The 57,671-nt window shown below is 44.8% G+C and carries 56 protein-coding genes, 1 tRNA gene and 2 pseudogenes (1 of these 59 running past the window's edge); 41 read left to right on the forward strand and 18 right to left on the reverse strand.

Annotation, left to right across the window (positions count from 1 at the left end; translation table 11 throughout):
* From CHX35_RS15435 to CHX35_RS15445, 3 genes are all read right to left on the reverse strand, one after another.
* Positions 1–94 (reverse strand): helix-turn-helix domain-containing protein (locus CHX35_RS15435; RefSeq protein ID WP_140413582.1); only part of this gene is annotated, 94 nt, incomplete at its 3' end.
* 197 nt (positions 95–291) lie between these two features.
* Positions 292–1,833 (reverse strand): fumarate hydratase, encoded by a 1,542-nt coding sequence (locus CHX35_RS15440; RefSeq protein ID WP_091839122.1) that lies wholly within the window; start codon positions 1,831–1,833, stop codon positions 292–294.
* Positions 1,834–2,024: 191 nt separating this feature from the next.
* Positions 2,025–2,297, reverse strand: coding sequence for a DNA alkylation repair protein (locus CHX35_RS15445; RefSeq protein ID WP_091839270.1), 273 nt, complete (start codon positions 2,295–2,297; stop codon positions 2,025–2,027).
* A gap of 95 nt (positions 2,298–2,392) precedes the next feature.
* Here CHX35_RS15445 and CHX35_RS15450 point away from each other — a divergent pair, with 95 nt between their 5' ends.
* Complete coding sequence (locus CHX35_RS15450; RefSeq protein WP_176392130.1) at positions 2,393–4,105, forward strand: M2 family metallopeptidase; 1,713 nt, start codon at positions 2,393–2,395, stop codon at positions 4,103–4,105.
* Positions 4,106–4,193: 88 nt separating this feature from the next.
* Here CHX35_RS15450 and CHX35_RS15455 read toward each other — a convergent pair whose 3' ends face one another.
* Entirely contained in the window at positions 4,194–4,955 is a 762-nt protein-coding gene (locus CHX35_RS15455; protein ID WP_091839128.1) for a hypothetical protein, read from the reverse strand.
* A 154-nt stretch (positions 4,956–5,109) separates the two neighbouring features.
* Between CHX35_RS15455 and CHX35_RS15460 the strand changes: the two genes are divergently transcribed.
* From CHX35_RS15460 to CHX35_RS15495, 6 genes and pseudogenes are all read left to right on the forward strand, one after another.
* Positions 5,110–5,616 carry a hypothetical protein gene (locus CHX35_RS15460; protein ID WP_091839131.1) on the forward strand — a complete coding sequence of 169 codons (507 nt, stop codon included), beginning with the start codon at positions 5,110–5,112 and terminating at the stop codon, positions 5,614–5,616.
* 118 nt (positions 5,617–5,734) lie between these two features.
* A pseudogene (locus CHX35_RS15465) lies at positions 5,735–5,881 on the forward strand (helix-turn-helix domain-containing protein); the annotation flags it as partial.
* Positions 5,882–6,848: 967 nt separating this feature from the next.
* Positions 6,849–7,310 (forward strand): hypothetical protein, encoded by a 462-nt coding sequence (locus tag CHX35_RS15480; RefSeq protein WP_091839139.1) that lies wholly within the window; start codon positions 6,849–6,851, stop codon positions 7,308–7,310.
* 513 nt (positions 7,311–7,823) lie between these two features.
* Positions 7,824–8,501, forward strand: a complete 678-nt coding sequence (locus tag CHX35_RS15485; protein ID WP_091839142.1) for an AzlC family ABC transporter permease — start codon at positions 7,824–7,826, stop codon at positions 8,499–8,501.
* Positions 8,498–8,809: an AzlD domain-containing protein gene (locus tag CHX35_RS15490; RefSeq protein ID WP_091839145.1), complete on the forward strand. Its 312-nt coding sequence runs from the start codon at positions 8,498–8,500 to the stop codon at positions 8,807–8,809. Before CHX35_RS15485 ends, CHX35_RS15490 begins: the two co-directional genes overlap by 4 nt.
* A gap of 157 nt (positions 8,810–8,966) precedes the next feature.
* The gene (locus CHX35_RS15495) at positions 8,967–9,470 is read left to right on the forward strand and encodes a hypothetical protein (RefSeq protein WP_091839147.1); all 504 of its coding nucleotides are present in this window, start codon (positions 8,967–8,969) and stop codon (positions 9,468–9,470) included.
* 173 nt (positions 9,471–9,643) lie between these two features.
* Here CHX35_RS15495 and CHX35_RS15500 read toward each other — a convergent pair whose 3' ends face one another.
* Positions 9,644–10,057 (reverse strand): CHRD domain-containing protein, encoded by a 414-nt coding sequence (locus CHX35_RS15500; RefSeq protein ID WP_091839151.1) that lies wholly within the window; start codon positions 10,055–10,057, stop codon positions 9,644–9,646.
* 448 nt (positions 10,058–10,505) lie between these two features.
* A complete protein-coding gene (locus CHX35_RS15505; RefSeq protein ID WP_091839154.1) occupies positions 10,506–10,796 on the reverse strand; it encodes a hypothetical protein in 291 nt (96 codons plus the stop codon).
* Between the two features lie 278 nt (positions 10,797–11,074).
* On the opposite strand from CHX35_RS15505, the gene CHX35_RS15510 reads away from it, so the two are divergent.
* From CHX35_RS15510 to CHX35_RS15525, 5 genes and pseudogenes are all read left to right on the forward strand, one after another.
* Positions 11,075–11,509, forward strand: a complete 435-nt coding sequence (locus CHX35_RS15510) for a DUF6557 family protein (RefSeq protein ID WP_091839157.1) — start codon at positions 11,075–11,077, stop codon at positions 11,507–11,509.
* 759 nt (positions 11,510–12,268) lie between these two features.
* Positions 12,269–12,421, forward strand: coding sequence for a hypothetical protein (locus tag CHX35_RS17650; protein WP_176392131.1), 153 nt, complete (start codon positions 12,269–12,271; stop codon positions 12,419–12,421).
* Between the two features lie 36 nt (positions 12,422–12,457).
* Complete coding sequence (locus CHX35_RS15515) at positions 12,458–13,927, forward strand: recombinase family protein (protein ID WP_091839159.1); 1,470 nt, start codon at positions 12,458–12,460, stop codon at positions 13,925–13,927.
* Between the two features lie 13 nt (positions 13,928–13,940).
* Positions 13,941–14,036: pseudogene (locus tag CHX35_RS15520) on the forward strand (LuxR C-terminal-related transcriptional regulator); the annotation flags it as partial.
* 143 nt (positions 14,037–14,179) lie between these two features.
* Positions 14,180–15,130, forward strand: coding sequence for a polysaccharide deacetylase family protein (locus CHX35_RS15525; RefSeq protein WP_176392132.1), 951 nt, complete (start codon positions 14,180–14,182; stop codon positions 15,128–15,130).
* A 41-nt stretch (positions 15,131–15,171) separates the two neighbouring features.
* On the opposite strand, the gene CHX35_RS15530 is transcribed toward CHX35_RS15525, so the two are convergent.
* The 3 genes from CHX35_RS15530 to CHX35_RS15540 all read right to left on the reverse strand — a co-directional run bounded on the left by CHX35_RS15530 (position 15,172) and on the right by CHX35_RS15540 (position 18,261).
* Positions 15,172–16,125, reverse strand: a complete 954-nt coding sequence (locus CHX35_RS15530) for a PIG-L family deacetylase (protein ID WP_176392133.1) — start codon at positions 16,123–16,125, stop codon at positions 15,172–15,174.
* A gap of 144 nt (positions 16,126–16,269) precedes the next feature.
* Entirely contained in the window at positions 16,270–16,971 is a 702-nt protein-coding gene (locus CHX35_RS15535; RefSeq protein ID WP_091839169.1) for an aspartate/glutamate racemase family protein, read from the reverse strand.
* Between the two features lie 24 nt (positions 16,972–16,995).
* A complete protein-coding gene (locus CHX35_RS15540) occupies positions 16,996–18,261 on the reverse strand; it encodes a helix-turn-helix domain-containing protein (protein ID WP_091839172.1) in 1,266 nt (421 codons plus the stop codon).
* A gap of 190 nt (positions 18,262–18,451) precedes the next feature.
* On the opposite strand from CHX35_RS15540, the gene CHX35_RS15545 reads away from it, so the two are divergent.
* Positions 18,452–19,234 carry a cyclase family protein gene (locus CHX35_RS15545; protein WP_091839174.1) on the forward strand — a complete coding sequence of 261 codons (783 nt, stop codon included), beginning with the start codon at positions 18,452–18,454 and terminating at the stop codon, positions 19,232–19,234.
* Between the two features lie 53 nt (positions 19,235–19,287).
* Here the strand turns inward: CHX35_RS15545 and CHX35_RS15550 are convergent, their stop codons facing one another.
* The 4 genes from CHX35_RS15550 to CHX35_RS15565 form a co-directional block, all read right to left on the reverse strand.
* Positions 19,288–20,130, reverse strand: coding sequence for a hypothetical protein (locus CHX35_RS15550; RefSeq protein WP_091839177.1), 843 nt, complete (start codon positions 20,128–20,130; stop codon positions 19,288–19,290).
* 282 nt (positions 20,131–20,412) lie between these two features.
* Positions 20,413–21,255, reverse strand: a complete 843-nt coding sequence (locus CHX35_RS15555; protein WP_091839179.1) for a hypothetical protein — start codon at positions 21,253–21,255, stop codon at positions 20,413–20,415.
* Between the two features lie 312 nt (positions 21,256–21,567).
* Entirely contained in the window at positions 21,568–22,299 is a 732-nt protein-coding gene (locus tag CHX35_RS15560; protein ID WP_091839182.1) for a hypothetical protein, read from the reverse strand.
* A gap of 369 nt (positions 22,300–22,668) precedes the next feature.
* Positions 22,669–23,511, reverse strand: coding sequence for a hypothetical protein (locus CHX35_RS15565; protein ID WP_091839183.1), 843 nt, complete (start codon positions 23,509–23,511; stop codon positions 22,669–22,671).
* Positions 23,512–23,985: 474 nt separating this feature from the next.
* Here CHX35_RS15565 and CHX35_RS15570 point away from each other — a divergent pair, with 474 nt between their 5' ends.
* The 20 genes from CHX35_RS15570 to CHX35_RS15665 all read left to right on the forward strand — a co-directional run bounded on the left by CHX35_RS15570 (position 23,986) and on the right by CHX35_RS15665 (position 43,227).
* The gene (locus CHX35_RS15570) at positions 23,986–24,432 is read left to right on the forward strand and encodes a MarR family winged helix-turn-helix transcriptional regulator (RefSeq protein WP_091839186.1); all 447 of its coding nucleotides are present in this window, start codon (positions 23,986–23,988) and stop codon (positions 24,430–24,432) included.
* A gap of 150 nt (positions 24,433–24,582) precedes the next feature.
* Entirely contained in the window at positions 24,583–25,425 is an 843-nt protein-coding gene (racE, locus tag CHX35_RS15575) for a glutamate racemase (RefSeq protein WP_091839189.1), read from the forward strand.
* 161 nt (positions 25,426–25,586) lie between these two features.
* Entirely contained in the window at positions 25,587–26,663 is a 1,077-nt protein-coding gene (locus CHX35_RS15580) for a GerMN domain-containing protein (protein WP_091839192.1), read from the forward strand.
* Between the two features lie 140 nt (positions 26,664–26,803).
* Positions 26,804–27,616, forward strand: a complete 813-nt coding sequence (gene rph, locus CHX35_RS15585; RefSeq protein WP_091839194.1) for a ribonuclease PH — start codon at positions 26,804–26,806, stop codon at positions 27,614–27,616.
* Positions 27,546–28,181: an XTP/dITP diphosphatase gene (locus CHX35_RS15590; protein ID WP_091839197.1), complete on the forward strand. Its 636-nt coding sequence runs from the start codon at positions 27,546–27,548 to the stop codon at positions 28,179–28,181. The genes rph and CHX35_RS15590 overlap by 71 nt, the downstream gene beginning before the upstream one ends.
* A gap of 19 nt (positions 28,182–28,200) precedes the next feature.
* Entirely contained in the window at positions 28,201–28,725 is a 525-nt protein-coding gene (locus tag CHX35_RS15595; protein WP_091839200.1) for a metallophosphoesterase family protein, read from the forward strand.
* Between the two features lie 38 nt (positions 28,726–28,763).
* Positions 28,764–28,840 (forward strand) — tRNA-Arg (locus CHX35_RS15600).
* Positions 28,841–29,101: 261 nt separating this feature from the next.
* Positions 29,102–29,668 carry a nucleotidyltransferase family protein gene (locus tag CHX35_RS15605; RefSeq protein WP_176392135.1) on the forward strand — a complete coding sequence of 189 codons (567 nt, stop codon included), beginning with the start codon at positions 29,102–29,104 and terminating at the stop codon, positions 29,666–29,668.
* A gap of 89 nt (positions 29,669–29,757) precedes the next feature.
* Positions 29,758–30,270: a GNAT family N-acetyltransferase gene (locus CHX35_RS15610; RefSeq protein ID WP_091839203.1), complete on the forward strand. Its 513-nt coding sequence runs from the start codon at positions 29,758–29,760 to the stop codon at positions 30,268–30,270.
* An 83-nt stretch (positions 30,271–30,353) separates the two neighbouring features.
* Complete coding sequence (locus tag CHX35_RS15615; RefSeq protein WP_245838886.1) at positions 30,354–30,752, forward strand: hypothetical protein; 399 nt, start codon at positions 30,354–30,356, stop codon at positions 30,750–30,752.
* Positions 30,753–31,017: 265 nt separating this feature from the next.
* On the forward strand, positions 31,018–32,310 hold the full coding sequence (gene tig, locus CHX35_RS15620) for a trigger factor (RefSeq protein ID WP_091839206.1): 1,293 nt from the start codon (positions 31,018–31,020) through the stop codon (positions 32,308–32,310).
* Between the two features lie 77 nt (positions 32,311–32,387).
* The gene (gene clpP / locus CHX35_RS15625) at positions 32,388–32,966 is read left to right on the forward strand and encodes an ATP-dependent Clp endopeptidase proteolytic subunit ClpP (protein ID WP_281252098.1); all 579 of its coding nucleotides are present in this window, start codon (positions 32,388–32,390) and stop codon (positions 32,964–32,966) included.
* A gap of 15 nt (positions 32,967–32,981) precedes the next feature.
* Complete coding sequence (locus tag CHX35_RS15630; RefSeq protein WP_091839208.1) at positions 32,982–33,155, forward strand: ClpX C4-type zinc finger protein; 174 nt, start codon at positions 32,982–32,984, stop codon at positions 33,153–33,155.
* A gap of 121 nt (positions 33,156–33,276) precedes the next feature.
* Positions 33,277–34,539 carry an ATP-dependent protease ATP-binding subunit ClpX gene (gene clpX, locus CHX35_RS15635; RefSeq protein ID WP_091839210.1) on the forward strand — a complete coding sequence of 421 codons (1,263 nt, stop codon included), beginning with the start codon at positions 33,277–33,279 and terminating at the stop codon, positions 34,537–34,539.
* Positions 34,540–34,786: 247 nt separating this feature from the next.
* Entirely contained in the window at positions 34,787–35,914 is a 1,128-nt protein-coding gene (locus tag CHX35_RS15640; RefSeq protein ID WP_245838888.1) for a lipid II:glycine glycyltransferase FemX, read from the forward strand.
* A gap of 11 nt (positions 35,915–35,925) precedes the next feature.
* Positions 35,926–37,083, forward strand: a complete 1,158-nt coding sequence (locus tag CHX35_RS15645) for an alanine racemase (protein ID WP_091839213.1) — start codon at positions 35,926–35,928, stop codon at positions 37,081–37,083.
* Positions 37,084–37,244: 161 nt separating this feature from the next.
* Positions 37,245–38,930 carry an ATP-dependent protease LonB gene (gene lonB / locus CHX35_RS15650; protein WP_091839216.1) on the forward strand — a complete coding sequence of 562 codons (1,686 nt, stop codon included), beginning with the start codon at positions 37,245–37,247 and terminating at the stop codon, positions 38,928–38,930.
* A gap of 166 nt (positions 38,931–39,096) precedes the next feature.
* Positions 39,097–41,451 carry an endopeptidase La gene (gene lon, locus CHX35_RS15655; RefSeq protein WP_091839219.1) on the forward strand — a complete coding sequence of 785 codons (2,355 nt, stop codon included), beginning with the start codon at positions 39,097–39,099 and terminating at the stop codon, positions 41,449–41,451.
* The gene (gene yihA / locus CHX35_RS15660) at positions 41,432–42,067 is read left to right on the forward strand and encodes a ribosome biogenesis GTP-binding protein YihA/YsxC (protein ID WP_091839222.1); all 636 of its coding nucleotides are present in this window, start codon (positions 41,432–41,434) and stop codon (positions 42,065–42,067) included. The genes lon and yihA overlap by 20 nt, the downstream gene beginning before the upstream one ends.
* Positions 42,068–42,120: 53 nt before the next feature.
* A complete protein-coding gene (locus CHX35_RS15665; RefSeq protein ID WP_091839225.1) occupies positions 42,121–43,227 on the forward strand; it encodes a D-alanine--D-alanine ligase in 1,107 nt (368 codons plus the stop codon).
* A 46-nt stretch (positions 43,228–43,273) separates the two neighbouring features.
* On the opposite strand, the gene CHX35_RS15670 is transcribed toward CHX35_RS15665, so the two are convergent.
* Positions 43,274–43,750, reverse strand: coding sequence for an NfeD family protein (locus tag CHX35_RS15670; protein WP_091839228.1), 477 nt, complete (start codon positions 43,748–43,750; stop codon positions 43,274–43,276).
* Positions 43,735–44,667, reverse strand: coding sequence for a DMT family transporter (locus CHX35_RS15675; protein ID WP_245838890.1), 933 nt, complete (start codon positions 44,665–44,667; stop codon positions 43,735–43,737). Before CHX35_RS15675 ends, CHX35_RS15670 begins: the two co-directional genes overlap by 16 nt.
* A gap of 426 nt (positions 44,668–45,093) precedes the next feature.
* On the opposite strand from CHX35_RS15675, the gene CHX35_RS15680 reads away from it, so the two are divergent.
* From CHX35_RS15680 to CHX35_RS15690, 3 genes are all read left to right on the forward strand, one after another.
* Positions 45,094–46,938, forward strand: a complete 1,845-nt coding sequence (locus CHX35_RS15680) for a GAF domain-containing sensor histidine kinase (protein WP_091839230.1) — start codon at positions 45,094–45,096, stop codon at positions 46,936–46,938.
* A complete protein-coding gene (locus CHX35_RS15685) occupies positions 46,928–47,581 on the forward strand; it encodes a response regulator (protein ID WP_091839233.1) in 654 nt (217 codons plus the stop codon). The genes CHX35_RS15680 and CHX35_RS15685 overlap by 11 nt, the downstream gene beginning before the upstream one ends.
* A gap of 187 nt (positions 47,582–47,768) precedes the next feature.
* Complete coding sequence (locus CHX35_RS15690) at positions 47,769–49,613, forward strand: hypothetical protein (RefSeq protein WP_091839236.1); 1,845 nt, start codon at positions 47,769–47,771, stop codon at positions 49,611–49,613.
* A 107-nt stretch (positions 49,614–49,720) separates the two neighbouring features.
* On the opposite strand, the gene CHX35_RS15695 is transcribed toward CHX35_RS15690, so the two are convergent.
* The 3 genes from CHX35_RS15695 to CHX35_RS15705 are packed head-to-tail and all read right to left on the reverse strand — an operon-like array spanning position 49,721 to position 52,366.
* Positions 49,721–50,560, reverse strand: coding sequence for an ABC transporter permease (locus CHX35_RS15695; protein ID WP_091839238.1), 840 nt, complete (start codon positions 50,558–50,560; stop codon positions 49,721–49,723).
* Positions 50,557–51,324 (reverse strand): ABC transporter ATP-binding protein, encoded by a 768-nt coding sequence (locus CHX35_RS15700; RefSeq protein ID WP_091839241.1) that lies wholly within the window; start codon positions 51,322–51,324, stop codon positions 50,557–50,559. Before CHX35_RS15700 ends, CHX35_RS15695 begins: the two co-directional genes overlap by 4 nt.
* 31 nt (positions 51,325–51,355) lie before the next feature.
* Positions 51,356–52,366: an ABC transporter substrate-binding protein gene (locus tag CHX35_RS15705; RefSeq protein WP_176392134.1), complete on the reverse strand. Its 1,011-nt coding sequence runs from the start codon at positions 52,364–52,366 to the stop codon at positions 51,356–51,358.
* A 262-nt stretch (positions 52,367–52,628) separates the two neighbouring features.
* Here CHX35_RS15705 and hemA point away from each other — a divergent pair, with 262 nt between their 5' ends.
* The 5 genes from hemA to hemB form a co-directional block, all read left to right on the forward strand.
* Positions 52,629–53,996 carry a glutamyl-tRNA reductase gene (gene hemA / locus CHX35_RS15710; protein ID WP_091839244.1) on the forward strand — a complete coding sequence of 456 codons (1,368 nt, stop codon included), beginning with the start codon at positions 52,629–52,631 and terminating at the stop codon, positions 53,994–53,996.
* Between the two features lie 18 nt (positions 53,997–54,014).
* Positions 54,015–54,833: a cytochrome C assembly family protein gene (locus tag CHX35_RS15715; RefSeq protein WP_091839246.1), complete on the forward strand. Its 819-nt coding sequence runs from the start codon at positions 54,015–54,017 to the stop codon at positions 54,831–54,833.
* Positions 54,834–54,922: 89 nt separating this feature from the next.
* Positions 54,923–55,855, forward strand: a complete 933-nt coding sequence (hemC, locus tag CHX35_RS15720) for a hydroxymethylbilane synthase (RefSeq protein ID WP_091839248.1) — start codon at positions 54,923–54,925, stop codon at positions 55,853–55,855.
* The gene (locus CHX35_RS15725) at positions 55,852–57,288 is read left to right on the forward strand and encodes a uroporphyrinogen-III synthase (RefSeq protein ID WP_091839250.1); all 1,437 of its coding nucleotides are present in this window, start codon (positions 55,852–55,854) and stop codon (positions 57,286–57,288) included. The genes hemC and CHX35_RS15725 overlap by 4 nt, the downstream gene beginning before the upstream one ends.
* Before the next feature lie 5 nt (positions 57,289–57,293).
* A protein-coding gene (gene hemB, locus CHX35_RS15730) for a porphobilinogen synthase (protein WP_091839252.1) crosses the window boundary here: on the forward strand, positions 57,294–57,671 show its start. It continues 603 nt past the right edge of the window; only the first 378 of its 981 coding nucleotides appear in the window; it begins with the start codon at positions 57,294–57,296; its stop codon lies off the right edge, out of view.

Here is a 57,671-nt window from a genome sequence, read left to right on the forward strand (position 1 = left end):
GGTTAAATACAAACCGACTACATCCAATGGATTTGTTAATGAGAATGGCTTGTTCCTTCGTTGGATACAAACGAAATTGAAACGCTTTGTGCATGGGTTCACCTCCCTTGTACTTAATTATATACGGGGATGGTTAGACTTACGAGAGGGGAAAAACGCCCCTCCCTCGTCTAACGCGCCGATTCATCCCCCACTTGTAGAAGTTGGGAGTATTCTCGGCGCAATTAAGATAATGAAGAACGGCTGGTCAATTATTGACCAGCCGTTTCGTAGTTTATTGTGATGTTGTTTTTAAGAAAAGACCGGATCCTTAAATTTCGCAAGGCGTTCGAGAGAAGTGCTCTCAACATCGCGATGGAGGCTGTTCCCATGGGCATCCATGGTGACGATGGCGGTGAATTTCTCCACTTGAAGGTGCCACATGGCTTCAGGTACTCCGAAATCCATAAAGTCCACACCATCGACCCCTGTGATGCAGTCTGCATAATATTGGGCAGCCCCACCAATGGCATTCAGATATACCGCTCCATGGTCTTTCAGGCCAGCAAGGGTTTTGGCTCCCATACCACCCTTTCCAATAACGGCACGAATGCCAAACTTTTTAATGATATCCGATTGATAAGGCTCTTCCCGGATACTGGTTGTTGGACCAGCTGCCTTCACTTCCCATTTGTCATCCTGATCTTTCAACATGACAGGACCGCAATGATAAATGACGCCCCCGGTAAGATCCACTGGAGAATCATGATCCATCAGGTATTTATGGAGTGCATCCCGACCGGTATGGATGCCACCGGTGATGGTAACGACATCTCCCACTTTCAGGCTCCGAATGGCTTCTTCTGAGATGGGAGGGGTCAACACCACTTCTCGCACGGACTCTTTAGAAACCGATTCCGTTTCTTCTACCGAGGATTCTTGGAGGGTACCCTCTGGCTCATCCTTGTATAGCCAACTGGTAATCTCCCCGGTTTCAGGGCTCAGGGTCACCCCTTGACGACGGAAAGCCCAGCAATTGTAGGCGACAGAGACATAGAAGCTGGCTGGGATCCGATGCATGCTTCCCACTTTACAACCGAGGAGAGTCGTGTTTCCTCCAAAGCCCATTGTCCCAATGGATAACTCGTTTGCATGCTCCATAATATAGTCTTCTAATTTGGCCAAATCAGGGTTGGCGTTGGTGTCATAAACCTTACGGAAAAGTTGCTTTTTCGCCAACTCGTAACCGGTTGTGCGGTCGCCACCAATTCCGACACCGATAAAACCGGCGCTACATCCTTGTCCCTGTGCTTGATAGACACTGTGCAGGACACACTTGCGGATCCCATCTAAATCACGCCCCGCACGTCCGAGTCCCTCGAGTTCACAAGGAAGGCTATATTGGATATTTTTGTTTTCGCAACCGCCACCCTTTAAGATCAGGCGAACATCAATCTCATCATGCTCCCACTGCTCGTAATGAATGACGGGTACACCTTCTCCTAAATTGTCGCCGCTGTTGGCACCTGTCAAGGAATCAACGGAATTAGGGCGTAGCTTACCGGTTTTGGTGGCTTCGACGATGGCTGCTTTAATCTGACGCGTAATCTCCAGTTGATTGACACCGACAGGAACATGAACATAAAAAGTGGGCATCCCAGTGTCTTGGCAGATCGGAGACACATTTTCCTCCGCCATGGTAATGTTATTGGAAATCGTTGAAAGAGCCAATGCCGAGCGGGTACCCGCATCTTCTTTGGCTTTTCCTTCGCGAACCGCAGCCCGTACATCCGGGGGAAGGTTCGTGGAAGTTTCGGTTATAAGTTCGAGGAGACTTTCCTTTAATGCACGCATCTTTGATACTCCTTTTCCATTTGAGAGAGTCGACTTCATAATGGCAGTCAAATCACCTCCCATTATACATCAAGATCCTGGTTTCTTCAGGGGAGATGTGATGGAAGATTGAATATCGATATGAAAAAACCCTTCAGAATAGAAGGGTTTTTTCAACGTGAAGGAGAGGAAATTTAAGGGGTTTCTACTTATCAGGGGGTGGGTGCAGATTGATTTGCGAGGGGTTGCGAGTTGCGTTGGGCAGTTTTAATAAATCGCTCTTCCGCTTCAACGACTCCACATACACCACATTGAACACGTAGGGACTCTCCGCGATAGGGTACCTGGAAGGGGTCGCCCGAAGCAACTTGTTCCACAATTGCCCCATTGGTTGGGTCTTTTCGGACCGGGGTTACTACTTGTTCAATCAAATTAAATCGGCTGCGATTGGTACCACATGCAGGGCAAAGGTATTTTTCATCCATTGAGTGAACACCTCCTCACTCTAGCATTCCCGAAGAAGGTGAGCTCATTCGACAGGAATGATTGCGTTAGAAAGAGAATCCATGAGGAGAAATGGTTGGGTTTTATCGATGCGAAGGGTGCAACTCAAATTATTTATAAACCGATCGACCATGATAAGGGAGGAAAAGTGGTGGCGAAGCATACAGAAAAATTGATCACCGATTTGACGAACCAGATGAGTGAAGCGGAAAAAAAGGTGATGGAAGCTTATTGGCAAGCTGCCACAGCCGGTGAGAAAAAAGCGGAAGAGAACAATTCCCACGCGTTAAAGGAATGGAAAGCGATTGTCTCTGATCCGAAGATCTATCAACAATTGCAAGATTGCAAAAAGGAAGGGGTCAGTAACCCGATTTTGGCACGTCAGGTTGAGTTATTACTGCTTGAATTCATGGAGAATCAAGCATCCAAGGAGGAAATTGCAGAAATACTTCGGTTGGAAACCGAGATTAAAAGTACCTTTGTCCATTTTCGAGCGAATGACCAAGGGAAAAAGGTGACGAATAATGAGTTGACAGCGATGCTAAAAAGCGAAAAGGATACCTATCGAAGAAAGGAAATTTGGAAAGCGAGTAAGGAAATTGGTCGCTTAGTCGCAGATAATATCCGTGAGCTTGTGCGAAGAAGAAATGAAGTAGCTCGTAAGCAGGGACTACGAGACTACTATGCGATGTCGTTAACGTTACAGGAATTAAATGAAGAGAAGTTGTTTCAGCTATTGGCAGAACTTAAGGAACAGACCGATCAACCCTATACGGAGATTAAAAAAGAGATGGATCAAGTGATTGCGGCTCGCTATCTCTATTTGCGTCCGGAGGGCGTGCGCCCCTGGCATTATGAGGATCCTTTCTTTCAGGAAGCTCCGATGGTTTTCGATGTAAACATCGATGAGGTATTTGCGGATCACAAACTGGAAGAGTTAGCCGAACGCACCTTTCAAGAGATGGGCTTTGCGGTACAAGGAATCCTTGATCAGAGTGATCTATATGAACGCGATAGAAAATCTCCCTATGCCTTTTGTATCGATATCGATCGAAAGGGTGATACGCGAATTCTATGCAATCTTCAGTCGAATGCCTATTGGATGAATACCCTTTTACACGAGCTTGGTCATGGTGTCTATCAAATCAACGTGAATCCCGAACTCCCCTTTCTATTGCGAAAGGCTACACATCCCTCCAGTACAGAAGCGATTGCCCTGATGATGGAACAGTTAGGAAAGTCACCAACATGGCTTTCCCATATTGTGGGTGTTGAGACATCGGCCCTCGAGAAAATGACGGAACCCCTTGCCAAACAGATGAAGCTGAGTCAGCTGATTTCTGTACGGTGGTGTTTAGTGATGATCCACTTTGAACGGGAGTTGTACCTTGATCCCGATCAAGATCTTAATCGACTTTGGTGGGATCTGGTGGAGCAATTTCAATTTGTTCCACGGCCAGAGGGGCGGGATGAACCGGATTGGGCGGCGAAAGTCCATTTGGGGGCATTCCCTGTATACTATCAAAATTACTTACTCGGTGAGCTGACGGCCTCTCAATTGCTTGCGACAGTATCTAAGGAGTTTCCCAAGAAGGATCACCCTCTAGTGGAAAATGAGGCGGTTGGAGGCTTTCTTAAAGACCGTTTCTTTCGAGAGGGGGCACGTTATCGGTGGGATGAACTGATCGAACAGGCGACGGGGGAGAAGTTGAACCCAGAGTATTTTGTCAGCCAATTTGTGGAGAATGTTTCTAATGACGAGGAGAAGCAGGTGGCTAGTAAAAAATAGCGATGATCGTGGTAAGAAAGATGATCACGTTAAGAAGCTGACCAAAAAAAGGGTGGTCAGCTTCTTTATGTTCCATCAAAGGGAAGAATTACTCTGTTGAGTCGGATTGGGTGGTGGAAGAAGGTTGCCACTCCTCACAACGACGACTCACTTGTTGGAAGTGGTCGCGAATTTGTTCTTTACTCCATCCCTTATCCGTGTACAAAAGGAGATGATCCAACCAGAGCGGATACCAGGAAAGTCTCATTACTTCCTGGGTAAAAGCATGGGCGGCGATTTCACGAAGACGGGTGAGGCGTTCCCGAATTTCAATGGGTCCCCACTTCTTTTTCACGACGCGGGGTAAGCGACCGTCTGTTCTGCCAAGGCGTGTACTTTCTAGATGGTGGAACCATTCGTGGAAGAGGTGAAGCGCGATGAGATCCTCCTCTTTGACAGTAAATCCTTCTTGCTTAAAGAACGTTTCGAGTTGTTCCAAGGATGCCCGGTAAATTTCAATCACCGCTGGCTTGGTTCGATATTGGGCGCGAACCCATCCATCATGATCCTTTTGTCGGCGGAGAAAGGAGACACGGACACCTGTGTGGATGACACGGTCCATCCAATACCCAAGATTCCCATCATACTGATAACTCGTTGCTGCTAATTTGCCAAAGGAGAGGGCACCATTAATGCACTCAGGTATTTTTTGTGGGGCAAGATAGGAGAACATCTCGTCTTGTTCTAACTCGGTATAAGCGAGCTCAAAGGGAGAAAGTGTGGGCCACTTTTGTGCAAGCTGAATGTTGCACAAAGGATTGGACGATGGGGGATCCTTCTCTTTCAGGACAAGCGGTGTTTTCTTCTCCATATCCTCCCTCCTTGATCATGATTCAGATTGGTTCGTTTCCTAGGCTATGATCCAACCAGCTTGACTCATTCTCCCTAACAGGATGGCCCTAAAAAATTAAGGGATGAAAGAGGGGATCTTAGCACAGGTTACGGGTGGAGGAGGGAGCGGAAAAATGTATCTACACGGTATTCCCTTTGTGTATTTAGTTCACCAGTATCCAACGATTCATCCGAAGAAGGAGACTGCCCGCAGAAGTCCGTCGCATTTAGCGGATACGCTCCATCTAAAAAGGGATCTTGGTTTTGTACCCATTCATTTATTAAGGACATCCTCAGGGTATCCGTTGGAGGTTTGCATCAAAGAATGCTTACGTTACGGTGATACGGTATTTGCCTTTTCTGCTCTATCCACAGCGGTGGTCCAGTTAAGTGCACATGAATGGGGCGTACACCAACTAACACTGGAACAGCCCGGTTGGATTCTTACGATCCGGCCATCATCATTATCGTGGTTGCAAAGGCACTTTCCCTCTGTCCCCATCGTCCTAACCCAATGGAATCGTAAAGAAAAACGAAAAAACCGTTATCCAAGACACCCCTTTTACGTACCGAAACCTTCACTCCCATGGCGAGAAGCGCATAGGATACGGAAGCCGCGGATCTTCCATGAGCAGAAGTGATGGACTCCTGCCTAAATTGAAACACGAACGCACCACGAAATAAGCCCGTTCATACAATAACCTGACTGAGTCCCTTACCCTCGTGTTCCAAGAGTCCGAGCAAGGAGGGGTGGCGCAATTGAGCAACCAGAAAGGGAAGCCCTTGTTAACAAACAGGGAAAGGGAAGTATTCGAGCTATTAGTGCAGGACAAAACGACAAAAGAGATCGCCCAACAGCTCTTCATCAGTGAAAAGACCGTCCGGAATCATATTTCAAATGTGATGTGTACCTTTTCAGGGAACATGAATGAAGCGGCGCGGTGGTGTTATCCAACGGGCCGCTTCATTTTGGTTCCGGCAGATATTTTTTTTAGTTGCCGGGTATCTTTTCAGAAATGGTTAAACACATTGTTCTCCAGCTTCCTGTAATGAAAGTGCCTTTCTCAATTTTCTAATTATGAAAAATACTTTATAATAAAAATAATTTATGAATAGGAGGGGAAACATCTAACTTAATAAAAATTATCGTATATTTAATATATTAAAAAGGGGCATTCATAAAAAATGATTAAAAGAAAATTGACAGTTACAATATGTATGATTTTTATTACACCCATATATATTTTTGTAATTTCCAAAGACAGCTTCCTAATGGAGGGGGCGTTCCTTCCTGCTTATATAGTACATTTACTTTTTTCTGTGCCTGTTTTTCTTCTTTATGCCCTTCCTGTGTCGATTTTTTCTGAATTTTTATCAAAAAAACATCATTATCGATGGCTAGTATCGTTATTTATTCATATAGGATTCACTAGTATTTTAATCATTCTCCTTCCTTTACTTATTGACAATGGTTATCAGGTATTTGAATTTACGTTCTTTTTTGATCGATTCATTCCATTGAATTTTATTGCTTTCTTATATTGGTTAGTTGATGAATGGTTTATATGGCTATGGAGAGAGGAATCAGCAAATGAAATAACAAAATAAATGGGGGGTATCTATTGGCAGAATACGATAAGAAAAACTTCTCGAAGCAATGGATCACCAAAAGAAAGAAGTCCTCAATACGATTCCAAAGGGACTTTCTACACAACAGGATAATCAATACGCTAGATACTATCATCTACTTTACCCTTATAACTTTTAAAATAGGTTATGAAAGTGCCCGTTTTCGTGCATTCAATCTATTGTTCCTATCCATTTATTTAATTGAAACATAGGATATGAAACACGAATAAGGGAGGTTGAAAAGATGAGTTCGAATAACTTTTTGGTGAGTGTTTGTAATGATATCCGAATACAGCGTTTTATCCCAGCCATAGGTACATCAGGTCCTGAAGTATTACGTTTTTGTTTAGGAGTTGTAGGTGACGTTGGAGGTAGTGCTGGTTTTGTGGTACCCTTCCTTGAAGTAAAGGCATTGTTTGATCGAACGTTTGGTGCTGCTTGGAACAATCGGTTACTTCTTGAACGTGGCGAGACCCCCCCAAAAAGTGTTTTCCCTCCCCGTTTCTTGAACTTCTCACCCAGTATCGAAGAGTTTGCTAGGGTGGTTGGAGATACCTTCGCTCCTCTCATGAAGAAATTATTTAATGCCAATTTACAATTTGTACGTGTAATCCCTATCACTGATCCAGTTCTAGTTGACTCGTCAGCAACTTACTTTATAAGAAAGGCTCCTACCCAAAACGTAAAGGTGAAAACAAAAAAATAAAAGCAAACGAATAGAGCAAATCCATTTAACCAACTTATTAATCTTGCATAGCACGAATCTGCTCAGCTATAGTCCTCTGATAAAGTTTGATATGATATGGTTAGGCTCCCCAAAAACACTGGTATACCAGTGTTTTTTTGAGTATTTCGAATAAAAAATAGAAGTAAGATCCCGATTCACTGATCACATAACTCATTTTTGAGAAAAGAGGAGGGGAAATGGTGGTTCAAAAGCTACATAACTTATAACTAACTATAGGAAATTTAACATTAGGATTCGTATACATTCTAAAAATGATTAAAGGGACCCTCCACCGCGTTTATACGAATCAATAGATTTACTGTAGTCGCCTATAAAGTTCCTGAGGAGTTGGGGTGTGGGTTAGTCATCAACTTAGTGAATATTCCAATAGGGGTATTAAATCGTATCATCCAAAACTATTTTCAACAGTCGAGAAGGGGAAATTTAGATGCAGGGACACATTTTTTACCTTTAAGAAAGAAGGTTTATAGTTTGAAAAAACAATCATTTAAGAAAGGGATCCTAGTTGCGGTCCCCATAGCGGTTGGTTACATTCCAATAGCTCTAACATTTGGATTAATTGCTCAACAATCAGGGGTTTCACTTCTGCATACCGTATTAATGTCTGGACTGGTGTTTGCAGGAGCTAGTCAATTTATGGCGATTAATATGATGATGTCTGGATCAGGAGGTCTTGAAATTGTTTTAGCCAGTTTTATTTTGAACTTTAGACATTTTGTCATGAGTATTTCTCTTCAAGATAAATTATCTAGTATATCAAAATTAAATAAAATATTACTAACATCCGGGATAACTGATGAAACATTTGCTGTCGCTTCATTACATGAGGAAAAATCAGATCGCTTTTTTTTCTCAGGTCTTTTCCTCACCTCATATATATCATGGATCATTGGTACTATTCTCGGTGGAGTACTATCTAATGTAATTCCAGCGGATATTAGTGAGAGTATGTCAATTTCTCTTTACGCTATGTTTATCGGGTTGCTTATTCCTGCAGTTCGAAAATCATGGAAGTATTTTGTAGTATCGGGTTTTGGTCTGGGTTTAAATACTCTTATTAGCTTGTTTTTGAGTACTGGCTGGTCAATTGTTTTGGCGACACTAGGGGGCGCATTGTTGGGTATCCTTTTTACTAGGAGGAAATCATGACAAACCATATAGCTTTTATTATCTTAGGGATGTCTTTGGTAACTTTGATTCCACGATGGTTACCTGTCTGGCTTGTCGATCGTTTTACTCCACCCTCGTGGGTTAGAGACTGGCTAAATAATATTCCGTATGCAGCCTTAGGAGCTTTAATATTTCCAGGAATATTATCAGTGGAAAAAGAAGAGCCGCTAATTGGATTTATGGGTGGAATTGTGGCAGTAGGATTAGCCTATTTCCGCTTTCATATTATTATTGTCGTTTTAGGTGCTATATTAACGGTTTTCATGCTTAAATATTTATTATTTTAACCCAGACAGAAGTATGTTAGTGTGCATTTCTACGTTAATCATTGAAATATTTTTTTCCTACAATATATAACTACAAATGAAATAATTAATCGCGTATTATGGAGTTGTAAATTTTCGGTGACGAACAATGAGATCTAGAGAGAATGGAGATTATTTTATGAGAGATATTATAAAAGAAGTGATCGAATTAGAGAGGGATATTCACAGACTGCATGAGCAGATGTACGCTTTCTCACTCATTAGAGAGGATGGAAGTGAGGAGGAATATGCAAAAATTGAAGGAGAAGCTGAAGCTAATTATGAACAAATCTTCGCTTATCATCAAAGGGTAAGAGAGATAGGTAAACAACTTACACTGGAGGAAATGGTTGAACTGATTTTAAATCATTCCTTTCAATTGGATTACTATCCAACGCTTGACGCGGATCAATCCTTTCAGCGTGGTGTTCTTAATTATTGCTTGAAAGCAGACGGTTTTTATGAACTTTTTACCCAAAAAGAACATACGACACCTGAAGAGGTCTCAGGGAAGATTGAAAAAGTTTATCATTCCTCCATGCTGAAAGTATTTAATATAAATCCGAAGAGAGGAAACTTCTATAAAAATTGGTTTGGTCCCGAATATCATTTAGTCATTCAATATCGTCCCACTCTTTCGTAAATGCGTTGTGCCAAAATAATAAAAGCCATTCAATCAAGCTAAGTGATTGGTATTATTCCCTCAAGGTAGACAGTGTAAAAAAGCCATTATGATATATGATGGCTTAAATACTGAATTACCGAGTGTCTTTTTGTGTTCTATCAAGAAGTAATTTCTACTAGTCTTGTTATGATTTATTGACTAATCGAACTACGTACTTGCCCCCGTATTACACCATTGGGAAATCGTTCATTGTGTGCATTCGTATAAATGTTGCCTTGGCGTATTTGATTGACCAATTCGGCAATTGTTGAATTTTCAAGGGGCCCAGTCAGGTCAGTACTCCGAATGGTACCTGTGATGATACCTAAGGGGGTGCTAATTCCTGAAGTTGTGGTATTAAAAAGAATTGCCACAATGGGTCCATTAATCCCTCGAGGTGCAAGGTGAAGGTGAGCACGTGTGAGCTTGTTAATGTTCGATAGCCTGAGTTTATACCGAAGGAGAGTCTGGTTTTGATTCACCCTTAAATGGAGAACTCCAGAAGCTCGGGTTTGAACAGGAGGAACTTCCTCTTTGCCCACTAAAATAGAGATAAACCTACTCATTAATCATCACCTCGTGTTGCCATACTATTCTAGGATTCTTTCTTTTGAAACGGCACATATTTAGGGCTTGCAAAACCTCGTAAAATAAAGTATCTTTCCCCGTGAGAGTGCTCTTTTTGATTGTTTGTTTTGCGATTGGTGTTTCAAAACAACTGCACGAAGAAACTTCTTTTTTCTCCTGAAATTCGGCTAATCGACAGCCCTGATAAAGCTCGATATGATATGATCCTGAAGTATGAGGATATGTCCGCGACAGTGCTATAGTCCCCTGTTCTGCTCCATTCCGTTTTATAAGCCTGGCCAGATTCCAGGGGACCCTTTCTGAGCGATGGCAAGGGTCAAAGTTAGTAAAGGTTAAATAGTTAAATACTGACTGTCCTTTCTGGTTGAATCTAACTGATATAATATTGGGTTACTATTTAAGAGGATATAAAAAGCACCTCAAGGATTAATCCTTGAGGTGCTTTTTCACTAGATCCTTTTCGTTTGTGGCATATATGATCAACAAACGTTCCCAAAATAGTCCCCACTTTATCTCTTTGGATATATAAAGGGCTTCATGTCGGTTGGCATCAATCCAACCGAACATATTCAATTTGGAATACGGATTCGTCCATTCGGGATCTGTTTCGTAGGCTCGAATTAAAAAGGGACGTATCTCCTCTAAAAGTTCCCCTGGATCGGTGGCACGGGAACGCTCCCACTTATTCCGTAGCACTCTCATTTCAAAAGTATGCAAGGGTTTCCCTCCTCTTAAATCTGTTATACTAGTGTCTTTGTAAGACGCTAACCATTGAACGTTTATTGTTTCGCAAAAGACTTTATTATTTTTTTTTTGAAAATTGACCACAAAAAATCGATTAATTACGAATAATATATTAGACGGGGTAAAAATATGAGACCGATTTCTGTGGTTGCTGAAATGATCTTTGCTGATTTAATTAATGCTCTATGCATTCCCGAGCTGACGCTCCCCAAGATCGAAGAAGAATTGTAGTATCTATAATGGAGGGAACTATGCTTACATTTAAAGAGTTGATTATTAATACAGATTTCGCGAAGGTATGGGAAAAGTTTATTATACATTATCCAGATTTTAAGGATAAAAAGGTAAATTTTAATTCGTTTTATAAAAAATTGAAATTCACTCCACCTTCAGCTAACAGAACTAACATGTACATTTACATCAATGTATATCAAGAGGATACTGATGGGCAGACAATATGGACCCAAAAATTCACTGAAGATGATGATTCACTTCATTTTGATGTTTGTGGTATGGATGACGAATGGACTGGATACTCTCTTGCAGCAAGCAAATTTCATGAGTGGCTAGGGTATTACATAGACGAAGAATCATTAAACACTATGACAAACGACAGTTTTGTTGCTCATTGTCTTTATGAAATGACATTTTATTATGGAGATGATGATACAAAGTCTTTGGAATAGGGGAATCGATTTTGCAGAGCGTTCGAGGCCAACAGGTTTGAGGCAACTAACCAATAAAAGAAAAAATTTGTGAGGTTGGGTAAATATGTACTCTGCAATGGCATATATTATAGGGATAATCTCTATCATAATAGGAATATCTAATTCAATTAAGTGGGTCAATAAGAGGAATTGGTTGAGGCTTGTAATTTCAATTTTAACGACACTCTTTATTACTTTCCTCATGATATTAAAAATTCTCCTTGCAATTATATCATGAGCTTGCTCTTGGGAATCCCCAATGTAGTACTCGAAACTCATCTAAAAAAGAGGCTCCGTGCAGTTAACACGGGGCCTCTTTTGTTTAGTCATCTAGCGAGAATTTCATATTATAAATACCTTTGTCATCAGAGTTATCCCTGATAGCTGTTAAAGTAAACAATTGGATTTTGCTATTCTTCGCCAGTTGAATAATTGGTCGCACCACGTGATAGTCCATGCATTAGCTGTCTATGTAGCGTATCAGGCATACAGAAAGAAGTAACCCGATCCCCTGGCAAAGGCGTGCGGGTTACTTCTCGCAAGCTGTGGCCCTTTGTTTACGGTAGCTACCACGGGGCGGTAGGGGTGCCACCCTGCCGCCTTTACTATTTCTATCCAGAGGATATCATGGATATGCTTGGCCCTCAAGATCATTCGGAGCATTGAATGATCTATTTTTGTTGAATTAGGGTTGTTTAACTGTCCTACCGACATAGGTCTAGGACTGAGGTGGTTATGATGGATAAGAGAGAAAAGCGGAATTTTAAATTACGTATTGTTCGTGAAACATTTGGTTCGAAAGAAATTAAACAGGCATTTCGAGAAGCTCTCGAACCTTATTTTAAATCAGATGAAGATAAAGATAAGAACTCTAAAACTGCCGCCCAATAAACGGGCGGTTTTGTTATATATAGGAGGAAAATCGATATGAGTGCTGAATATGCCGTCTATGTACGTGTATCAACCGATAAAGAAGAGCAAATATCATCCGTGGAGAATCAAATTGATATTTGTAGAAATTGGCTAGAACGGAATGGGTACGAGTGGGATGAGAATCAAGTGTTTAAAGATGAAGGGATAAGTGGGACATTATTCACAGACCGACCCTCGATCCAATTGATTCTCAGAAAAGCAAAGGCAAAAGAGATCAGTATGGTTGTGTTTAAATCCATCAGTCGTTTAGCGAGAGATTTAAAGGATTCATTAGAAATCAGAGAAGTATTTATTGCTCATAATGTGCGTATTATCTCAGTTGAAGAGGGATATGATTCCCACAAAGCAGGAAAAAATGATATGGCTTTTGAACTTTGGTCGTTATTTTCAGCTCAGTATAGTCGTACGCTGTCTTCCGGTATTTCTGCAGCACTCGCTGCAAAAGTAAGGCGAGGAGAACATATAGGAAAAACTCCCTATGGATATGATAAGGTGAATGGATTTCTTCAAATGAATGAAGAGGAGGCGAACGTCGTTCATAAAATATTCGACTGGTACATCCAAGGGTGGGGATATAAGCGGATTATGAAGGAATTAAATTTCCGCGGTATAAGACCTAAAACCATTAGTAAATGGCAGATCACTTCCGTTCAACGCATTATTCGAAATCCTATTTATTGTGGGGATTTTATTCTTAATCAGTACACCGTAATAAAATCGAATGGACGTAGAAAGCAAATAAAAAACCCGCGGGAAAAATGGATTTATTTTAAGGATCACCATCTACCCATTATCCCAAAGGATATATGGAGACAAGCAAATAAAGACTCTGTGAAAAAACGATCGTTTACGCCTTGGAATGAATTTCGCGGAATAATGAAATGTAAGGTTTGTGGTTCTAATATGATTATTAATCGTTCAGTAAAAAAACGTAGTGATGGAAGTAAGGTGAATTGGGATTATCTAAAATGCAGTAAGTATCGACGAGGGGGGGTATATGGATGTATAAATCATGCCCCTATTTTATATGAGGATTTTCGAGGGATGATTCTAGAAACTCTTCTTAGTAAAGCAGAGTCGCTTACAATCCGCTTAAAGAGTCATGTTCAAAAAAAGAAGGAAGCTGAACGGAGTCAACTCATCGCTTCCAAAGAGCAGAATAGTAAGAGAAAAGATAAATTACTTGATTTGTATCTTGATCAACTAATTAATAAAGATGAATTTGAACAGAGGAGAAGAGAGATTGAAGAAAACATAGTGACGATCGAGGATAAGATTCTTCATTTGGAGAAAAGGGAAGGGATGGCACAAGACATTGAAACCATTCGCGAGGCGTTTGCACAACTGGAGGATCGAGAGCAAGACCTATATAAGGTCTTTTCGATATTAATCGAGGTGATTCGTATTCACCCAGACAAAGCTATTGAAATTGACTACACATTTGAGGAATCGGTTCATACGTGATCGTGTTCCTGAAAGGGTATACATTTCAAATGTGATGCAAAAATTGAACGTTAAGGGACGGTCTCAAGCCGTGGTTGAATTGGTGAGACTAGGAGATCTGAAAATCTGAATCACCCCTGTGGATACCCTACCCAATCGAGTAGGGTTTCTTTGCGGGGTGATACCTATGTAACCCTGAAATATATGAATATTTTATTTGTATTGCATTATTTATATTGCGGTATTATTCTATTCCCAGAGGAGAGTGAGCGGATGAATAGAAAACTCTGGGGATTTTCATTGTTTTTGGTTATTTTTATCGGGGTTATCTGGATGTGGAATGGTTCTACAGATGCTCAAGAAGAAAAGTCTGCCTTTTCGCCAAAGTCATCCGAACAAAAACAAGCCCCCTCTCAACCGATTGAGAAAAAACGGGGACAAGCTTCTAGTAAACCAGTGGAACAACCGGAGGAGAAGCCTAAAAAAACTCCACCAGAGAAAAAGGAAACACAGGAACCGGCAAAAGATAAACAACAGCCATCCGACAAGGCAGATTCTCCGGATGATCCCGATCAGGTGGATCATTCCAATGACCGATCAGCGTCAACACCGAGAGTGGTTTATCAGGGGCCATCTACTTCGAAGCAAGTGGCAATTACCTTTGATGATGGACCTGACGGGAAATATACGCCGCAAATCTTGGATATTCTTCAACAAAAACAAGTGGCAGCTACTTTTTTTGTAATCGGTCAAGAAGTGCGTAAACATCCAGCGGTGGCGAAACGGATCGTTAATGAGAATCATATCATTGCCAATCATACCTGGGATCATTCCTACCTACCTAAGCTCTCCGAGTCCAGAATTATTGGGGAGTTAAACCGAAATTACCGAGAAGTTTATAAAACCACGGGAAAGAAAATGTCCTTGATGCGTCCTCCTTATGGTGCAACTAAAGGGATTGAAAAAAACCTTTATCAACAGGGATATCAAATAATTAATTGGGACATTGATTCCCGGGATTGGACGATGCCATCGCCTGTAACCATTCAGCAAAAAGTATTTGCCCACGTAAAATCAGGGAGTATTATCCTGCTTCATTCTGGGGGAGGGGATCGTTCTCGAACGGTTCGTGCGTTACCAGGACTTATCGATAAATTAAGAAATCAGGGCTATCAATTTACGACAGTGGATCGATTGATTGGGGTTTCTCCCTATCGCGAGTGATCTCATACTTAATTATTGAAAGAAAGAAACGGCTGGGTGTTTTACCCAGCCGTTTCTTTCTTGTTTGATGGTGCGATTTGCGGGAGATACCAGGAAGTGTAGGTTGCTTTGATCAGCGCATCAAATTGCTTTGGTACCGAGTGATACCCCGTTGCATATGACCCTTGTTTGGGATCATAGTCGCGATAGACATCCATACTCTGTACTAAACGAATATAGGCCTTACTCCCTTTTTTAATGGTGGAAATGTGTTTTTTAAATGGGATATCGACCTTGGCAAATCGATCGGTATAGATGGAGACAAAGTAGTGAACTTGTGATGCGGAAATTTTATTGGTTTGAATAGCGTTCGCTAATTCTTTTCCGATTAAGGCATGGTCAGGGTGTACATCGTATGGGGACATGGTTCTAAAATCAGCACCCGGAAATTTTTTCAAGGCGGAATCGATTACTGACTGTACCTGGGAAGGAGTAAAATGATCATTGGGGAGTGAATAGGTGCGAATATGGCTAGAAGGAATTCCTAACACCTTAGCTACGCGGTAAAAGTCCCTGATTCGCGCTTTCCCAAACTCTTTTCGTGATAGAGAACCGTCAGCAAAATGCTCCTCGTTGGGGGAATGGATGCGTCCATGCCATCGACATAGGATGGGCTCCCCGACCCGATTCTTATTGACGGATTGATGATCATAGTGGCCATTGAGGACTTCTCGAGCAATTGATTCTTCTCCCTGAGAAAATAGAATCAGATAGATTGGGCGTCCACGCTGACGTTCTTTTTGAATATCGACGCCATAAGTTAATGTCTCATCGTCTGCATGAGGGACCAAATAGATCACCGGGCGGGGAATTGCTTTCTTGGTCTTGGCCTGTGCCAGGGTGTTTTTTTCAGAGGTCGCTAATGTCTGACTGTTTACATAAGGGACTTCTTCGTTAATGAGGGCCCAGCAAATGATGAGCAAAAGAAGGAGAATGAGTCCGTGTGTTTTCTTCATAGTCGTCACGCTTTCCATCGATAAACGAAAGGTTAGTGAATATATGAGCCTTATGGTATCGGAAAGTTGTGTACAAGGCTATGCCTTTGTTTATTCCTTTTGAGGAATATATAACCAGTTGTTGTTCGTGATAATGCTAGGCGACTATCGAAGGTGTTGTTCTTTTACATAACGTTTCACTAACCCTTTCGCAAGGGCCTGCGTGGAATCAATCATCGTCAGGGATGTCCATTGCGTATAAAGGGTCAAATCGGTACAAACAATGATTACCTCAGAAACCCCTTGTTGAATAAACTCTCTCTCGATGTTCTTCCATTGAGAGAGAGTTTCCTGATGAACCCCTCGTTTTTTTGTAGCAACGATCAACTCATCGATTGATTGCTGCAAGGTCGCATTCCAGTAGACGTCTCGATGCAATCGCGCCAGTTGTGTTTGATAAAGTCCACTTTCAATCATGCTTCGTGTTCCTAATAATCCGATCGTTGCGGAGGTCGTCTCAAGGCATCCGATGGTTTCGTCAATGATGTTAAGAAGAGGAAGTGAAGTCATCTCACACAGTTGCTCATAGTATTGATGTACCACATTGCATGGGATCGCGATGATCGCGCACTGGGCAGAGGTTAATGCATCCATCCCCACTTGTAAGGAACGGATCATGCTGGGATGATCTAACGGTTTCTTGGGATGAAAAGGTGTCGGTAGCGAGTATACCATCATATGGGGGAAGTCCTCATCCCACTGGGCACCGTATTGATGCTCACATTCATCGAGAACATATTCAAGAAAGGGTGCGGTCGAGCGTGGTCCCATCCCTGCTAGAATTCCAATTCGGTAGATCGATGACATCAGTGTCACTCCATTTGATAGCGATTAGGTAGCATAATATAGTTGGGCTGAGCATTGGGCTTCTAAGAGTCGTATGGCTTCTTTTTCCTTTGGGTATGAAGAGTCCTTTGCGATGAGCATGGCATGTTTGCAAAATTGAAGCGCTTGCTCATAGTCACCCTGATAGACATGTTTTTTAATAAGCAATTGCCATATGGAAAGGGTATCATCCGCTGAGTGACATTGTTCAAGAGAGCGAGTCAGGTGTTCATCAGCCATGCTCCACTCTCTTTCTTCAAGATAAAGTTCTCCTAGATGACGATGGGCCTTGGAAATGAGGTGTTTTTGCGAAGTTTTAGCAGACAGCTTTAGTGCCGTTTCAAAACAATCCTTTGCCAGATCCCACTCGTTGTTTTGATAGGAAAGTTCGCCTAAGGTGGTCCATAAGGTCATACTCATATCAGGGTCACGACTTTGGCGTGCAAGGTAGATACCATCCCCAATAATGGCGATTGCTCCATCACCACAGTTCTTCTGGTGAAGAAGTTGCCCGTATAAATTAATTAATTCCAACAACAGTCGTGTTACGGGGATTTCTTTGCGCTCCGTCCATAGCTTTTCTGCGTTTGCAAAGGCAGTATCGGTTTGGCCAATATGATGTAAGTAGTTGATTTGATCAATAAGCAAGCGATATTTAGGATAGGTACGAATGCCTTGATCAACATAAGTTGTTAATCCCTGTGCAATGTTGTGCAAAGCTTCTTCAGTCTTTCTCTTTTGATGGGCGATGAGTGCTAAATGGCGGTAGGACATGGACTCAATATTTAAATAAGACCATTCGGGTTGTGCATGGGATTGGATGATCGAATCGTGAAAGCATTGGATCGCTTGATCGACCTTATCCTTTTTCAAGAGATAGATTCCTTTAAAATAGGGGCGAGCAATGGCATAAAGTGAGTCATTACGCATGTTTAGATCGTTAATGCGCTCAATTCCCTCGGGTTGATCGTTCAGTTCCACTAAGGTCTGAGTCTCTAAAATTCTAAAATATAATTCGTTGCCTGTAAGTGTAAATGAATCCTCCTGTTCAATTTCTTCAGTTAATTGTTGCAGGATATCTTCCCATGAATAACCTAATTTGTTCACTATTTTCTTGGCAGTATCCATGGATTGTTGTTCGTTGCGCTCAAATAACGAAATGGTAAATGGGGAGAGATTTTCATCCGCTAAATCTTCAAGACGCAATTTCTTTGATTTTCTTAAATTTCTTAAAAAATCCCCTAAATAGGTGGGTAGATTCTTTTCGTTCATAGACATCGCCTTCTTTTAATTTGATATAGAAGATAGTTGTATCAGGTAAGTGATTAATAACAATCAAGAGCATGACTAAGAGAGTAACATTTAATTGTGATATAATACAACCGAAAATTGTTTAAAAAATATGAATCGAGAGGGTGATCGCATGCCATCCACGAACGACCGTACAAGTTGAGAGACCTATGTGAGAAATGGCGTTCAAACGACACTTATCGACTTAAGTGATCGGTTAAACAATGAGAGTTCCCCGTACGAATGGAATTCACACGATATAAAATATTTTAATCATGATCAGGCAAATACACAAGCAAAGAGCTTATTTGGGGACCACTACGATGTTTTTCCAGATGGAGATGGCTGGGCGACGGAAGAAGTGACTCTGAGTACCCACTCAGGAACCCATATCGATGCGCCTTACCACTATGGGCCACTGTCAGCGGGGCAACCCGCCAAAACGATCGACCATGTGCCGCTTCAGTGGTGTTACGGGGATGGCGTGTTGCTCGACTTTCGTCACAAAGAAATTGGCGAGGGGATCAGCGATGACGATATTGAGAAGGAGTTAGAACGGATTCACTACAAAATCAAACCCTTTGATATTGTTCTTATCCATACCGGTGCCTCTAAGGAATTTGGACGTCCAAACTATGCGTTGAAGCAACCGGGATTGTTCCGCTCAGCAGTTGAGTACTTGGTTACACAGGGGGTGAAGCTGATAGGCATCGATGCTTGGGGGTTAGATCGGCCTTTTGATCGGATGGCAGAGGAAGCCAAAAACGGAAAGGGGCAATTTTGGGAAGCGCATTTGTTTGGTCGGGAGGTAGAATATTGTCAAATTGAAAGGCTATGTAACTTGGATCAGATTCCTCATCCCTTTGGGTTTACCATTCAAGCATTCCCGATTCTAATTGCAGGAGCTAGCGCGGGGTGGAGTAGAGTGGTTGCTATCATTGAAGAAGAAGGATAAGGGTGGCAACAAAAAAACTCCCACAATGAAAGTGGGAGTTTTCCAATGAAAGATTAGTCCTGATCGGCGTAATAGCGATAGATTAAGTAGTCTTCGAAATTACTATTGGGAAAGTTATTTTCTAATTGGAGTAACAAATCTAATTCGTTTTTATCTGTATACAAAAAAGATGACGGTGCCGTTGTTGAGCCATGATAAGCAATCCTGCGCCCGTCACGACCTTCAGCGAGAGTATAGCCCTTATTGGGATAGGCGATCAATCGCCCGTCACTGCCTTCCATGATGAAATAGCCCGAATTGGGGTAGGCAATCCTGCGCCCGTCACGACCTTCAGCGAGAGTATAGCCCGAATTGGGATAGGCGATCAATCGTCCGTCACTGCCTTCCGTGATGAAATAGCCCGAATTGGGGTAGGCAATCCTGCGCCCGTCACGACCTTCAGCGAGAGTATAGCCCTTATTGGGATAGGCGATCAATCGCCCGTCACTGCCTTCCGTGATGAAATAGCCCTTATTGGGATAGGCAATCCTGCGCCCGTCACGACCTTCAGCGAGAGTATAGCCCGAATTGGGATAGGCGATCAATCGCCCGTCACTGCCTTCCGTGATGAAATAGCCCTTACTGGGATAGGCAATCCTGCGCCCGTCATTTCCTTCAGCGGTAGTATAGCCCTTATTGGGATAGGCGATCAATCGCCCGTCACTGCCTTCCATGGTGCGAAAGCCTGATTGGGGAAAGGCAATCAAGTGTCCATCGTGACCCATATTGAAGGTGTCTGTAGCATGATCCTTCTCAAGGTGGACAACTAAGCCATCGGTGGTCTGTCCATAAGCGGTTGGTAAAGCAAGCATCATTCCAATTGTAAGCACCAAACCCATCAGCAAAAACTTTTTCATGATACCCTCCTGTTAAATAGTTTTTAGAAAAACCGATACAGAAAAATGGCAGGATGGAAGCGAGGATTCTGAAGCAGGGATGCACCTTGACTAACGTGCTGCCACGTAGAAGCATATCATAAGATGTGTCATTATTGAGATAATTTTAATTTTTATTATAAAATGCACCGTAAAACCCAGTATTTTTACCTTCTAGATAGCGGATCAATTAGGTACTTCCTTCGGTTATGGATGGAAACAAGAAAACTCCCACAATGAAAGTGGGAGTTTTCCAATGGAAGGTTAGTCCTGATCGGCGAGATAGCGATAGATTAAGTAGTCTTCAAAATTGTTATTGGGAAAGCCTTTTTCTAATTGGAGTAATAAGTTTAATTCATTTTTATCTGCATACAAAAAAGATGACGGTGCCGTTGCTGAGTAATGATAGGAAAGGATGCGCCCATCTTGGCCCAGAACGGTACGATAACCTGTATCGGGGTAGGCGATTAATCGACCATCCCGCCCTTCGATGGTGCGATAGCCCGATTGGGGAAAGGCGATCATACGTCCATCGGAACCTTGATCCGTTCGATAGCCTGTATCGGGATAAGCGATCAATCGCCCATCGCGCCCTTGGATCGTTCGAAAACCGGATTGGGGAAAGGCAATCATACGTCCATCGGAACCCCAGTCTGTACGATAGCCTGTATCGGGAAAGGCGATCAAACGCCCATCCCGCCCTTCGGTGGTGCGAAAGCCTGATTGGGGAAAGGCAATCATATGTCCATCGGAACCCCAGTCTGTACGATAGCCTGTATCGGGAAAGGCGATCAAACGCCCATCCCGTCCTTCGGTGATGCGAAAACCGGATTGGGGAAAGGCAATCATACGTCCATCGGAACCCCAGTCTGTACGATAGCCTGTACCGGGGTAGGCGATTAATCGACCATCACGCCCTTCGATGGTGCGAAAGCCCGATTGGGGAAAGGCAATCAAGTGTCCATCGTGACCCATATTGAAGGTGTCTGTAGCATGATCCTTCTCAAGGTGGACAACTAAGCCATCCGTGGTCTGTCCGTAAGCGGTTGGTAAAGCAAGCATCATTCCAATTGTAAGTACCAAACTCATTAGCGAAATCTTTTTCATGATGCCCTCCTGTTAAAGGTTTTTTACATAAAACGGTAGTACAGAAGCAAGGAAAAGCCCGACTAACGAGTTGCAATCTAGATACAAGCCGTAAGGTGTATCATTATTTGATGATTTCAATAGTTATTATAAATACACCGTAAGACCCTTTAATTTGGAGCGGTCAGTGCATTTTTACATCCTCGTCAATGGGCTTCCACATGTCTCCGCGCTCCCACTTCTGGTTAATCAACACGCCTAGTTTAGGTATTAGTTATGGATCAAGAGACGAAAGAGTCCAACTAGAAAGGGGTTACCTGTTACTATGAAAGGTTAGTCTTGATCGGCGTAATAGCGATAGATTAAGTAGTCTTCGAAATTGCTATTGGGAAAGCCATTTTCTAATTGGAATAACAAATCGAGTTGGTTTTTATCTGCATACAAAAAAGATGACGGTATCGTTGCTGAGTCATGATAAGCAATCCTGCGGCCATCACTACCTTCATAGGTAGAATAGCCTGTATTGGGATAGGCGATCAAACGCCCATCGCGCCCTTGGATGGTGCGATAGCCGGATTGGGGAAAGGCAATCCTGCGGCCATCACTACCTTCATCGGTATAGTAGCCCGTGTGGGGATAGGCGATCAAACGCCCATCGCGTCCTTGGATGGTGCGATAGCCCTTATTGGGAAAGGCAATCCTGCGGCCATCACTACCTTCATCGGTATAGTAGCCCGTGTGGGGATAGGCGATCAAACGCCCATCGCGTCCTTGGATGGTGCGATAGCCGGATTGGGGAAAGGCAATCCTGCGGCCATCACTACCTTCATCGGTATAATAGCCCCCGGGATAGGCGATCAAACGCCCATCACGCCCTTGGGTGGTGCCAAAGCCCTTATAGGGGTAGGCAATCAAGTGTCCATCTCCCCCACTATCCACGATGTATCCAGCATGATCCTTCTCAAGATGGACAACTAAGCCATCGGTGATCTGTCCGTAAGCGGTTGGCAATGCCATCATCATTCCAATTGTAAGCACCAAACCCATCAGCCAAAACTTTTTCATAATACCCTCCTATTAAATAGTTTTTGAAAAAAGCTGTTACTGAAAAAAGGCATGACGTAAGTAAAAGCTTGATTCTGAAGCAAGGAAGCGCTTTCACTAACGAGTGGCCACCTAGAAGCATATCATAAGATGTGTCATTATTGAGATAATTTTAATTTTTATTATAAAATGCACACCGTAAAGCCCTTTATATTCACCTAGCTGAGATTTCTAGAAAATAGAAGGAGCTCACATCCATGGAGAGAATAAACCGAATTTGCAGAGTGAACTGATAAACGAAGGGGTAAATAGAGTAGTGCTATTATTAAAGAAAGAGTCTAATCGTGGAACAAGAAAACTCCCACAATGAAAGTGGGAGTTTTACGAAGATTAGTCCTGATCGGCGTAATAGCGATAGATTAAGTAGTCTTCGAAATTACTATTAGGAAAGCCATCTTCTAATTGGAGTAACATATCTAATTGGTTTTTATCTGCGTACAAAAAAGATGACGGTACCGTTGTTGAATCATGATAAGCAATCCTGCGCCCATCACTACCTTCATAGGTAGAATAGCCCGTATTGGGATAGGCAATCAAACGCCCATCGTGCCCTTGGATGGTGCGATAGCCCTGCATGGGAAAGGCAATCCTGCGCCCGTCATTTCCTTCAGCGGTAGTATAGCCCGTATTGGGGTAGGCGATCAAACGCCCATCGCGCCCTTGGAAGGTGCGATAGCCCTGCATGGGAAAGGCAATCCTGCGCCCATCATTTCCTTCAGCGGTAGTATAGCCCGTATTGGGGTAGGCGATCAAACGCCCATCCCGCCCTTGGAAGGTGCGATAGCCCTGCATGGGAAAGGCAATCCTGCGCCCATCATTTCCCTCAGCGGTAGTATAGCCCGTATTGGGGTAGGCGATCAAACGCCCATCGCGTCCTTGGATGGTGCGATAGCCCTGCATGGGAAAGGCAATCCTGCGCCCATCATTTCCTTCAGCGGTAGTATAGCCCGTATTGGGATAGGCGATCAAACGCCCATCCCGCCCTTGGAAGGTGCGATAACCCTTAGATGGAAAGGCAATCCTGCGCCCATCGCTCCCCGAAAAAACAGCGTCTCTACCAAAATCCTTCTCAAGGTGGACAACTAAGCCGTCGGTGGTCTGTCCGTAAGCGGTTGGCAATGCCATTACCATTCCAATTGTAAGCACCAAACCCATCAGCCAAAACTTTTTCATGATACCCTCCTAATTAAAGAGTATTTAGAGAAACCGTTACTGAAAAATGGCAGGACAAAAGCGAGAATTCTGAAGCAGGGGTGTGCCAGGACTAATGTGCTGCCACAGAAGCATATCATAAGATATGTCATTATTGAGATAATTTTAATTTTTATTATAAAACCCACGGCGAAATCCTGTATCTTTACCTTCTAGATAGCGGATCGATGTGTAGGGATTTTTCTTCGATTATGGATCAAAAGCAAAAAAGTCTTGGGATGCTTCAATTGGAGGATGTGTTTTTTGGAAAGGAACATTCAAGTTTTTCAATGGATAAGGGGTATGTACATTGATAGCGTTCAAGTGGAAAAGGAACCAAACTTGTATCCGATCCCCGCATCGTATAACATGAAGATAGATTTGCTGAATGTGATCGTAGCTTGAAGTACGGATCATATTTAGCTGAGACTTCTAGAAAATAGAAGGAGCTCATCCATGGAAAATAAACCGAATTTGCCAAGTGAATTGGTAACCGAAATTGAACGCTACGTACGGGAAATTAGCGTCGTTATCAAACGAAAAGGACGCGAAATTTTAAGTGAATTTCCAATTACCCCGCCACAATTTACTGCCCTTTTATGGTTGAATGAACAAGGGGATATGACGATTGGGGAACTATCGCAAAAGATGTTTCTTGCATGCAGTACGATGACGGATTTAGTGGACCGGATGGAGAAAAATGATGTGGTTGAACGCGTTCGTGATGAACGAGATCGCCGGGTCGTACGCATCCACCTTTTAGCAAAAGGGACATCGATTATTATGGAAGTGTTAGAGGCACGTCAAAAGTACTTGTCAGAAATGCTTTCTCATTTACCGCAGGAAGAAGTGGAAGGGATTGCGAAACATCTGGCAACCTTACATCACGAAATGCACCAATAAACCCCCGTGTTGATGGGGAGAATGTATTAAGAAAATTTGGTAACTTTTGGCAAGATCATCTCTCCTCTTTCCTTCATATAATAGGATATAGAGGCGATGTTGAAAACGACTTGCGCAATGCGGGCGTGAATTGGAGGCAGCAGAAGATCGATGGATCAGCATTTACCTCAGAGTGCAATTGGCATATTAGATTCCGGTGTCGGCGGATTGACGGTAGCGAGGGAAGTTTTTCGTCAATTGCCAAAAGAACGGGTACTTTATTTTGGGGATACGCTCCGGTGCCCTTATGGTCCTCGAACCCCTCAGGAAGTTAGACAATTTACCCTTGATATTGTTCATTTCTTAGCAAGGCTTCCATTAAAAGCGCTTGTGATCGCGTGTAACACAGCCACAGCTGTGGCATTACAAGCCGCTCGCGAACAATTTTCCATCCCTGTACTGGGTGTGATTGAACCAGGTGCTCGAGCCGCCATTAAAGTTTCCCATCAAGGTCGTATTGGTGTGATTGGAACGCAAGGAACGGTTCGCAGCTCGGCATATGAACAAGCATTAAAGCGAATTGACTCTGAATTATTTGTTTTAAGTCATGCTTGTCCAACACTCGTACCTCTTGTAGAGAGTGGCAATGGTTTTAGTGAAGATGCGAAACGAATAGTACGGCATGCACTGGCCCCTTTAAAGGGACACGAGTTGGATACATTAATTTTGGGCTGTACTCATTATCCACTCATTGCGGATTTGATTGGGCAGGAGATGGGTGAGGAGACGACTTTAATTAGTTCGGCTGAGGAGACTGCTCGGGAACTGTCCACGGTTCTTCATCATAAAGGACTATTAGCGGATGGTAGTCGCTTTCCGACAGGTGATCATCACTTTTTCATCAGTGGACAGCCTGCTTCCTTTCGACGGATTGCAGAAACATGGTTGGGTCGCCCCCTTGAAGTGGAGCAAGTTTCCCTGCAGTCCCTCGTACAAAATAAAACCGTCGGTTGAAAGAGGTTGGGAAGGAATTTCCCTCCTCTTTTTTTGATGTCCATAACCGTGTTTATCCATATGAATCTTGCTTTCTTTTCTTCTTAGACAAACAAGTGGGGATATTTTCGCTCGGGGCTCGTATACATGTATCAGAAACCTTGTCCCGGGAGGGGATTATCATGGGGAAAAAATGGTTAAAAGGGGCAGTTGCCCTGATTGCATTTCCTTTACTACTCTCTGGTTGTATGTTTGGGCCTGATCAAGAGGGAGCAACACCAATCGATCCACCACCTAAAAAAATGGACACCAATGAAAAAGATAAGAGCAATGAGAAGTCTAAGGAGAATCAATCTTCGGGAAAGACTGATAAGAAGGGCTCTACTGCTAAAGCTGCAAAAAAGAACGAGTTGGAACTCTATTTTATGACGGATTCAGGATATCTTGCACCGTATGCCCTTAATATTCCGAAGGTAGAAGGGATTGCAAAAGAGGCAGTAAAATATATGGTGAAAGATGGACCAGGGGAATCGATGCTTCCCAAGGGATTTAGCGGAATCCTGCCAAAAAATACACAGGTCAAAGGTTTGGAAATTAAAGAGGGGACGGCGACCATCAATTTATCGAAGGAATTTCTCTCTTATAAAAAAGAAATGGAAGGTGATATTTTATCCGCGATTACCTGGACATTGACTGGATTTGATTCGGTGAAAAGGGTAAATATTCAGGTGGATGGGAAAGCCCTCGAAACGATGCCGAAGGGAAAAAGTGCTGCCCAACATTTGACCCGTGCGGGTGGTATTAATGTAGAGTTGGCTCAGGGGATAGATGCCGCCCATAGCATGCCAGTCACCCTCTACTTCTTAGGTCAAACTCCAGAGAATGATATTTACTATGTTCCTGTCACCCGTATGATTAATCGCAGCAGCAATGTAGCAGAAGCGACTTTGAAAGAGTTAGTCAGAGGACCGCTAACCGGGTCGGATCTGGTGACTGCCCTTGCTGAGACAACAAAGGTAAATGGGGTTCAAGTCAAAGGAGATACGGCCATCGCCGACTTTGGCAAAGAGCTTCTCCAATACAGTGATAAGCATGAGGCATCAGAGGATGCGTTAAAAACCATTATTCTTTCATTAACTGAAAATAGTGCTGTGAAAAAAGTAAAAATCACGGTGGATGGAAAATCTGATGTCTCGGAAGATAAAAGTTTTGAAAAGCCGGTAAGTCGACCTGAAAAAGTAAATCCTGGCGGAATCTAAGTGAAAAAGGGATGAGATTAGATACCAGCGGCAAGATAGAAGAGGGGTGGGGAACCACCTCTTCTTCGTATAGTTTTTTCTGTTTTCGCTTCGATGCTCTATGGTATAATGATGAAACCTGAATTTTGGAGGGAATTGGATTGAGAGTAGACGGACGCATGCAAAATGAACTGAGACAAGTTGAAATGATTCCCGATTATATTAAGCACGCGGAAGGATCCGTCTACATATCGGTCGGGGACACCAAGGTACTCTGCACCGCTTCAGTAGAGGAGAGGGTTCCTCCGTTTCTACGTGGTTCGGGAAAGGGTTGGATCACGGCAGAATATGCGATGCTACCGCGGGCGACCCAAACACGGACCATTCGTGAATCCAGTAAGGGTAAAGTGGGCGGTCGGACAATGGAGATTCAGCGGTTGATCGGCCGGGCACTACGCTCCGTCATTCAATTGGATAAGCTGGGTGAACGGACGATCTGGTTGGATTGTGATGTGATTCAAGCAGATGGAGGGACCCGGACGACTTCCATCACAGGGGCTTACGTTGCCATGATTCTTGCTTTGCATCGGTTGGTAAAAGCAGGATCGCTACCGCGGTTACCTGTCACGGATTTCCTTGCGGCGACGAGTGTAGGGATTGTAAATGGTGTCCCGAGTCTTGATCTTTGCTATGCAGAGGATTCCCAAGCCCATGTTGATATGAATGTCGTGATGACAGGGGCGGGTAAATACGTAGAAGTTCAAGGAACAGGGGAGGAGTCCCCCTTTAGCCCCGAGGAGCTTACCCAATTACTTACCCTTGCCAAAGAAGGCACGGATCAATTGGTTGCCATGCAAAAAGAGATACTAAAGGAAGCGGCGTATGGAATCGGAGGAAATCGACATGCAGGAAACCAAAAAGAAGTGGGTGTGGAACGAGCTGGTCTTCGCAACACAAAACGCCCACAAAGTTGAAGAATTAGACGCGATTTTTAAAGAATCGTTAGGAATGCGAGTGATTGGCCTCCATAATTTACCCGATATCCCTGAGATCATTGAAGATCAAGACACCTTTGAAGGGAATGCCATAAAAAAAGCAGAAACCATCGCAGGTGTGCTGAATCGACCCGTTGCGGCGGATGATTCTGGATTAGCAGTGGCTGCCTTGAATGGAGCGCCGGGGGTGTATTCTGCACGTTATGCTGGGGAAAATGCCACGGATCGCGACAATAATCACAAGCTCTTAGAAGCAGTAAAAAGCATTGCGGAAGAAAAGCGGCAATGTGCTTTTGTGTGTGCCCTTGCTCTTGCTGTGCCAGGGGAACCCACTCAGACGGTACGGGGCGAAGTGTCTGGTAGGATTACATTGAATCCACGCGGAGAGCATGGTTTTGGCTATGACCCATTGGTTTATCTTCCGGAGCAAGATCGGACTGTGGCTCAACTGCTCCCGGAGGAGAAAAATCAGATCAGCCATCGCGCTGTAGCTGCGAAGAAGCTGATCCCCCTGTTGAAAAAGGCCTATTTATTTGATCTTTAATAGAAAGGAGGGGAATGAAATGCGCGTTCTCATTATCAGTGATACCCATGGCGAAGCGAAGCTTTTAAAGGAGGTCTGTCATCGTGTAGGTGCAGATCATGTCATCCATTGTGGGGATTTTACAACCGATGTTGCAGAATTGCCCACCGTTCCCCTCACTATTGTACAAGGGAACTGTGACTGGGAGGACGTCCCAAAGGATGTGCTTTGGGATGCGGGTCGCATTCGCTTTTATGTCACCCATGGTCATAAGTATCAGGTGAACTCTTCCCTGTTACCCATTCAGTATCGAGCTGAGGAAGTGGGTGCCCAAGTTGCATGCTTCGGGCATTCGCATTTTCCCGTCTGTGAGCAGGTTGGTAACCTCCTACTCCTCAATCCAGGGAGTATTACTTCGCCACGAGGATATCGGACACCTACCTATGCGGTGTTAGAGATACTCGGGGATCATTCTGTGGAGGTTCACTTTTACGACCCTAAGGATCAACGGGTTCCGGATCGTGGAGGAAAATATTACTTGACGAGTGATGATTCCATGTTATAAAATTATTCTGCATTGCGAAATACAAAGATTCTTGATAAGTCCCAGTAGCTCAGCTGGATAGAGCAACGGCCTTCTAAGCCGTTGGTCGGGGGTTCGAATCCCTCCTGGGACGCCACTTACATAACCATATAACCTTTGATATGACAAGGGTTTTGACAGAGAAGGGATGCTAACACAGATTAGAACGCTGTGGGAGCATTCCTTTTCATTATTTGAGGTCGTGAATAACCCTTTGTTCTTCTCCGATTCCAGACTGTTGATATGAACTATATATCATTACAGGTATGGGAAATTGGATCATGGAGGATGTGTGGGTACACAAGTGGACTTGCCATTGGCAAGGGTGGTTTTTACTTTAAAAAGTAGGTGTTATAGGGTGATCATCACAAAAGAAAGAGACATCGTAGATGTAATACAAAAGGATGACTGGATGATGGATTTATTAAGAGCTGTTCAAACATTGCATTTGCCTGATTGGTGGATATGTGCAGGTTTTGTTAGGTCAAAAATATGGGATGTAATACATAATTTTAGTACAAGAACACCTTTACCTGATATTGATGTTATATACTTTGATTCATCCAATACCGATGAATTAGAAGAAAAGAACATTGAAAGAGAGCTAACGTTCCTGATTTCCAACATCCCATGGTCTGTTAAAAATCAGGCAAGAATGCATGTTTTAAGTAATGCAGCTCCTTATGTATCATCCGTTGATGGTATATCCAAATTTCCTGAGACCGTAACTGCATTAGGAGTTAAATTAGATAAAAAAGATAATGTTGTTTTAACAGCTCCTTGGGGAATAGCGGATGTTGTAAATCTAAAAGTAAGACCAACCCCATACTATCTCGAGACAGATGAGAGAATTAACATTTATAAAAACAGAGTTACAAAAAAGGGTTGGGAATCAATCTGGAAAAAGTTAGAAATTTATAAATGAAAAAAACTTTAATCTAAATCAAGACTGTCGATTAATTTGAGTATTTAGCTCATTTACGCTGTCATCCTTTTCCTAGAGGAGATGAAAACATGAGAGAGCAAAGGGAGATTGTTCAGATTAAAGGTTGGGAAGAAGATGACCTTGATTTACTGTTCCAACTAAATGCACCAGAGATGATGAACCATCTTGGAGGACCCGAACGTGAGGAAAAGGTGTTTAGTCGCCATCAACGGTATCTTGCGCTCAAGGATAAAGGATCGATGTATAGCATCCAATTACAGCCCCAAAATGAAAAAGTAGGTTCCGTTGGATTCTGGCACAAGAGTGTGGATGGTGAAGAAGCATATGAAGTAGGGTGGAGTGTCTTGCCCTCATTTCAAGGGAAAGGGATCGCAACCCGAGCGACTAAATTAGCAATCAAAGAAGCGTTAGCAAAAAATAATTGGGCGATTCATGCTTTTCCTTCAATTGATAATCCAGGTTCGAATGCGATTTGCCGAAAACTTCATTTTAGCTTTCTAACCGAATGTGAATTTGAGTATCCCCCAGGCAATTTGATGCGGTGCAATCATTGGCGCCTTGAAGCAAGCTCAATCCGCTAAACCACTTAAAATCGTATTATGGATTTCTCTATCGACAGTTATGTGGATGTATCGACATTTGATACAGAAAAGGTGAAGAGGGTATGGAAGAAAATCTAAAGGATATGGATTTTGGGTATTTTATTGGACAAGTAGTAACCGGCGTGAATACCGATGAACATGCCCCTTTAGTTATTCAATTTGAGAAGGGTTCGCTTATTGTGGAATGCCCATGGAGGCTTTGTAGAAATAATGAAATTATCCTTGGTGAAACGGATTGTATCTCAGCTCCAGATAAGTTTACATATAAAGAGATATATAAGATAATTGGCAAAAAGAAAATAGTAGGCATTGATAATTTTATGGGTAGGTTTTTTGTAATAACCTTTGAGGATCAAATCATATTTGAATTATTCCATGCAAGTAGCTATTTTGAGGGGTGGAATTTAATAGGGGATAATGGCTTTGGTCTATTTACAATCCCTGGAGGCGAATATGCATAGATCGATCCCAAGTGATGTCGATTACCCAATAATGGGAAACTTGCATCCTAGCGATGTTTCTTCATGTTAGGAGGCGATCGAATCTCTTCCGATCAATGATCGTTGTTAGCCGCAAACCAAAACCCCCTAGGGGTCTTTTGCCCCTTTCCACCTGCTTGCAACCACTAGCTTCTGTGTTATAATGAGGTGGTTGTAAAAAGGCACGGAAACTCTAGAGTTGTAGCCATTTATACATTGAATCGTGTGATGTAGGAGGGAATCGTTGATGAATGTAAGCTGGGAAAAAACTGAAACGAACCGTGGGGTCCTTACGGTTGAAGTAGATGAGAAACAATTAGGTGGTGCGTTGGATCGCGCCTTTAAAAAGGTTTCTAAAAATGTGAATGTACCTGGATTCCGGAAAGGTAAAATTCCACGCCCAATCTTTGAAAAGCGCTTTGGTGTAGAGAGCCTCTATCAAGATGCACTCGATATCCTCTTGCCAGAGGTTTACCCTGAAGCGGTAGAAAAAGCAGATATCGATCCCGTTGATCAACCAGAAATTGATATTGATCAACTGGAAAAAGGGAAGCCTTTCATCTTTAAAGCAAAAGTAATGGTAAAACCTGAAGTAAAACTAGGTGAGTATAAAGGCCTAGAAATCGAAGAAAAAGACTTCTTGGTAACCCAAGAAGATATCGACGCTGAACTGAAGCAAATGCAAGAGCGCCAAGGTCAGTTGGTCGCTGTTGAAGAAGGAACCATCGAAGAGGGCGATCGTGCAATTCTTGACTTTGAAGGTTTCGTTGATGGCGAAGCATTTGAAGGCGGCAAAGGTGAGCAATACACCTTGGAAATTGGCTCTGGACAATTCATTCCTGGGTTCGAAGAACAACTTGTCGGTCTCGCTCCAGGTGAAGAAAAGGATGTAACGGTTACGTTCCCTGAAGAGTATCATGCAGAAGACCTCAAAGGAAAAGAAGCCGTATTTAAAGTGAAGATTCACGAAATCAAGCGTACGGAATTGCCTGAGCTTGATGATGAATTTGCACAGGATGTTGGGGAATTTGAGACGTTTGAGGAACTGAAAAGCGATGTCGAGAATAAGCTGAAAGAACAAAAGAAAAACGAAGAAGAAAGCTACAAGCGTAATCAGCTCGTCGAGAAAGCGGCTGAGAACGCAGAGGTCGAAATCCCAGAAGTGATGATCGATCGTGAAATTGATCAGATGGTGAGTCACTTTGAACAACAACTCTCCATGCAAGGGGTCAACCTGGAGCAATACATTCAGTTTACTGGCCAAACTAAGGAAGATATTCGTGCGCAATTCAAAGAAGATGCTGGTAAGAAGACGCGCAATGACTTGGTATTGGAAGCCATCTCTGAAGCTGAAAACGTAGAAGTGACCGAGGAAGATATTGAAGAAGAACTGAAAAAATTGGCAGAACAAATGAGCCGCGAATTGGATGAAATCAAGCGTTTAGTGGATATGCAAGGCGGTCGTGCTCAAATTGAGGGCGATTTGAAGATCCGAAAAACAGTGGATCTACTTGTATCCAACAGTAAAAATGCGGCATAATGAGAATAGGACGGAAAAACGGGGCACGTGAAAGCGTGCCTTGTTTTTAAACAATCGCTCGGAAGGGAGGCGAAACCTTGAATCTGGTACCGATGGTCGTCGAGCAGACGAATCGCGGCGAGAGATCCTATGATTTGTACTCTCGATTGCTCAAGGACCGCATCATCTTTATTGGCAGTGCGATTGATGATCAAGTGGCAAATGTTGTGACAGCACAGCTTTTGTTTTTAGCAGCAGAAGATGCGGACAAAGATATCTCTGTATACATAAACTCACCAGGTGGATCCATCACCGCTGGAATGGCAATATATGATACCATGCAATACATAAAACCAGACGTTTCCACGATTTGTGTGGGTATGGCTGCGAGTATGGGGGCTTTCCTGCTGGCGGCTGGTGCAAAAGGGAAGCGTTATGCTTTACCCAACAGTGAAGTGATGATTCACCAACCATTGGGGGGAGTACGAGGCCAGGCTGCAGACATACAAATCCATGCAGATTGGATTCTCCGTACCCGAAAGAAGATTTACCAAATTCTGTCCAAGCGCACTGGGCATACGCAAAAGAAAATCGAACGAGATTCGGATCGGGATCATTTCATGGATGCTCATGAAGCCAAAGAGTATGGTTTGGTAGATGAAGTGATCACTCGTTAGAGGGATGATTGCGTAGTGGTTTTTTTTAGCAAGAAGAAGGAAGACGGACTCTTACGATGTTCGTTTTGTGGTAAGTTGGAAGATCAGGTGTTGAAAGTCATCAAAGGGCCTGGTGTAAACATTTGTGATGAATGCATCGATCTTTGTAATGAAATTCTAGAGGCTGAGTTGGAAATCGATAAGGATTAACCACCCTCTTAGAATATGTCTCTTAAGGGACTGCTCTTAAGAGTTCGAAGGCAATTGAACGTGATTATTTTGGGTGCTCATGAAGTGATCGCCCGTTAGACCTTTGAGAGGGGTGATTCGCATGTTCAAGTTCAACGAAGAAAAAGGACAGTTGAAATGCTCGTTTTGCGGGAAATCCCAGGATCAGGTGAGAAAACTGGTCGCAGGGCCTGGGGTATACATTTGTGATGAGTGTATCGATCTTTGTAATGAAATCGTTGAGGAAGAACTGGGCGGCGAAGAGGATATCGATCTACAAAATCTACCGAAGCCCCAGGAAATTAACGAGATTCTTGATTCTTACGTCATTGGACAAGAGCAAGCAAAAAAATCGTTGGCTGTAGCGGTGTACAACCACTATAAGCGGATCAATTCTTCCCAGAAGATGGACGATGTTGAACTGCAAAAATCAAACATCATCATGGTAGGACCGACGGGAAGTGGGAAAACCCTTCTTGCTCAAACGATGGCGAAGATCCTGAACGTTCCCTTTGCAATTGCTGATGCAACCAGCCTTACTGAGGCGGGTTATGTAGGGGAAGATGTGGAAAATATTCTCCTCAAATTGATCCAGGCTGCAGATTATGATGTGGAAAAGGCAGAACGTGGGATTATCTATATTGATGAAATCGATAAAGTTGCCCGTAAGTCGGAAAACCCATCGATCACCCGTGATGTTTCTGGTGAAGGGGTGCAACAAGCACTCTTGAAAATTCTTGAGGGAACCGTAGCTTCTGTACCTCCTCAGGGAGGACGAAAACATCCTCATCAGGAATTCATTCAAATTGATACCAGCAATGTACTCTTTATTTGTGGGGGCGCCTTTGATGGACTGGAGCCGATCATCAAACGTCGACTCGGCAAGAAAGTGATTGGTTTCGGTTCGGATAGTAGCCGAGCTGATCTAAAACCAGGTGAATACCTGAAGATGGTCTTGCCTGAGGACCTCCTTCGGTTTGGTCTAATTCCTGAATTCGTTGGACGCTTGCCAGTGATCTCCACCTTGGAACCGCTGGATCGTGAAGCCTTGGTACGGATTCTAACGGAGCCGAAAAATGCTCTTGCTAAGCAATATCAAAAGCTCTTGGAAATGGATAATGTAGAGCTTACCTTCGAAAATGATTCCTTGGATGCGATCGCTGATGAAGCGATCAAACGGAATACAGGGGCACGGGGACTACGAGCCATCATTGAGTCAATTATGCTCGATGTGATGTTTGAGTTACCGTCGAGGGAAGATGTGACAGAATGCATTGTCACAAAAGAAACCGTTGAAGATAAAGTAGGCCCTCGCCTTACAACACGGGATGGTCGTTCGGTGGATAAAAAAGAAGAGAGCGCTTAATTAAACAAAAAAGAATCGCATCCTTTGGGTGCGATTCTTTTTTGTGTTATCGGAAAATGGATGTGTACTAGAACAAGTCTTTAGTAGTAGGGACTTACTACTCGCGAGCAAAAGTTTTTGTGGTAGAATACAGGAGGTAGTGTGTGTTGAATCATTCCCTTTATTAATTATGGACAATTTTTTCAAGGATGTTGTATTACACCGTAATTCAAGTAGTTAAACACTGCAGAACTGGAGTTGTGTTTTCATGATGCATGTGGAAGTGGTTTCTTCTCAGGATTATCATTCCTTTATTGAAGGAAAACGCCTGGGCAATTTTATGCAGTACCCCTCCTGGGCTCAGGTTAAAACTGAATGGCAACACGATCTCCTGGGTTGGTTTGATGAAGAGCAGAACATGGTAGGGTGTGGACTGGTTCTTTATCGAAAACTCCCAGGGTTAAACAAATACTTAGCGTATATTCCCCGAGGACCGGTGATTGATTGGGATTCTAAACAGTTAAGCGATTGGTTTGAGCCGTTATTTGAATGTTTACGTCGTAAAAATGTATTCTCAATTAAAATGGAACCGCCCGTGGTCCGAGCTAAATGGCAAACACCCACGATTAAAAACTATTTAAAGGAAATCCGTGAGCATAGTCTCAAAGGAAAACGGCTAAAGGATCTTGGACCTGATGAAGTGGATGGACAGGCGGAATTTGTTCAACAAGAACTTACAGCAATGGGTTGGAAGAGCGGAGAAGGAGATGGCGGGTTCTCTGCAATTCAACCCCAATATGTTTTCCGCTTGCCCTTGGAAGATCGTTCTTTAGATGAGGTTTTTGCTGGCTTTCATACCACCTGGCGCCGTAATGTTCGGAAGTCCGAAAAGCAAGGAGTCGTGGTCACAGAGGGAAGTGAGGCGGATCTAAAGGCGTTTTATGACCTGCTCAATGTGACAGCCACACGGGATCAGTTTACCGTTCGTTCGTACAGTTACTTTGAGACCATGTTCCGTGCGATGAAAAAGGAAGATCCGAATCGCATTCGGCTTTACTTAGCAAAATATGAAGATCGTTTGCTAGCGGCAACGATAGCGACCCAAACGAATGGACATGTCTGGTATCTGTATGGTGCAAGCGATAATGAGATGCGGGAGAAGATGCCCAACCATGCGATTCAATGGAAGATGATTCAGGATGCCCATGCGATGGGAGCGCATACCTATGACTTCCGTGGGATTAGCGATACCCTGGATGAAGAAGATCATTTGTATGGTCTCTTACGCTTTAAGCTTGGCTTTGGTGGAGAAGCCTGTCAGTTGATCGGTGAATGGGATTATCCGCTGCAACCGCTTCTGCATTGGGCTTTTGATATGTATATGAAGAAGCGGTGAGGGGGTAGCTCATGAGTCTTACACTGTATTTGGACGAGCGGAGTTGGTTGCGTCACTTTGCAGAAACAGAGGAGCGATTTCCTGAGTTTCTCCCTGTAATTAAAGGAAATGGCTATGGTTTTGGCAATGTAAGGCTAACCCAGACAGCTCTGCGTATGGATAAACACGTCATTTGTGTTGGGACAATAGAAGAAGCCCGAACCATTGAACAATCCTTCTCAACAGTACAGACGATGGTACTAACCCCTGTGCTGACATCGTTGACGGAGGCGGATCATAGTGAGGGAAGGATTTATACGGTGGGTAGCTTTACTCACCTTAGCCATCTCGTAAGTGCTCTTGATTCCCTCCAAGGGGAAGCCCCTTTTTCAGCTGAGGATGGGCCAAGAAAACTTTCCATTGTGATTAAATGTCAGTCCCCGATGAAGCGGTATGGGTTCTCCTTGACTCAATTGGATGAGTTGCATAAGACGCTTAAACAATGGAGTGAAGCGTCAAATATCCAACTTGAAATCGCTGGGCTATCGGTTCATTTTCCCCAGGTGGGAATGTCCGATGAACAGAAGAAGACCTGGTTTACAGAGTGGATCTCGGCAACGAAGGATTGGGATGTTATACCGAAAGATTTTTACATTAGCCATGTAAGTTCGCCCTTGTTTCAACAATTAAAAACCCGCCATCCGGAGTATCGTTTTTGCATGCGCTTAGGGACGGATTTATGGCTGGCGGATAAATCGTTCCTTTCCACCAAAAGCATGGTGCTGGATACCAAGCCTGTGCAAAAAGGGGAACGGTTCGGGTATAAGCAAGGAAAAGCAAGAAAGAATGGGACCCTGGTGTTTTTATCCGGTGGCACCGCAAATGGGGTGGGTCTGGAGGCTCCTTCTATCGCGCGGAGTTGGCGGGATTGGTTAAAGTTAACCGCCTTTTGGGGGCTGTCGATGGCGAATCGCCATCTTAGTCCTTACACCTTTCGTGGACGAAGAACCTGGTTTGCAGAACCTCCTCATATGCAAACAAGTGTCCTCTTTTTCCCCAATGGCGAAAACTATCCAGAAGTTGGCGATGAATTGCCTGTGACGGTTCGTATGACAACGGCTCATTTTGATCGATGCGTGGTACAAGAAGCCGAAGAGGAGATGGCAGAGACGGCACGTGCCCTTCCTTAAATGAAGGATCGCTTTTATATTAAAGGCAAAAAACCCACCAGTGATGGGAGACTGGCGGGTTTTTTTTGTTGACTGACTATCCCTTTCAGACGAGGGTCATACTAAGGCACGACAAAGAGATCAAAATCCTTTTGATCTGATGAAGGGGAGGAGTTTAGATTATGAATTGGACTGTGTTGATCATGATACTACAGGTGTTTTTTTCAGTTGTCATTGGCCTTTATTTTTGGAACTTGTTACGGAATCAGCAGACAAGCCGTACAGCGGTAGATCGTGAATCGAAGAAGGAGATGGATAAGCTCCGTAAAATGCGGAGCATATCGCTGACGGAACCTCTTTCAGAAAAAACACGTCCAACTTCCTTCGATGAAATTGTGGGTCAGACAGAGGGATTACGTGCTCTCAAAGCAGCCCTTTGTGGTCCGAACCCGCAGCATGTCATCATTTACGGTCCGCCTGGAGTAGGAAAGACGGCGGCGGCTCGCGTTGTTTTGGAAGAGGCGAAAAAAAATAGCAGTTCCCCCTTTACGCGTCAATCGCGTTTTGTAGAGCTGGATGCGACCACGGCTCGGTTTGATGAACGTGGAATTGCCGATCCCTTAATCGGTTCGGTGCATGATCCTATTTATCAAGGGGCAGGTGCCATGGGAATGGCAGGGATACCTCAGCCAAAACCAGGTGCCGTTTCCAAAGCCCATGGGGGGCTCTTGTTTATCGACGAAATTGGAGAGCTTCATCCGATTCAGATGAATAAGTTATTGAAGGTACTAGAGGATCGCAAGGTCATTTTTGAATCTGCCTATTATAGTGCGGAGGATCATAATACCCCGTCCCATATTCATGACATTTTTCAAAATGGGATGCCCGCGGATTTTCGATTGGTAGGTGCCACCACCCGGACTCCTGATGAAATTCCGCCAGCCATTCGTTCCCGGTGTATGGAGATCTTTTTTAGGCCATTGCTATCTGAGGAGATTAGTCGGATTGCCAAACAAGCGATTGAACGCATGGGGTTCCAGTATGAAGAAGGAGCGATTAGTGTTATTCAAAAATACGCCACCAATGGTCGGGAAGCCGTCAATATCGTGCAAACGGCTGGGGGCCTTGCCTTGACAGAGGATCACAACCTGATTCGTTCCGCCGATGTTGAATGGGTCGTTCATAGTAGCCAGTTAACCCCTCGCCCTGATAAAAAAATCCCTGAGAAAGCGCAACCTGGCTTAGTCAATGGACTGGCCGTCTATGGTCCGAACCTCGGGATGCTACTGGAATTGGAAGTAACAGCCCTTCCCGCAGGACCTGGAGCAGAAGGTTCGATCCGAATTACAGGGATGGTGGATGAAGAAGAGTTAGGGGGACGAAGTCGTACCCTTAGACGCAAGAGTATGGCCCGTAGTTCATTAGAGAACGTTCTCACCGTCTTGCAAAAAACCGATATTAATCCATATGCTTGGCATATTCATGTCAATTTTCCAGGTGGGGTACCAATGGATGGTCCATCGGCTGGTGTCACGATGGCAACAGCGGTTTACTCTGCGATTAAAGGGATTAAAGTGGATAATAAGCTAGCGATGACTGGAGAGCTGTCCATCCATGGTCGCGTCATGCCTGTGGGTGGCGTGGTGGCGAAGGTGTCCGCGGCAAAGCAAGCGGGAGCGAACCGTGTGATCATCCCGGAGGATAATATGCAAGCCATCTTTAATGAGATGGAAGGGGTAAAAGTGATACCTGTGAGGAAGATCGAAGAGGTTCTTCAGTTAGCTTGCCATGAAGAAGCAGAGGTAGAAGTGGAAAGTTCTCTGCCACCTGCAACGGTTATTACGGCGACCTCTGCACCGGTTAGTTAATCTCCTTTAGGTGGGGGCGTCTAACCCCTTTGTACTCTGGGATGTGGGTAGGACTGTCATGGACAAACGGGATTGAATAGGATAAAATCGTACGCAGTCATCAATTGTATACCCAATGAAAAACCTTAGTAAAAACATGGCACGAGACGTTATCGGAGGTGCATACATGGCTGTTAAAGAGGAGGAGCGCGTACTCCCGTTGCTACCCCTTCGCGGATTATTGGTCTACCCCAACATGGTTTTGCACCTAGATGTTGGCCGCGAACGTTCCGTCAAAGCACTGGAACAGGCAATGGTAGACGATGACCTTATCCTTCTTGCGTCACAGCATGAAGTTCAGATCGAAGAGCCTGATCCAGAAGATATTTTTGAGATGGGTACCGTCGCACGTGTACGGCAGATGCTAAAATTGCCGAATGGCACGATTCGCGTATTGGTGGAAGGTCTTCATCGGGCGAAGCTGATCGAATTTACAGAAGTAGATCCTTACTATAAAGTGCGTGTGAGCGAAATTGAGCAGGATGAGGTCCAGGATATCAATGTGGAGGCGTTGATGCGTTCTGTACTGGATCATTTTGAACAATACCTCCGGTTATCTAAGAAAGTCTCTCCTGAGACCCTTTCCTCGGTGTCAGATATTGACGAGCCAGGTCGGCTCGCTGATGTGATTGCTTCACACCTTCCCTTGAAGGTTGAGGATAAGCAAAAAATCTTGGAAACCGTTGATATTCCAAAACGGTTAGAGACGCTACTTACGATTTTAAATGATGAACGCGAAGTACTTGAATTGGAGAAAACCATCTCACAACGAGTAAAAAAGCAGATGGAAAAAACGCAAAAAGAGTACTATCTTCGTGAGCAGATGAAGGCAATCCAGCGCGAACTGGGTGAAAAAGAAGGACGCATGGGAGAAGTCGAAGAACTGCGAAATCGGTTAGAGAAACTGACTGTACCCGAAGTGGTGAAGGAAAAGGTCGAAAAAGAACTTGGTCGTATGGAAAAGACCCCCACCTCCTCTGCTGAAGGGGGCGTCATTCGAACCTATGTCGAGTGGTTACTTGATCTTCCTTGGGACAAAGAAACAGAAGATGACTTAGATATTAACAAGGCAGAAAAAATTCTCAATCAAGATCATTATGGGTTGGAAAAAGCAAAGGAGCGGGTGCTTGAATATTTGGCGGTTCAGCAGATGGTCAAGCAACTAAAGGGCCCCATTCTTTGTCTCGTTGGCCCTCCAGGTGTGGGGAAAACCTCCCTTGCGCGATCCATCTCTAGGGCCCTTGGCCGCAAATTTGTGCGAGTCTCTTTGGGTGGTGTACGCGATGAAGCGGAAATTCGCGGCCATCGGCGTACCTATGTTGGAGCGATGCCTGGGCGAATCATTCAAGGAATGAAAACTGCAGCCACTTCCAATCCTGTATTTTTGCTGGATGAGATTGATAAGATGGCGATGGATTTCCGTGGGGATCCAGCATCTGCACTGTTAGAAGTACTGGATCCCGAGCAAAACGCTACCTTTAGCGATCATTATATCGAGACTCCCTATGATCTATCCAAGGTCATGTTTATTACAACGGCCAATGCGGTTCATGGTATTCCGCGGCCCTTGCTCGATCGGATGGAAATGCTTCATATTGCGGGTTATACCGAGATTGAAAAGGAGCGTATCACCCGGGAATACCTTATCCCTCGCCAGATGAAGGAACACGGTTTAACAAAGGATAAACTGCAAATACATGGAGACGCTGTTCTCAAAGTGATCCGCCGCTATACAAGGGAAGCGGGCGTCCGTAATTTGGAGCGAACAATCGGGACCCTGTGCAGGAAAGCCGCAAAGCAGTTGGTTGCCGGTGAAAAGAAAAAAGTGGTCGTCACCGCTAAAAACCTGCCTCAATTCCTTGGAGCAGAGAAGTTTCGTTATGGACGTGCAGAAGAGACGGATCAGATCGGTGCGGTTACGGGATTAGCCTGGACAGCAGCGGGGGGAGACACCTTGACAATCGAGGTGACCATTCTCCCTGGGAAAGGCAAACTCACCTTAACGGGTAAACTAGGGGATGTCATGAAGGAATCCGCTCAGGCGGCCTTTAGTTATATCCGTTCCCGTGCGAAAGAGTTATCCATTGACCCTGATTTTCATGAAAAACACGATATCCATATTCATGTGCCTGAAGGAGCCATTCCTAAAGATGGTCCTTCTGCTGGGATTGCGATGGCTACGGCTCTGGTTTCAGCTCTTTCAGGTCGAGCGGTGTCCCGTGAAGTGGGGATGACAGGTGAAGTAACATTACGGGGGCGGGTCTTGCCCATTGGCGGACTCAAGGAAAAATCCTTAGCCGCGCATCGTGCAGGCCTGAAGCATATTCTAATCCCCTATGAGAATGAAAAAGACCTGGAGGAAATTCCTGAAAGTGTTCGTAAGGAACTGAAGGTGACCCCGGTCCGACATATGGATCAGGTGCTAGAGTTAGCCCTGGTCCCTGAAGCGGAGAGAGATACCAATGAAAGTAACGCATTCTGAAATCGTGATAAGTGCGGTACATCCCCGGCAATACCCTGCGGACGCCCTGCCAGAAATTGCTCTGGCTGGGCGTTCCAATGTAGGGAAATCCTCCTTAATCAATCGGATGATCAATCGCAAAAATTTAGCACGGACCAGTTCGAAGCCTGGGAAAACCCAAACCATTAACTTTTACCGCATTAACCAAGCGTTAATGTTTGCGGATATGCCTGGTTATGGTTTTGCAAAGGTGTCCAAATCGGTTCGCGCTGAATGGGGAAAAATGGCAGAAACCTACTTTTTGAAGCGGGAAACTCTGCGAGGGATCGTACATGTGATTGATTTACGGCATCCGCCAAGTAAAGATGATGTCGCCATGTATGGATGGTTTAAAGAACATGGACTCGATGTACTCATTGCAGCGACGAAAGCCGACAAGGTAAAACGAGGCCAATGGCCCAAACATATGAAGCAGGTAAAGGAGGGTCTTGGAATGGTCCCGACGGATAAGCTGATCTTATTCTCATCACAAACCGGTCAAGGAAAAGATGAGCTATGGTCTGAAATCGGTCGACTCACCCAGGCATCTCCTAGCGAAGAATTAGCAGAAACCTCCCCTACCCAAGATCATCATTAAGCTTGAATGGTAAGCTTAATCACTTCTAGAGACAATAGAGGAGATGTGTGAGGATGAACAAGAAAATTCGGGTCGCCATCTTATATGGAGGCAAATCCGGTGAGCATGACGTTTCGCTTTTTTCTGCGGCATCGGTCATTCAAGCGATCGATCCGGAGAAAATGGAGATTCTCCCGGTTTGGATCGATAAAGAGGGGCATTGGCGAACAGGAGAACAGGCTTTGTTAGCCTTGGAGGGGAAATTAGAGGCGAAGCGGTTGGAAGATTTGCGCTCTACCAAGCCTACTTTGCCAAAGGAAATCCAAGGTTCCTCCTTTCCGTTAATTCAGTGGGTAGAACAGGTGGATGTGGTCTTCCCCGTCCTTCATGGAACCTTTGGTGAAGATGGCACGGTTCAAGGGTTACTTGAAATGGCGAATATCCCTTATGTAGGGGCTGGAGTACTCGCCTCAGCAGTGGGTATGGATAAAGTGGTCAGTAAACGAATTTTTGCCAATGAAGGTCTTCCACAGGGACGATTTGTCCAGGTGCATCGGCATCGGGTTGAAAAGTCAATGAATGACGTCATTGCAGAACTGGAAAATTCCTTTGCTTATCCCATGTTCGTGAAACCTGCGAATTTGGGTTCCAGTGTAGGGATTTCCAAAGCGAAGGATCGTGCCACATTAGAAAAAGCACTGCACTTGGCAGCGAGTTATGATCGAAAGTTAATCGTTGAAGAGTTTATTGATGCGAAAGAAGTGGAAGTCGCGGTGTTAGGCAACGACGAGCCCGAGGCATCCATCCCGGGGGAAATTATCTCGAGTAATGAATATTATGATTATAAAGCCAAATATATTGACGGCAAAGCGGTGATGAAATTCCCCGCAGAACTGCCTGAGGAAACCCTGGAAGAAATTCGTCAGTTGGCCATACGGGCGTATCAAGCCATTGATGCTTCAGGGCTATCTCGTGTCGACTTTTTCGTCACCAATAACGATCAACGCGTATTAATCAACGAAATCAATACGATGCCTGGATTTACCCCCCATAGCATGTACGCGAACTTATGGGAACATACAGGGGTTAGTTACAAGACCCTCATTGAAAAATTGATCGAACTCGCCATGCAGCGCTATGAAGAGAAGAAGAAAACCTCAACCAAATTCGAAGTGGAATAAATAAAAAACCAGCCTTTATCGGGCTGGTTTTTTATTTATTGCTGTCTTATTTCCTTATAAAAAGTAAGACTCCTAAGGTGATCAATAACACGGGCCAATAGGTATTAAGTGTCTGGGCGACTTTCTCTAAACCAGGGATATCCCCCACGCCTGGCCAAGCGAAAATCCCCAGAAGGCAGAGAAGCGAACCTACCATGCCATAGGAACGATTCTTCTGTAATAGACCGCCAATAAGAAGATAGGATAAGCCAATAATGAGTGGGAAGATGCTCCAATGATCTGGCCAAGATTCTATCTGGGCAAGCCCCCAGGAATGGATCCCCAGTCCGATTAGTATGCCTGCTAAAATGGATAATCGGGGACGGGGAGGCTTTTGAATGGAAATGATAAACAAGATGAGCCCCGCTACAATTAAGAGAAACTCCCATTTGGAGACGGTTTGGGCGAGAGGCCATCCTAATTCTCGTAAAAGAAGTAAGATACCCGCCGCGATAATAAAGAGACCCATTATTTTTCTACGCATGTCGTGCCTTCTTTCTGAATCAGTTTGGGTGAGGGTGGACGGTTTCCTGTTTCAGCAAGAACCATCCCACTGAGGATACAAAGGCATCCGATTACGGTCGTCAGGCTCATGGGGGTATCTAACCACATCCAATCCGTCCAGGCAGCAAATACAGGCTCCATTGCGAAGATTAGCGCCACACGGGTAGGGTGCGTATGTCGTTGGAAATGTGCTTGCCCCACATAAGCAAGGACCGTCGCAAACAATACGGTAACAATCAATGCGATAAGGACCTCTGGCAGAAACAAAATCGTGCCGGACACATCGACAACCGGTGATTCAAAAATTAACGATGAACAAGTGCTGAAGAGAGCCACCACCCCGATTTGAATGGTAGCAATGGGAAGGGCATCGGCCCATTGTGCATATTTTCCTGTATAAACAATTTGTAATCCAAAACCAATTGCACAAAGAAATGCAAGCGTATCGCCGATATTGAGATGAGAAAAATCAGCAAAGGCTAAGAGCCATAAACCACATAATGCAAACCCTACACCGATAATCGCATATCGGTTCGGTTTTGTGCCCAAAATCCAAAAGCTGAATAGTGGCACAAGTGCAACGGATACCCCCGTAAGAAATCCTGATTTCCCTGAAGTCGTATATAAGAGGCTAAAGGTTTGTAGTGCGTATCCAAGAAAAAGCCAAGCGCCTAAAAAGCTGCCAGCCAATAAATAACGTGGTTGACGGAGAGTCCCTATTTTTCCGCGAAAAGCGAGTAAAGTCCCCATTAAAATCGTCGCTAGGCCAAACCGGATCGCTAAAAAAGAAAAAGGAGGGAGCGACTGAATCGCGGTTTGCACAAGGATAAAGGTAGCTCCCCAGATGAAGGCGATGCTGAGAAGAGCAAGCTCAGCGATTCCCGGTTTTTTGGTCAAATCCTATTCGCTCCTTGTCATCGATCAGATTCATCCATCATCGTACCATAAATTACTGTGAGGCATTATTGAAATGGGACCTTTTTAATTGGCAGGATCATCTTACCAGGCAGACTTCATTTCGTGGCAATCTTTCATTCATATTTGAAACCATCCTGCAAGTCACAAAACATGGTAGAAATGTGGTAGGATTAAAAGGATGCGAGAATAAAGATGCATGATCAAACGAGGATTCTCTTTTTGATCCATATAGATATGGATGGATGGGAATAGTGATCCATCTGTGATTTTCTGATATTCCGACGGATAGAGAAAGCAGATGGTTATACAACGATCATGCGTGTTTAGCATCTGTAGCGATTTAGAAAGGCGAAGCTGTATTGAGCGGCGGGTGGAAAGAAAATAGGGATAGGCGGGTTGTGATCGATGAATAGAGAGAACTGGTTGGAGCGGATGTGCCGGTGGTCAGTGGTTTTTACGGCGTGGTTTTTAACATCCTATTCGCTCTTTCACCCCTGGGGAAAGAGCGAGTGGACGCTTTTGCACCTATTTGCCTTAGCGATACTCGTTTTGGTCATCGAATGCTTCCCTGTCCCTGGGCATGATGGGCGAATCACCGTACACTTTCCCGTCTTATTCACATTGGCAACCATGTTTTCTGCAGGGGTTGCGGGGTTAGTTACCATCGTGATCGTGATGGGGGTCACTATGGTGCGAGGCCATTCGCTATCTCGGGCAGCCTTTCGGACAGGGTATACAATTTTTGGCCTATTTATGGTTCAGATTTATTTAGCGACGTTTGCTCAGCCAACATGGATGGAAAATGGTGTTTGGCTACCTGCACTGATCCTTCTGGGGTGTGTGGTTGTTTATGAAGTGACAAGCAAGGGGATTCGTGATGGTTTAGAAGCATTGCGTGCCCGTCCCCGGGTTCGCCGTTTATGGGTGAAAAATAAGGCGCTAGAAACGGGAGTTGCCCTTCTTTCTTGGGCGTATATTTGTACATATTATGGGATGTTACATGATGGTCGAGAGACGGATCCCTTAGCGTTTATTTTTTTCTTTTCTCCCTTAGCGGCTTTCTCCATCTTGACGCATGTGATTGCCAAACTGATTCGAAAAAAGAAAAAATTGGAGTTTTTGTTTCTTGTTACACGCGAGTTAAACAGGAGCATGGATTTGACAAAGGTGATGAAACAAACCATTCTACCGTTGTCCAAGGTGGTTCGCTACAACTTTGGAGCCGTCTATTTATTACAAAATGATCGATTAAAGCCCTTTGTCACGGCAGGTGAGTTTCCAGAGGCGTTGCGCAGGCGCACCTATCCATTAAATACGGGAATTTCAGGCTGGACTGCTTCTCATGCCAGGCCCGCTCTTGTTCACCAGGCACGGCTGGATCCTCGATGTCAGCAGGACCGTGAAGACTTTGAGGATGTTCGCTCACTCTTATCGGTCCCCTTAGAAATGGATGGCGAAGTTCTGGGTGTGATCACCCTGGGTCGTACCGAGGGTGATGGTTTTGAAGAAGCGGACCGTTCCTTTCTCCAAGTGTTGTCCTGTCAATCGGTAGTTGCGATACGCAATATTCGGCTCTCGGAAGAGCGAGAGCGCCGTTCTGTTGCTGAAGAACGAAATCGACTTGCGCGAGAAATTCATGATGGGATCGCTCAATCCTTTGCAGGCGTCCTGATGAAAATTGAGTCTTCCATTCGAGCCTTTGATACCCATCCGGACAAGGTGAGGGTGTGGTTAGAGGAGAGTCAGGAGAAGTTGCGAGAAGGATTGAAAGAAGTGCGTTACTCGATTACCGCCCTACGTCCTTCGCCAGCACAAAAAATAGGCCTAGCCCCTGCTTTAAACCGTCGCTTAGAAGCCTTTTGTAATGAAACAGGTAGCGACGGGACTTTTACGACAGAGGGTCAAAAAGTTCCCCTGAAAAGCGATGCGGAAGAAACCATTTACATGGTTTGTCATGAAGCCCTTTCCAATGCGGCAAAACATGCCTCAGCGGATGAGGTAAAGGTAACCCTTGTATATGATCATGATGAAGTAAGATTGGTGGTTCAGGACAATGGTGTCGGCTTTTCCCTCGCCAAAGCCGTCTATAAAGCGGAGGCACAAAAACGGTATGGAATTGTTGGGATGAATGAACGAGCACAATCACTCAATGCTTCCCTGCAATTTGATAGCGAAGAGGGAAACGGGACGACGGTGACCTTAACCATTCCGATTGGAGAAGAGGAGGAAGTAGCCGTTCATGCCTATTAATGTTTTATTAGTGGATGATCATGCTGTATTACGAGATGGATTGTCCAATATTATCAGCTTAGAATCGGACATGGAAGTATTGGGGCAGGCAAACAATGGGGAAGAGGCATTGGAAATGATCGAGCTACTCTCACCCGATGTCGTCCTGATGGATATCAATATGCCTGGAATGAGCGGCGTCGAGGCAATTCGCCAAATTAGGGAACGACAACTAAAGGTCGCAGTGCTCATATTGACCATGTTTGATCGTGACGAATACCTCTATGAATCCATTCGTGCGGGAGCAATGGGATACCTACTAAAAGATGCACCTTCTGCGGACGTTGTGGGTGCGATCCGTTCGGCCTACCGCGGAGAGTCCGCTCTTCATCCGGTTATGGCACGGAAACTTCTCGATAATATCAGTGGGGAGAAAAAGACGGACCGGGGTACAGGGGAAGATGCCCTAACACCTAGAGAACTGGATGTCTTAGGTTTTATGGTGAAAGGGTTATCCAATAAAGAAATTGCGAAACAACTCTACATCAGTGATAAAACCGTGAAGATCCATGTGAGTAGTATCCTGAAGAAACTTCATGTGAAGAGCCGATCACAGGTAATTATCTATGCGATTCAACATGAGTTGGTCAAGCTAGACTCATAACATGCGGAAATGGAAATGGCCCCTTTTGCTCAGCCAAAAGAATGGGCCATTTTTTGTTTTCTTACCAAATGAAAAAAACGTGAAGAAAAATCGAATAAATGGACACAAAATGAATCCGTCCTGCGAAGGATTAATATGAAGGGGTATTTTGGCTGGTACCCAATATTCGCGGAGGAGAGATTAACCGATGAAAAAATGGTTCATGGTGTTTTTGGTTTGTATGATTGCCTTATCAGTATCCATGCCGGTTGCGTCTGCAACGCCTGACAAGCCGGAAATTGAAGCAAGCTTTAACCCAGATACCGGAATGATTACATCGACGATTAAAAACTTAGAGAAGTCGAAAGGCGCATGGGAAACATGGATTTATAAGGAAGGCGAAAGTGCCACCAGTAAAGATATTTTTTACAAAATTGACAACCTAGAGACGAAGAACTACTCCGTTGATGTTCGAAGCAGTTTGAAGAACCTCAAAGAAGGTACCTATAAATATCATGTGAAGTTTACCCGTGAAGATGGAGAGGCTTCTCATGCCTACGGTGACGTGAACGTAGGACCCAGCCCGCAAATTGAAACGCATCTCGATGTAAAGACCGGTAAATTAACAGCGAAGTTAACCAATATGAAATCTTCGAATGGTAACTTTGAAGTCTGGTTGTATAATGAGAAGAGCCCAACCTTTGATCATCAGTTCTTTTATAATGTCTCAGGCAATCGAGCATGGGCGCAAAATGAAGAGCATGTCGTTGATGTGAAAAGCGGATTGGACAAATTAAAAGCTAGCGACGGAAAAGAATTTACCTATCACGTTAAATTTAATAACATCACTGATAACAAAACCGTTCACCAACGAGCCAAATTTAGCTTTGATCCAGAAGTCCCACAGCTTCCTACGCAATTGATGGTGTCTCCGACCCTTGTCAAAGGTGCCCATGATCAAGTAAAAGGCATCAATGTAGCGGCTGGGATTGAAGGGGCGAAGGACACGGATAAAGCGAAGGGAATTTGGACGTTTAAAGTGCTAGACGAGCAACATAAAGTGGTGGCGAAAAAGCGCCTGCTCGCTCATAAAGGAATTCATGCGGAACAGCTTTTGAAAGTGAAGAGACCAGGAACCTATCAAGTCCAGGTTCATTTTCTTGGCAAGTTTAATGGGAAGCGATTGACGAAGCTATCAGGTTCCAACACGGTGACGATCCCTGATAGTGAGCAGTCAACCCCATCCATTGAAGCAGATCATAACTATGTAGAGATCGAAGATCAGGATATTGATTCATACTTACGGGTCGATGGGATGCTGAAGGATCTGCCCAAAGGGAAAGTGCGTGGAACTTGGACCTTTGAACTGGATGGACAAAAATTTGAAATGCGTGGACATAAAAAGGCGCATAAACTCTTTCCTTTATTTAACGGGGAATTTGGTTTGGAGCTTGGAAAAACCTATACATGCAAAATTTCCTTTGACGGAAAAGCAGGGCATAAAAAGGTATCCGTAACCAAGGACTACACCATTGACATTCCTGGCATTGAAGCCTCCTATACCTTCAAAGATGGCGAATTGAAGTTGGATGGGAAAATGATCAATGGAGAAACTGCTGAAGGATCCTGGGATTTTGGTATCTGGGATAGTAGTGATAAGCAACGTGCAATGGGAAGTGTTGAGGATGTATCAGGCCTTAACCAATCCTATACCTTTAAAGATGTGAAGAATGATGATTACACAGGGTTTATCGCCTTCACTGGTGAAATCGATGGTAAAGAGTTCGTTGTATGGACCGTGATCACCATCGATAAACAAAGTGGGGTCGTCAAGCCAGGTGACGGTGGTGATGATCATCAGGGCGGAATTAACAACCCCACCGATGGCAGAAAAGTGATCGACGATGCAAAGGGTGGGAAGCTCCCAAAAACCGCTTTGGATGAGCAACCACAGTGGGCGTTCTATGGAATTCTCACCGCCGTCTTTGGTCTCATGTTACTGGCTGTCGTGTATCGTCGGAAATTAGTAACGGCTTTTCGTAAGGTAAGCTAACCCGTAAGATACCATGAGTATGTCCTTCGCAAGGACTTCCAACCTCAATAAAAGGTGACCTTCTCTTCGTTTGTAACGAGGGAAGGTCACCTTGTTTTTTTGACGCGTTAGTTTTCTAACTGTCGATGACGTAACAGCCGTTTTTCTAATGCGTTAACAATGATATACATCAGAGTTGCACATAGAGCAATGATCAGTAAGGAAAGCATCACCAGATTTAAATTAAAGACTTGGAATCCATAGATGATCAAGTAACCGAGTCCTTCCTTTGCCACAAGAAATTCCCCGACAATTACCCCTACCCATGCAAGCCCCACATTTACTTTAAGGGCAGCGATCATATCCGGTATACAGGCAGGGAAGATAATCGTCGTAAAGAGTTGGCGCCGGGAAGCACCAAAGGATCGAGCGAGTCGATGGTAATCGGGTGAAACATTTTGAAAAGCGGTATGGATAACCAAGGTGGTAATTATGATCGTGATTGCAATCGCCATGGCGATGATGGAGCCATAGCCGGCTCCGATGGTGACGATAAACAGGGGACCTAAGGCCACCTTGGGCATGCTGTTTAACACCACCAGGTAGGGGTCAAGGACGCGGGAGAGAAAAGGTGAAGCCCAGATTAAACTGGCGAGGGCTACCCCGGAAGCGGTGCCAAGGATAAAACCACCAATGGTTTCAAAGGTGGTGATCCCAATGTCACGGAAGAGACCGCCAGTGGATGTCATTTGCCAAAATAAATCAACGATCTTGCTGGGACTACCAAAGAGGAAAGGATCGAGCCAGCCGCTACGCGTTGCCCATTCCCATCCACCGAGAATCAGGATGAGAAGCGCGATGCGAGAGATAATGACCCAGAAGTCACGTAGGCGTAGCTGGATCAAATAGTTGGCATGGATGGGAGATTGGGCCCCCCGAGCCAGCCAGCGACTCCATCGTGGGATCATGGGGTTTCGATCTCCTTCCATAATTCATTGAATAAGGAACGAAAGGCAGGTTGACTACGGGCAGCGAGGGGAGAGGCCTTGCGAATTTCCCCAGGAACCTCGATGATCCGGCGAAGAACACCAGGGCGTCCTCCCATCACCAAGATGGTATCAGATAAAGCAATTGCTTCTTCGAGGTCATGGGTAACAAGAAGTGCCGTCATTTTTCTTCCCTGAAGGACATTGACGAGTAATTCCTCTAAATGGAGTTTATTTTGATAATCCAAGGCAGAAAAGGGTTCGTCGAGTAACAGTAATTCCGGCTGAACGGCGAGGGTGCGTACAAGGGCGACCCGTTGACGCATCCCGCCGGAAAGTTGGGAGGGATACTGATTCAGGGTATGAGAGAGCCCTAACTCCCCCAATAAGTAACGGGCGTGGGAGGCGGATTTTGTGTTGTTTTGCCCCCGAAAGGAAAGGCCTAGGGTAATATTTTCGCTCACCGTTCGCCAATCTAATAAGCAATCCTGTTGTAGCATGTAACTGATGCGCGGGGAAGGTCTCTTAATGGGTTCATCAAAGAGGCGCAACTCCCCGGATGTAGGAGAAATTAATCCAGCGACAAGGGAGAGGATGGTGCTTTTACCACAGCCGCTCGCACCCACGAAGCTAACAAATGAGCCAGATGGAATGCGAAAAGAAATGGGTGCAAGTGCCGTCACCTGATCCTGTCGAGAGAGGTAGGTTTTACTCACATCGATCGCTTCGAGGGCATTGGTTGCCATCCTCTTTCCTCCTTTCAAAGGGGTGAGGCTTCTAGGGATGATCCTTCATGGCCTTTCGCGCCAGATCCATTTTGATTACTTTTTCATAGGGAATGCGTTGTGGTAATTCATTGGCTTCTGCCATCACATCCAGCATGTGATTGTATTCTTCTTTATCGATAATGGGGTCCGTCGCCCATGATTTTTGGGATTGGTAGCGCTCAAGGACACGTGTGAGGATTTCATCATCCGTTTGTGGAAATCGCGGTTTGATTACCTTTGCAATTTCAGCAGGTGTATGGGAAGCGCACCATTGTTGGGCTTGATAGAGTGCGCGAATATAACGTTGATATCGATCAGGGTATTTTTTTAGTGCCCCCGAACGGGTGAGATAAACCGTATACGGAAGGTTTCCGCTGTCTTTTCCAAAGGAGGCGACGACGGTTCCTTTCCCTTCCTTTTCTAATTGGGAGGCAAAGGGTTCAAAGAGTTGCACGTAATCCCCAGTGCCTGATGCAAAGGCAGCTGGTAAGTTTTTATAGTCGACGTTCTGGATGATGGTCACATCATTAAATGGGGTCACTCCGTTTTTCCGTTGGACATGTTCACTCACCATCTCGGGCATACCGCCTTTTCGTTGGCCGAGAAGTTTTTTTCCTTTCAGATCCGACCACTGAAAATGGGTACTTGGTTTTCGGGATACGAGAAAACTTCCATCGGTTTGGGTGAGTTGTGCAATGCCAACTACGGGGTCTTTGGCTCCCCCTGCCGTTACATAAACGCCGGTTTCAGCACCGACAAGAACGATATCTGCATCGCCAGACAGGAGGGCAGCCATCGTTTTATCTCCGCCCATGCCATCCCGAAGGTTGACTTCAATGCCCTCCTGTTTGAAAAACCCTTTCTCTATGGCAACATATTGGGGGGCATAAAACAGGGAGTGCGTGACCTCAACCACGGTAATTTTGTCAACTTGCTTCGCTGATTTCTCATTACACGCGGTAGTAAACAACATGAGTGAAAACACCATCAGGATCATGACACTGATACGGGCCAGTTTCATCTGAATGAAGCTCCTTTCCCCCCATGAGGTTCCAAAAATAGGCTGTTGTGCTGATCTATCCTATGCCCCTGCTTCAAAATCTGTTCACAACCCATTTTTCATGGTGGAATAGCCTATGCTATAATGGGGTATGAATACATGCGATCCATGATAGTCTCTTCAGAAGGGGCTATACACTTCCGATAGAAAAGCATGCGGGAGTAAAAAGGAGTGGAGGACCGAGAATTCATGAGGATTTTCGGGTAGATTCGGGGTGGAGTCTATGCATATCATTGTGACGGGATTTAACCATAAAACCGCACCGGTGGAACTGCGGGAGCAAATGACCTTTACTGGGGAAGAACTAGCCCCTGCACTCCATCGACTGCGTCATATGAAAAGTATTTTAGAATGCGTTGTGATCAGCACATGCAACCGATTGGAGTTGTATGTGATCAGTGATCAACCCCACACTGGATCTTACTACTCGAAGTCTTTTCTCGAAAAAGAATTCGGGATCCCCATGGGGGATTTTGTTGACCATTTGTATGTAAAACGAGATGAGCAAGCGGTACGCCATCTTTTTACGGTGACATGTGGATTGGATTCCATGGTGGTAGGGGAGACGCAGATTTTGGGTCAAGTGAAAAATGATGCGCGGGTTGCCCAGGAAGCAGGGGTAACCGGTACATTATTAAATCATTTGTTCAAAGAAGCAGTTACCCTCGGGAAAAAAGTACAATCGGAGACGGAAATCGGGCAAAATGCCGTCTCAGTTAGTTATGCCGCTGTCCAACTGGGTCGTAAGTTATTTAGCACCTTTACGGGTAAAACGGTACTTCTTTTAGGTGCAGGAGAAACCGGCGAATTAACGGCGAAACATTTATTTGAGGCGGGTGCGAATCGGGTAATCGTGGTAAATCGCACCTTGGAAAAAGCGGAGGAGGTTGCATGCCGGTTCCGCGGTGAAGCGCGTTCCTTTACCGAATTGATTCCCTCTCTTCGCGAGGCGGATATCGTCGTAAGCTCTACGGGTGCACCCACTGCTGTCATTGAAAAAGCGGCGGTTCAATCGGCAATTGCAAAGCGAATTCATCCATTATTCCTCATTGATATTGCCGTGCCGCGGGATATCGACCCGGCCATTCATGATTTGGATAATGTTTATCTTTTTGATATTGATGATTTACAGGGAATCGTTGAGGCGAACATCGATCTTCGGGAACAAGAAGCCGATAAAGTGGGCGTGATGATTGAAGAGCAGATGATTCGTTTTGATGAGTGGTTGCAAACCCTTGGGGTGGTTCCTGTGATTACGGCGCTACGTGAAAAAGCGCTGGATATTCATGAGGAAACCATGCTACGTATTGAGCGCAAACTCCCTGATTTGACAGAGCGAGAGAAGCGTATCTTACGAAAACATACCAAAAGTATTGTCAACCAACTTCTACGTGATCCGCTATCTCGCATTAAAGAGCTATCTGTGACACCTGAAAAAGAGCAGGCTCTTGAGTTGTTTGTGCAGATTTTTGCCCTCGAAGAGGAACTGGCCACAGAGAAAGAGAAACCAGAGGAATCGGTTCGATCAGAGAGCTGTAGGCCCTCTATGTTACATCCGGCCTTCACTGGAGAAACGGGGATCCGTTCCTGAAGATAGGGGGAAACCGATGTGTTTGCCGAGCATTGGTTTTATCACTTCATTATCTATATCTATGCCTTAAGCTTATTGTTTGCTTTTTCAGATCTGATGCAGCCCAATCGGCAGGGTCGTCGATTGGCGTTCCTTTTTCTTGTTGCCGTTTGGGTAAGTCAGACGGCTTTTTTCATATGGAAGACAACACTCGGGCTGATGCCAGTGCTAACGGGTTCGGATTCGTTGATGTTTTATTCCTGGGCACTTGTTACAGTGACACTGGTGATCGATAGGCTATATGAGATGCATCTCTTTGTGTTTGCGGCGAACTTGATCGGATTTGCCACCTCGGCAGTGAATCTATTTATTACCCCTTCCACAGGGGATAAGTTGGCAACGCCTTTGCTATCCGAGTTAGTCTTTATTCATGTCGTCATGGTTTTTCTGGCGTATGCCCTTTTTACCTTAGCAACAGTGTTTTCGATTCTTTATCTAATTGGAAACAGTTTATTAAAACAAAAGAAGTGGAACCAAACCCTACGTCGTTTCCCGAGTTTAGGGAGTCTTGAAGTCTTTTCCTATCGATTAACGATGCTTGGTGTGCCATTATTGCTGCTAGCTTTAATCCTCGGATTGATTTGGGCCTATCAAAAAGTAGGCGGCGGCTTTTGGTTTGACCCCAAAATTATCGGTTCCCTCATCGTATTAGGCGTATACTCCTTCTATCTTTATAAACGATACAGTGGCGGTTGGAACGGGCGTCAGCTTTCATGGTGGAGTGTACTCGCATTTTTGATGATCTTAGTCAATTACATGATTTCAAACGCGGGACTCTCCTTTCATCGCTGGTTGTAGATGAGGGGCAGAGTCGGTGAACAGACACCGCCCGTCGAATACGGGTGGTTTTTTAAAAAGCGGGAGAAGTTAGGGAGGCGTAACCAGTTATGCGTACAGTGGTGATCGGAACAAGGCGGAGTGAACTCGCCGTTACACAAACCCAGTGGGTGATGAATCAATTGCAAGGACAACTTCCGTCTTCCTGGGAGATGAAGCAAGAACGTATTGTGACAAAAGGGGATCAAATCCTCAACGTTACCCTGTCCAAGGTCGGGGGGAAGGGACTGTTTGTCAAAGAGATTGAACAAGCCCTTTTAGATGGCCGAATCGATCTAGCGGTTCACAGTATGAAGGATATGCCAGCCGAGATGCCTAAAGGATTGACGTTTGGTGCTATCACCGAACGGGAAGATGCACGAGATTGTCTCATCTCGCGGACAGGTGCTAGGTTGGAGGAGTTACCCCAAGGTGCCATCGTAGGAACGAGTAGTCTGCGCCGGCAAGCACAAATTCTTGCGCTACGTCCGGATCTCGATGTGAAGCCGGTACGAGGCAACTTACAAACACGTATGAAAAAAATGATGGATGAAAAACAATTCGATGCCCTCGTGCTTGCCCAGGCTGGGATCAATCGCCTGGGGTGGGAGGAGAAGGTGACTCAAGTCCTCATCGAAGAGAAGATGCTTCCCGCTGTCGGTCAAGGTGCACTTGCTGTTCAGTGCCGAGAGGACGATCACGAGATCATAGAGATCCTCAAGAGCGTACATGATGAGAAAACAGCGGCGGCGATTCAAGCGGAACGCGTCTTCCTCCATGCCTTCGAAGGCGGCTGTCATCTACCGATTGCAGGCCATGCGGTCCGTGAAGGTGGGGAGATTCGCTTGCGAGGTCTCGTAGCGGATCCATCAGGAAGCCCATTGCTTCAAGGGGAGGCGAAGGGGACAGATCCTGCAGAGGTAGGACGTACCCTCACATCCGAATTGATGGACAAAGGGGCACGGGAATTATTGAATCAAGTAAAGGAAGAGATCGAGGGATGATTGGGCGTGTTACCTTTATTGGGGCAGGTCCGAAGGCGCTTGATCATTTAACCCTACGTGGGAGAGAAGCCCTGCTGGATGCGGAGGTCATTCTCACTGATGAATCCCTGGATATTCCCTTGTTAGAGGGGTTATCTGTGGAGTTGGTGAAGGTTCCGCTAGGAAAGCCTGGGGAGCACATGCTTGTAGAATGGGCTCAACACGGGAAATCCATTGCTCGAGTGGTAGTAGGGGATGCCCGCTTAACAGGGGAAATGGTGCGTGAGGCAGAGGCATTATTCCAGGCGAAGATCCCTTTTACGATCATTCCTGGGGTCTCTGAACAAGTGGCTTGGACGACCTATGCGGGTCTAGCGCTTCCTTCATTTGACGAATGGAGCATTGGGACAGATGGACAGGCGTGCATTCTTCGTTTACAACAGTCCGTTTCCCAGACGGCGAAGGAACTGATCACCCGAGGTTGGGCGCCTCAATCCGTGGGCTCCTTGATCACCTCGGGTATGGAGATGAACCAACAGGTGCGTGCACAATCCTTGCAAGCCTGGGAAACCGATCCCATGGATTGTGAGGAACAGGAAGCGTCGTTTTTTGTGGTAAACCATCCTGCACACACACGATTGCCTTGGTTTGAGTCCAAGCCCCTCTTTGGAACGCGGGTGCTGATCACCCGGCAGGTATCCCAGGGCAAGGGGTTAGCTCACCAAATTGAGGCTCTGGGTGGTGAAGCGATCACCATTCCAACGATCCGCCTTGCGCCACCACAGAATGCTGAGGTATTGGATGATGCATTGAGCCGCTTGAGTTCCTTCACCTGGGTGATTTTCACGAGTGTGAATGGGGTTGATTTTTTCCTCCAGCGCCTGCGTCAGCAACAGGTGGATATTCGCGGGATGCACCAGGCAAAAATTGCTGCGGTGGGTCCGAAAACGGCGGAAGCACTGAGAAAGTTAGGGTTGACCGTGGACGTGATTGCCAAGGAATACCGCGGAGAAGGGCTCATCCAATCCCTTGCCCCGCTGGTGAAATCAGGGGAGGAAATCTTACTTCCCCGGGCAACTATCGCCTCCGAAGTGTTACCCGAAGAACTGCGTCGTCTAGGTTGCCGCGTAACGGATGCGCCCACCTATGATACCTTACCCGATGAGAGTGGCACGGAGAGGATTGCGGCCATGTTACAGGAGAAGCGCCTGGACATCATTACCTTTACCAGTGCTTCGACGGTTCGTTACTTTACCCAATCGATGGATCAGCAGGGTGACCGATGGCGCTCACACCTATCTGGTGTAAAGGTGGCTTGTATTGGCCCGGTGACTGCGAAGGAAGCTGAGAAGTGCAGATTATCCGTTGATTGGATCGCACAGCCTTATACCATCGATGCTCTTCTCGAGGGGGTTACTCGCTTGGTACATACTGAAGGATTTTTAAGGAGGTAATACGTATGCAATCATTTCAACGCCATCGCCGTTTGCGTCAAAATGGTTCCATCCGTCGCATGATGCGGGAACATCACGTATCATCGGCGGACTTTATCTATCCGCTTTTTGTGGTCGAAGGAGAAGGGATTAAAAAAGAAATCCCCTCGATGCCCCAGGTGTATCATTACTCCCTTGACCAGTTGGAGGCGGAATTGGATGAGGTTGTCGCACTGGGCATTCCTTCAATTATTCTCTTTGGTGTCCCAGAAGAAAAGGATGCCTGTGGGAGTGAGGCTTACGCTGAGGATGGGATTGTACAAAAGGCAATTCGTTTAGCTAAGGAACGGTTTCCGGATCTTTATGTGATGGCAGATACCTGTCTATGTCAATATACGGACCAT

Source organism: Marininema halotolerans, from assembly GCF_900116235.1.
In the GTDB taxonomy this organism is placed as follows: domain Bacteria; phylum Bacillota; class Bacilli; order Thermoactinomycetales; family DSM-45169; genus Marininema; species Marininema halotolerans.

Excerpts from the sequence above, each read along its gene's own strand:
- CHX35_RS15440 (WP_091839122.1), bottom strand. The coding sequence starts at position 1,833 with ATGCGTGCATTAAAGGAAAGTCTCCTCGAACTTATAACCGAAACTTCC.
- CHX35_RS15445 (WP_091839270.1), bottom strand. The coding sequence starts at position 2,297 with ATGGATGAAAAATACCTTTGCCCTGCATGTGGTACCAATCGCAGCCGA.
- CHX35_RS15455 (WP_091839128.1), bottom strand. The coding sequence starts at position 4,955 with ATGGAGAAGAAAACACCGCTTGTCCTGAAAGAGAAGGATCCCCCATCG.
- CHX35_RS15460 (WP_091839131.1), top strand. The coding sequence starts at position 5,110 with ATGTATCTACACGGTATTCCCTTTGTGTATTTAGTTCACCAGTATCCA.
- CHX35_RS15480 (WP_091839139.1), top strand. The coding sequence starts at position 6,849 with ATGAGTTCGAATAACTTTTTGGTGAGTGTTTGTAATGATATCCGAATA.
- CHX35_RS15490 (WP_091839145.1), top strand. The coding sequence starts at position 8,498 with ATGACAAACCATATAGCTTTTATTATCTTAGGGATGTCTTTGGTAACT.
- CHX35_RS15495 (WP_091839147.1), top strand. The coding sequence starts at position 8,967 with ATGAGAGATATTATAAAAGAAGTGATCGAATTAGAGAGGGATATTCAC.
- CHX35_RS15500 (WP_091839151.1), bottom strand. The coding sequence starts at position 10,057 with ATGAGTAGGTTTATCTCTATTTTAGTGGGCAAAGAGGAAGTTCCTCCT.
- CHX35_RS15510 (WP_091839157.1), top strand. The coding sequence starts at position 11,075 with ATGCTTACATTTAAAGAGTTGATTATTAATACAGATTTCGCGAAGGTA.
- CHX35_RS17650 (WP_176392131.1), top strand. The coding sequence starts at position 12,269 with ATGGATAAGAGAGAAAAGCGGAATTTTAAATTACGTATTGTTCGTGAA.
- CHX35_RS15515 (WP_091839159.1), top strand. The coding sequence starts at position 12,458 with ATGAGTGCTGAATATGCCGTCTATGTACGTGTATCAACCGATAAAGAA.
- CHX35_RS15525 (WP_176392132.1), top strand. The coding sequence starts at position 14,180 with ATGAATAGAAAACTCTGGGGATTTTCATTGTTTTTGGTTATTTTTATC.
- CHX35_RS15530 (WP_176392133.1), bottom strand. The coding sequence starts at position 16,125 with ATGAAGAAAACACACGGACTCATTCTCCTTCTTTTGCTCATCATTTGC.
- CHX35_RS15535 (WP_091839169.1), bottom strand. The coding sequence starts at position 16,971 with ATGTCATCGATCTACCGAATTGGAATTCTAGCAGGGATGGGACCACGC.
- CHX35_RS15540 (WP_091839172.1), bottom strand. The coding sequence starts at position 18,261 with ATGAACGAAAAGAATCTACCCACCTATTTAGGGGATTTTTTAAGAAAT.
- CHX35_RS15550 (WP_091839177.1), bottom strand. The coding sequence starts at position 20,130 with ATGAAAAAGTTTTTGCTGATGGGTTTGGTGCTTACAATTGGAATGATG.
- CHX35_RS15555 (WP_091839179.1), bottom strand. The coding sequence starts at position 21,255 with ATGAAAAAGATTTCGCTAATGAGTTTGGTACTTACAATTGGAATGATG.
- CHX35_RS15560 (WP_091839182.1), bottom strand. The coding sequence starts at position 22,299 with ATGAAAAAGTTTTGGCTGATGGGTTTGGTGCTTACAATTGGAATGATG.
- CHX35_RS15565 (WP_091839183.1), bottom strand. The coding sequence starts at position 23,511 with ATGAAAAAGTTTTGGCTGATGGGTTTGGTGCTTACAATTGGAATGGTA.
- CHX35_RS15570 (WP_091839186.1), top strand. The coding sequence starts at position 23,986 with ATGGAAAATAAACCGAATTTGCCAAGTGAATTGGTAACCGAAATTGAA.
- racE (WP_091839189.1), top strand. The coding sequence starts at position 24,583 with ATGGATCAGCATTTACCTCAGAGTGCAATTGGCATATTAGATTCCGGT.
- CHX35_RS15580 (WP_091839192.1), top strand. The coding sequence starts at position 25,587 with ATGGGGAAAAAATGGTTAAAAGGGGCAGTTGCCCTGATTGCATTTCCT.
- CHX35_RS15590 (WP_091839197.1), top strand. The coding sequence starts at position 27,546 with ATGCAGGAAACCAAAAAGAAGTGGGTGTGGAACGAGCTGGTCTTCGCA.
- CHX35_RS15595 (WP_091839200.1), top strand. The coding sequence starts at position 28,201 with ATGCGCGTTCTCATTATCAGTGATACCCATGGCGAAGCGAAGCTTTTA.
- CHX35_RS15610 (WP_091839203.1), top strand. The coding sequence starts at position 29,758 with ATGAGAGAGCAAAGGGAGATTGTTCAGATTAAAGGTTGGGAAGAAGAT.
- CHX35_RS15615 (WP_245838886.1), top strand. The coding sequence starts at position 30,354 with ATGGAAGAAAATCTAAAGGATATGGATTTTGGGTATTTTATTGGACAA.
- tig (WP_091839206.1), top strand. The coding sequence starts at position 31,018 with ATGAATGTAAGCTGGGAAAAAACTGAAACGAACCGTGGGGTCCTTACG.
- clpX (WP_091839210.1), top strand. The coding sequence starts at position 33,277 with ATGTTCAAGTTCAACGAAGAAAAAGGACAGTTGAAATGCTCGTTTTGC.
- CHX35_RS15640 (WP_245838888.1), top strand. The coding sequence starts at position 34,787 with ATGATGCATGTGGAAGTGGTTTCTTCTCAGGATTATCATTCCTTTATT.
- CHX35_RS15645 (WP_091839213.1), top strand. The coding sequence starts at position 35,926 with ATGAGTCTTACACTGTATTTGGACGAGCGGAGTTGGTTGCGTCACTTT.
- lonB (WP_091839216.1), top strand. The coding sequence starts at position 37,245 with ATGAATTGGACTGTGTTGATCATGATACTACAGGTGTTTTTTTCAGTT.
- lon (WP_091839219.1), top strand. The coding sequence starts at position 39,097 with ATGGCTGTTAAAGAGGAGGAGCGCGTACTCCCGTTGCTACCCCTTCGC.
- yihA (WP_091839222.1), top strand. The coding sequence starts at position 41,432 with ATGAAAGTAACGCATTCTGAAATCGTGATAAGTGCGGTACATCCCCGG.
- CHX35_RS15665 (WP_091839225.1), top strand. The coding sequence starts at position 42,121 with ATGAACAAGAAAATTCGGGTCGCCATCTTATATGGAGGCAAATCCGGT.
- CHX35_RS15670 (WP_091839228.1), bottom strand. The coding sequence starts at position 43,750 with ATGCGTAGAAAAATAATGGGTCTCTTTATTATCGCGGCGGGTATCTTA.
- CHX35_RS15680 (WP_091839230.1), top strand. The coding sequence starts at position 45,094 with ATGAATAGAGAGAACTGGTTGGAGCGGATGTGCCGGTGGTCAGTGGTT.
- CHX35_RS15685 (WP_091839233.1), top strand. The coding sequence starts at position 46,928 with ATGCCTATTAATGTTTTATTAGTGGATGATCATGCTGTATTACGAGAT.
- CHX35_RS15690 (WP_091839236.1), top strand. The coding sequence starts at position 47,769 with ATGAAAAAATGGTTCATGGTGTTTTTGGTTTGTATGATTGCCTTATCA.
- CHX35_RS15695 (WP_091839238.1), bottom strand. The coding sequence starts at position 50,560 with ATGATCCCACGATGGAGTCGCTGGCTGGCTCGGGGGGCCCAATCTCCC.
- CHX35_RS15700 (WP_091839241.1), bottom strand. The coding sequence starts at position 51,324 with ATGGCAACCAATGCCCTCGAAGCGATCGATGTGAGTAAAACCTACCTC.
- CHX35_RS15705 (WP_176392134.1), bottom strand. The coding sequence starts at position 52,366 with ATGAAACTGGCCCGTATCAGTGTCATGATCCTGATGGTGTTTTCACTC.
- hemA (WP_091839244.1), top strand. The coding sequence starts at position 52,629 with ATGCATATCATTGTGACGGGATTTAACCATAAAACCGCACCGGTGGAA.
- hemC (WP_091839248.1), top strand. The coding sequence starts at position 54,923 with ATGCGTACAGTGGTGATCGGAACAAGGCGGAGTGAACTCGCCGTTACA.
- CHX35_RS15725 (WP_091839250.1), top strand. The coding sequence starts at position 55,852 with ATGATTGGGCGTGTTACCTTTATTGGGGCAGGTCCGAAGGCGCTTGAT.